We start from the raw sequence: 52,273 nt of genomic DNA on the forward strand, positions 1-52,273 counted from the left end.
ACCCGGTGCCGGCCGGACAGATGACGGATCGCCGTGCGCGGATCGTGGTGTTCGCGCAGGGTCAGGGAGGCCAATTGCAGCGCCGCCACCCACCCGTCGGTCGATTCCTCCAGATCGACGACCTCCTCCTCGTCGAGCTGCACATCCGTGGCGCCGGTGAGCAGTTCCCGGGACTCGTCGAGGTCGAAGCGTAATGCGGCCGAGTCGATTTCGATCAGTTCGTTGCGCACGCGCAGGCCGCTCAACGGCAGACCCTGCCGGGTCCGGCTGGTGACGACCAGCTGCAGGTGGTGGCAGCCGTGTTCGAGCAGGAACCGGGCGATGGACCGGCTGGCCGGGTTGGTCACCCGGTGCCAGTCGTCGAGGACCACCGCGATGTGCTGCCCACCCGCATGCGTCCGGTTGATCAGGGTGGTCAGCACGAACCGCTCGGCGCCGCCCCCGTGTCCTTCCAGCGCCCGGGTCAACTCGGTGCCCAACCCGGGCAGGGTCACCGTGATCGCATCGACGAGATGCGCGAGAAACCACGCCGGGGTGTTGTCGTCCTCGTCGATGGTCAGCCAGGCGGTCGTGCCGCCGGTGCGCTCGAGCATCTGCACGTACTGGGTGGCCAGGGTGGTCTTTCCGTATCCGGCCGGACCATGAATCAAGATCAACCGGGGTCGGGTCGCGGTCCCGAGCCTGCCGAGCAGCCGGGTGCGCGGCACCATCGCGTGAGCCGTGACCGGGGGGCGGTACTTGGTGGTCACGGCGGGCGGAGGGACGGGCCCGGACGCCCCGGCCGACGGCTCGAGGCGCAGGTACGCCGCGGTCCCCGCAGGGTCACGGTTTTCCCGCTGTGGTGGGCTCTCCTCGTCCCCCGCCAGCGGCAGCGGCAGGTCGGCAACGTGGTATCCCAGATCCGTCCCGGCCCGGCGCAGCGCCTCCCCCAGCGCCGCCGCCGTGCCGAAGCGGTCGGCGGGGTCGCGGGCCATCGCCTGCTCGATCACCACCCGGACGCCCTCCGGGACCTCGTGTGCGCGCAGATCGGGGATCGGTTCGGTGCTGATCCGCAACAACTGCTCCACCAGTTCCTCCCCGCGGCGCCGAGCGAAGGCGGGGCGGCCGGCCAGCGCGGTGAACAAGGTGGCGCCGAGTCCGTAGACGTCCGAGGCGACCGAGGGTGAGCGTCCGTGCAACACCTCCGGCGCGGTGTAGGCGGGGGAACCCACCACCAAGCCTCGGGTGGTGTCCTGCCGGTCCGCCAGTCGGGCGATCCCGAAATCGGCGAGTTGCGGTTCGCCGTACTCGGAGAGCAAGATGTTCGCCGGTTTGATGTCCCGGTGCAGCACCCCGGCCCGATGCGCCGTCTCCAAAGCTCCGGCCATCTTGATCCCGATGTCGAGCACCTCGGGAACCGTGCGCGCCCCGCGCCGGGTGATCCACGCGTCGAGCGAGTCGCGGCGGTGGAACGGCATCACGATGTAGGGACGCCCGGTACGGGTGACGCCGGCCTCGAGCACGTGCACGATGTTCGGATGCCCCGACAGCCGGCCCATCGCCTGCTGCTCACGCAGGAAGCGAATGCGATCGGCCTCATCGGGGTTCGAGCTCAAGACCTTGATCGCCACTACCCGGTCCAGGACAGGTTGACGGCAACGGTAGATGATGCCGAAACCGCCCCGGCCCAGCACCCGAGGCTCGTCGAAACCGACAGCAGCCAGCTCGTTGGCTATCTCTCTCTCGAACTGGTTCGAGGGATGCTCGACGGCTTCGTCCGACACGGTTGGTCCTCACCGACTGTTACGCCACTGACTGTCTCCGGTCGGATCATGGTTGCACATGGCTCTACCTGGGTTTGGTTCCTCATTCTAGCCTTACCGGCACAGACTCAGGCGGGAGTCGAGACCGCCATGAGTGCGGGCTTCGGAGCAGGCCGGTCCCGCACTCACGGCGCCACATTTCACGTGTTTCGAGCATGTGAGTCCGGCGCGCGAGGGCAATAGCCACACCGGCTACTGCCGCCCGGACCGAGGCGGGGTGGAGTTCGGGCCGGAATCGGTTGACGGGACCTGTGACGCTGAGCGCGGCGATCGCGCGGTTGTCGGATTCCAGCACGGGCACCTCGATTTCGTTGTGCCGCAGAACCATCGGTGAATACATGCCGCCCGGCACGAGTCCGGTCACCGAGGGCCCCGAGCAGCGGAAGACCGAAATCGGTAATCCCTTGTTCCTGGAGCGGGAGCCGGGACCGCGCGGCATCCCCGCCCTGGCACTCGCGTCGGATTCCTCGATGCCGGAAGGAGTTACCCCGCCCGAAGATAGCGGGAGACCGCTTCGGCTCGGTTGGCGGCACCGAGTTTGCGCAGAATGTGCCTCACATGGGCCTTGACTGTGGCCTCCGAGATGAACAGCCGGTTCGCGATGCGGGCATTCGAGTCACCCTCGGCCATGTGCGCAAGGACCTCGAGCTCCCGCCGGGTCAGCAGGTCCACATTCCCCACAGGGTGGCCGGACTGCATCGGGTGGCGATATCCCGGAAGCGCAACGACCGAATCGTTCGCCGACTCTTCGTTGGAAGCGATCATTTCGTCCAGCATGTCCGGCGAGGCATCCATGACGGCGGTGACCTGCTGCCGGATCGTCCGGAGGCGTTCCTGATAGTAGAGACGTTCCAGGGCATAGCCGAGACATTCCGAGAACGTGCGGACAAGCGTCCGATCGAACTCGCCGACCTCCCGGCCGTCGCTCGGGCTGTCGGCGTGGACGAAGCCGAACACTCCGGAGCCGACCATGATGGGAGCGGCGACGTAGGAGGAAGTGCTCGTGACCTGCTTGAAGCCCGGGTCCACGCGGTCGTCTGCCTGCGCCCGGGGAACCAGCACCGGCGAACGGCGCCGCACGATCTCGCTTTCGATGAGCCGGTGGCCCAGCGTCCGGCTCCGACTGCCGACCGCCAGGATCTCGGCAGCGAGCGCCGAATCGTTCCGCACGTAGCACGACTTCGCCACCCAGCGGTTGCCCTCGACCCGGGACAACATGCACCGCCGATAACCCAACTCGCCGACATGGGTCGGGGCGAGCCGGACAAGCTCGGCTACCGACCCGACGGTCCGCAGCGCATCGAGCGCCCGCCCGACTCCGGCGATCGCCTCCGATCGCTGTGCCAACTCGGCTTGGCGCAGCATCACCCGCGCGTGACCGACCTGCTGGGACAACCCGAGCAGACGAGCGATCTCCGCGCCGGGCACTGTTTCACCGAGCCTGCGCGTGAGGGCCTCCTCGACGACCTCGAGGGCGAAATCTGCCTCGTCGAGGTCGGCCGGAGTGCGCGAATCGGCCGGGGCGTTCCGCCCCAGGAGCTCATGGGCAAGTGCCAGCACACCCCGGGCCCGATCCAACTCCTCACCGACACTCCCGACGGGGCGTAGCGCAGGCGAAGAAGCGCGGTCGGCCGCGGCCGACCGAAAGGGCATCGTCGGTACCACGTATTCGGTGCTCCTTCCCGGCCTCATTGCCAGAGCAGATAAGGGAAATGTTAGCAATTCATGCATGCATGTCTCAATACCCCGGATTTTCTGAAGGAATCCGATCGGCGTAGTTCGGTCAGGCCCGGGCTGGTGGCGTTTCTCGCTCGCCCGTGCCGACCGCGCGCAGGAGTCCGTCCGCCGATGCGCTCGACCACGGGGCGAGACATGGATGCATGATTCTGAATCTTCCTCCTGTCCGTCCAACGATAGGCGTGGCGAGGCGCTCTTCCTCTTTCGGCGCAGGTGGTCGCCGAGGCCGAGTCAGCCGTTGGGATGAGAAACGTGCGCCCAGGGAGTGATGTGCATCACCCCGCCCGGGATCGAAGATTATCGGGACTCGAGTGATCGGCGTCACGCGACGGACGGCCGGACCGCGACGTCTCCGCGACATTGCTGCCACCCATCGGAGGAAAACTGTGACCACCATCGAGGCCATTACGGGTCCCACCCGACCCGTACCGGACGAAATCGCCCGCCGGATAGTTCTCCCCGAGGGCCACCGAGACGAGACGGCCCTGTTCGCGGCCTACAAGTGGCTGCGGGAGAACAACCCGCTCGCCCAGGTACACGTCGAAGGCTACGACCCGCTGTGGCTGGTGACCAAACACGCCGACATCCTGGAGATCGAGCGCCAGCCGGAACTCTTCTGCAACGGCGGAGGGTCCGACCCCGGCACCCACAACCCCATCCTGACCAACCAGGCCGGCGACGCGTTCACCAAGAGCCTCACCGGCGGGAGCCTGCGCATCCTCGACGCCCTGCCCTATCTCGATCCGCCGGAGCACACCGCGGTCAAGGACGTCGCTAGCGACTGGTTCCGGCCCGCCAACCTCAAGCGTTGGGAGGATCGCATCCGGGCGCTGGCCACGGAGGCAATCGCACGGAGGCTGCGCCCCGGGGGGAACGAACTCGATCTCGTCAAGGATTTCGCGATCTTCTATCCGCTGCACGTCGTCATGACCCTCTTCGGCGTTCCCGAAGAGGACGAGCCGCGCATGATGGCTCTGACCCAGGAGTTCTTCGGCACGGCCGATCCGGACGAGGTCCGCGCCGACGTCGAACCCCTCAGCCCGGAGGCCGCGGCCAAGCAGTGGGCCGCCGCCATTGCCGACTTCTTCGCGTACTTCGACGTACTGGTGGAGGATCGCCGCGCCAACCCGCGCGAGGACCTCGCCTCGATCATCGCCAACGCGCGACAGGCCGACGGCGAGTACTGGCCCAAGCAGTTCGCCTACAGCTGGTTCGTGACGATCGCGACCGCCGGGCACGACACGACCACCTCCACCCTGGCCGGCACCCTCGAAGCACTCGCCCACCACCCCGATCAGCTCGCCGCGGTCCAGCAGGATCCCACCCTCATCGGAGACCTGATCAACGAGGGCCTGCGCTGGTGCTCCCCGGTGAAGCACTTCATGCGCCAGGCCACCGAGGACTACGAGCTGCGCGGTCGACACATCAAAGCCGGTGACCGGCTGATGCTGCTCTACCAGTCCGGCAACCGCGACACCGACGTCTTCGACGCCCCGGACGAATTCCGCATCACCCGCAAGCCCAACCGGCACATGGCCTTCGGATACGGCCCGCACATGTGCACCGGTCAGCACCTGGCCAAGCAGGAGTTGCGGATCATGTTCGAGGAGTTGCTGCCGCGCATCCGCTCGATCGAGATCACCGGGGAACGCAAGGTGACCCAGACCAACTTTGTCGGCGGGCTGAAGAGCCTGCCGGTCCGGTTGGAGCTCGCGTGACCACCGCTCCCCCCGGCGCCGCCCGGGGTGTGGTGGTCGTCGGTGCCGGGCATGCCGCGGCCTCACTCGTGGGCCTGCTCCGGCAGGAGGGGCACACCGGCAAGATCACGATGCTCGGTGAGGAACTCGACTACCCGTACCACCGGCCGCCGCTGTCGAAGAAGTTCGCCGAGGGTGACCTCGAGCAGTGGCTGCGCCCCCCGGAGTTCTACCGCGAGCAGGAGGTCACGGTGCGTCTCGGTGAACAGGTCACCGAAATCGACCGCGGGTCCGGCCGGGTCGTCACGGCCTCCGGCGAGCGGATCGGGTACGACGTGCTGGTCCTCGCCACTGGCTCCCGCCCCCGCCCCCTGCCGGTCGCGGGAGCGGAGCTGGCCGGGGTCGGCGCGCTTCGCACCCTCGGCGACGCCCGAGCCCTGCGCAAGTGGGTCACGGAAGGCCGCACCCTCGCCATCATCGGCGGCGGCTACATCGGCCTCGAAGTGGCGGCAGTCGTTCGCTCCGCCGGCGCAGACGCGGTGATCCTCGAACGCGAGGACCGGGTCCTGGCCCGGGTCGCGAGCCCCGAACTGTCGACGATCCTCACCGCGCGGCACACCGCACAGGGCACGGTCGTGCGGACCGGTGTCGGGGTCGTCGGGCTCGAGGGCACCGAGGGGCAGGTGCAACGCGTCGTCCTCGACGACGGGGAGACGATCGACTGCACCGCAGCGCTGATCGGGATCGGCGCCCTGCCGTGCGACGAGTTGGCCGCAGCCTGCGACCTGGAGCGCGGCCCGGCCGGTGGCATCGTCGTCGACGAGTTCGCTCGCACAAGCGATCCCGCGATCCTCGCCATCGGCGACGTGACCTGCCGGCGTGTGCCCGGACTCGACAGCATCGGGCGACTCGAGAGCATCCCGAGCGCGACCGAACAATCCCGGCAGGCGGTAGCCGCGATCCTCGGCACACCGTCGCCGCAGCCCGAGACGCCGTGGTTCTGGTCCGACCAGTTCGACCTGAAGCTGAAGATCGCCGGCGTCGTGCGACCTGGGGCCGACATCGTCTGCCGCGGGAACCCCGAGTCGGGGCGCTTCGCTCTCTTCCACCTACGCGACGGAATCCCCCTCGCGGTCGAGTCCGCCAATGCCGCACCGGAATTCATGGCCGGAAAGAAGTGGATCGGCGCCGGCACACCTGTCGATCCCGGCCGACTGGCCGATCCCGGTGTCGCCCTGCGCGACGCCGTCCACTGACGCCATCGCGCCGGCCTGCGACGTACCACCCCACCTGCACGATCCGAGGAATACCATGCCCAAGATCACCTATCTCGTCCCCGACGGAACCGCCCACATCGTCGATGTCCCAGTGGGACAGAGCATCATGGACGGGTCGGTTCGCAACAACCTGCCCGGCATCGTCGCCGAGTGCGGCGGCAGCTGCTCCTGCGCGACCTGCCACGTACACGTCGACCCCGAGTACGCCGAGCTGTTCGACGCGGCCACCGACGAAGAACGCGACCTGCTCGAGTACGCCGAGGATGTCGACGAGCGCTCCCGGTTGTCATGCCAACTCATCGTCAACGCCGCGTGCGAGGGCGCCCGAGTAGTCGTGCCCGATTCCAACGGCTGACCCGGCGCCGGACCCCACCTGCGGGGCCACCCCCTTTCCTCACCCCATTTCCGGGACCGCGCTACAAAGGAGCCGCACCCCATGACCGCACTCACCGGCACGACCGACTATCAGCAGTTCTACATCGACGGAAGCTGGGCCGACCCGTCATCGTCGCGCACCGTCGAGGTGCGGGCCGCGGCCACCGAGGAACGCCTCGGCAGCGTCCCGGAAGCGAGCGAACGGGACATCGACGACGCCGTCGCCGCCGCCCGCCGGGCATTCGACGACCCTCGGGGCTGGTCCCGCTGGGATCCGGCGCGCCGCCGCGAGGCGCTCGAGCGTTTCGCCGTGGCACTGGAGAAGCGCGCCCCCGAAACCGCGACCCGCGTGAGCTCGCAGAACGGTATGCCGATCTGGCTCGCTCAGCAGTTCGAGGGCGGGTTCCCGGCCCTGCTGCTGCGCTACTACTCCGGCCTGGTCGCCGACACCCCCCAGGAGGAGACCCGGCAGGGCATGCTCGGCGGGAAGGCGCGCGTGATCCGTGAGCCGATCGGCGTGGTCGGCGCGATCGTCCCGTGGAACGTCCCGCAGGGAATCACGTTCCTCAAGCTCGCCCCCGCCCTCGCCGCCGGATGCACGGTCGTGCTCAAACCTGCTCCAGAGACGGTCCTCGACGCCATGCTGATGGCCGAGGCAGCCGCCGAGGCACAGCTGCCGGCAGGCGTACTGAACGTCGTGCCCGGTGGAGGCGAGATCGGGGCCTACCTGGTAGCCCATCCGCAGGTGGACAAGGTCTCGTTCACCGGATCGACGGCGGCCGGCCGGACGATCGCCGAGACATGCGGGCGCCTGCTGCGCCCGGTGACCCTCGAGCTCGGCGGCAAGTCCGCCGCGATCGTCCTCGACGACGCCGACCTGGCCTCGACGATCGAGAGCTTCTTCGCCTCGACACTTCTCAACAACGGTCAGATCTGCTGGCTCTCGACCCGCGTACTGGCCCCCCGATCGCGATACGCCGAGGTCGTCGACACCGTCAGCGGGCTCGTGTCCTCCCTGCGGATCGGTGATCCTCTGGCCGAGACCACTCAGATCGGTCCGCTGGTGTCCGCACGGCAGCGCGATCGGGTCGAGTCCTACATCGCCAAGGGGAAGGCCGAAGGGGCCCGGCTGACCGCCGGCGGCGGCCGGCCGGCGGGCCTCGACCACGGCTGGTACGTGCAGCCGACCGTGTTCGCCGAGGTCGACAACAACCACACCATCGCCCAGGAGGAGATCTTCGGGCCGGTCCTGTCGGTGATCCCGTACACCGACGAGGACGAGGCGGTTGCCATCGCCAACGCCTCGGACTACGGCCTGGGCGGCAGCGTCTGGACCACAGACCCGGAGCGCGGCGAGGCCGTCGCCCGCCGGGTGCGCACCGGCAGCATCGGCATCAACGCCTACGTCAACGACCCCGTCGCCCCCTTCGGCGGAATCAAGGCCAGCGGCATCGGCCGTGAACTCGGACCCGAGGCCCTGCACAGCTACCAGGTCCTCAAGACCATCTATCTCGACGCCTCGGCCGCGCAGGCCTGAGCAGAACCCGTCTCACCGACCCACACCCGAGGAGTCCTCATGAAAAGCCGCGGCGCCGTTCTCCGCCAAGCCCCTGGCAAGTTCGAAATCGTCGACCTCGTCGTCGACGAACCCCGACAGAACGAGATCCGAGTCAGGATGGTCGCCTCAGGGCTGTGCCACTCCGACGACCACATGGCCACCGGTGACCTCCCCGTCGCCGTCTACCCGGTCTGCGGTGGACACGAGGGCGCCGGCATCGTCGAGTCGGTCGGCCCGAACACCTCCGGCTTCGAACCGGGAGACAAGGTCATCTTCTCGTTCCTGCCGGCCTGCGGAAAATGCCGCTGGTGCTCCACCGGGCACCAGAACCTCTGCGACCTCGGCGCCAACGTCCTGGTCGGCTCGCGCTGGGACGACCCGACGAGCTTCCGACTGCAGCTCGAGGACGGCACCCCCGTCGCCCAGGCACTCGGCATCTCCACCTTCTCCGAATACACGACGGTCGCCGTCGACTCCGCCATCAAAGTCCCGGCGGACACCCCGCTGGAAAAGGCGTGCCTGCTCGGCTGCGCAGTCGGGACCGGCTGGGGCTCGGCGGTCAACACCGGCAAGGTGCAACCCGGCGACACCGTGCTGATCCTCGGTGTCGGCGGCATCGGCGCGAACGCCGTCCAGGGTGCCGTGCATGCCGGTGCGGCACGGGTGATCGTGGTCGACCCCGTCGCCTTCAAGCGGGACACGGCGCTCTCTCTGGGTGCCACGCACGCGGTCGCCACCGTCGAGGAGGCCATCGAGATCGCGAAGAGCTTCACCAACGGCCAGGGCGCCGACGTCGCGATCGTCACCGTCGGCGTCATCACCGGCGACCACATCGCGCAGGCATTCGCCGGTATTCGCAAGCAGGGCACGGTCGTCGTCACCGCGCTCGGCAACGCCGCCGCCGTCGGCATCCCGGTACCGATCCTCGAATTGATCCTCTACGAGAAGAAGATCAAGGGTTCGCTGTTCGGCTCGTCGAGCCCGCGCGCAGACATCCCCAAGCTGCTCGACCTCTACCAGGCCGGCTACCTGAAGCTCGACGAGTTGATCACCACCGAGTACGCCCTCGACGACATCAACCAGGGATACGACGACATGCGTGCCGGCACCAACATCCGCGGTGTCATCCGGTTCTAGCGACCGCCCGACTGCACCGATCCGGCCCCTCGGATCCCCTCCCGCACCAACCTCGGCCCAATCCCAGAGAGGCACCGATGACCGTCACAGACGACCCGACGACCCAACTACCGACACCCCACGGACCGTTCGTCGAGGACGATCGTGAAGCACACAGCTTCCGTGTCCACCGCTCCACCATGACCTCACCGGAGGTCCATGCGATGGAACTCGAGCGGGTCTTCGCGCACAGCTGGCTCTACGTCGGCCACGAGTCGGAAATCCGCAAGAAGGGCGACTACGTGCGCCGCCCCGTCGGCGGACGCCAGGTTTTCATGGTCCGCGGACGATCGGGGCAGGTGAACGTCTTCCACAACACCTGCACCCACCGCGGCGCAATGGTCTGCCGCGCCGAACGTGGCAACGCGAAGATCTTCTCGTGCTTCTACCATGCCTGGTCGTTCAACACCGACGGCGAACTGGTGGGCATCCCGGACCGCCAGGCGTACGGCGACGACCTCGACTTCGGCAAACTCGGGCTCCGGCCCGCCGCCAAGGTCGACAGCTACCGCGGCTTCGTCTTCCTCTCCTACGATCCCGACATCGTGCCCCTGGTCGACTACCTGGCGGGCGCCACGGAGTACCTCGACCTCGTCGTCGACGCGGTCGAGGACGCGGAAATCATCTCCGGAACCAACGAGTACGCGATCAATGCCAACTGGAAACTCCTGGCGGAGAACAGCATCGACGGCTACCACGCGGTCAGCACCCACGACACCTACTTCAAGTACCTGGTAGCGCTGGGCACCGACCTCGCGGGTGGGGTCCAGGGCACGGCGAAGGCCCTGGGCAACGGGCACGCGGTACTCGAATACACCGCACCGTGGGGCCGACCGGTGGCGAAGTGGGAGCCACTGTTCGGTGAGGGCGCGCGCGAGGAGATCGGCCGGCTGCGCGCCGAACTCGTGGCCAAGCACGGCGAAGAGCGCGCCTCGCGCATGGCCGACGTCAACCGCAACCTGTTGATCTACCCGAACCTGGTGATCAACGACATCATGGCAGTTACCGTACGCACGTTCATGCCTGTCTCCGCGGACCGGATGGAGATCACCGCCTGGGAGCTCGCTCCGAGTCAGGAGCAACCCCAGCTGCGGCAGCGCCGTCTCGACAGCTTCCTCACCTTCCTGGGCCCCGGTGGCTTCGCCACCCCGGACGACATCGAAGCCCTCGAGTCCTGCCAGCAAGGCTTCCACAGCGGCGGAGTGGAGTGGAACGACATCTCACGCGGCATGGCGCGCATGCCCGAGGCCAACGACGAAGAGCAGATGCGTGCCTTCTGGCGACGCTGGAACGAGCAGATGATCGGAGAGGCCCGATGACCACCACCGCACCCGAGACTCCGAAGGCCGCGCCGGCGCCGTCCCCGCAGGTCGACGACCTTCGTCAGGTCACCCGCAGCCGAGTCGAGGACCTGCTCTACCTCGAGGCCGAACTGCTCGACGACTGGGACCTCGACACCTGGATCACCCTCTACACCGACGACTGCCGCTACGTCGTGCCCTGCAACGACACCCCCGACGCCGACCCGGCCCGGGACCTGGTGCTCGTCGACGACGACCACCTGCGTCTGTCCTGCCGCGTGGAGCGACTCAATTCCCGCCGGGCACACCGGGAATACCCGCACTCGGCCACCAGCCACCAGGTGTCCAACGTGCGGCTGCGCCCGGTCGTCGACGGCACCGACGGTGCGGCCGAGCTTCCGGTGGTCGCCGAGTTCGTCGTCTGGCGCTTCCGCGGCGAACGCTCCTACACCTACGCCGGCCGCTACCACTATCGACTGCGCGTCGTCGACGGGCACCTGCGGATCGCGTCGAAGCGGTGCGTGCTGCGCATGGGAAGCCTGCGCCAGGTGTCCGACGTCGCGATCATCCTGTGAACGCCGAACTGGACGGGGCACCGTTGCGGGGCCGCACCGTGATCGTCACGGGAGGAGCGACCGGCATCGGTCTCGCGATCACCCGCAGGTTGCTCGCCGACGGCGCGTCGTTGCTCGTCGCTGCCCGTGACGAGGACGAACTCCATCGCGGGCTCGGGGCGCTGAGCGCACCCCCCGGCGTTCCCGAGCCCGCGGGATTCGTCGGTGATCTGGCGCTCCCGGGCGCCGCGGACGCGATGCTCACCGCGGCCACGGAGACTTTCGGCCCGGTGTACGGACTCGTCAACAACGCCGGCGGGGGCGTCATCGCGCCGACGCTCCAGCATACCGAGCAGACGCTGAAGTCGACCATCGACAACAACCTGTGGACCACGCTGCGGGCCAGCATGGCGTTGCTCCCCCATCTCGTCGACAACGGCGGAGGACGCATCGTCAACATCGGCGCCGAGTCCGTGCGCAACGGCCTCACCGCCCACGCGGTCTACAACGCCGCCAAAGGCGGGGTGCACGCGTTCGCCGTCGGATTGGCGCGCGAGTTCGCACCCGCAGGCATCACCGTGAACACCGTCGCGCCGGCCTACACCCTGACCGCGGAGCTGGCCGCCGCGATCGAAGGAGACCGCCTCCCCGACGTTCTACGGCCGGTCGTCGAGGACGCGGTGCGACTCATTCCGATGGGCCGCCCCGCTGTTCCCGACGAAGTCGCCGGGGCCGTCGCCTATCTCCTTCGCCCGGAATCCGGCTTCGTTACCGGACAGGTGATCAGTGTGAACGGCGGCAGCAGCATGGGCTGACACGTCGCCGCGCCACAGACCGACCGATCCCACATCCAGGGTGCAGACCCGGAAAGGTGAGCCATGACCGGCGTATCCCACGTCGACGACACATCCCGTGTCTCGGGTACATCTGATCCTGAACAACTTTCGACCCACGGCCGGGCAACCGAGCTCTACCGGTCGGCACGCGATCTGCTCCAGGATCTCGGCCGCGACTACCGCAAGGCGGTCGACGAGTTCACCTGGCCGGATCTCGGGGAGCGGTTCAACTGGGCCGTGGACTGGTTCGATGCGATCGCACGGGGCAACGACCGGGTGGCCCTGTGGATCGTGGAAGAGAACGGCGCCGAGGCGAAGTACACCTTCGACGAACTCGCACGCCGGTCCGATCAGGTCGCCGCCCATCTGGCCGCCCACGGAGTGGCCCGGGCAGACAGAGTCGTCCTCATGCTGAACAACCAGGTCGAACTCTGGGAGGCCATGCTCGCGGTCATGAAGCTCGGTGCGGTCATCATGCCCACGACCACCGCGCTCGGCCCGGTGGATCTGGCCGATCGCATCGACCGGGGCGGTGCCCGGCACGTCATCGCCAACATCGCCGACACCACCAAGTTCGACGAGATCGAGGGCAAGTACACGCGTTTCGTGGTCGGCGACGCGCATGAGGCACCTGCCGGCTGGGTGAGCTTCGCCGACGCATACGCGCTGGACGTTCCCCGTGCAACGCACCCCGGCACCGCTCCGCACGACCCCCAGCTGCTGTACTTCACCTCCGGCACCACGAGCCGGCCCAAACTCGTCGAGCACACGCAGGTGTCCTACCCCCTCGGGCACCTCGCAACCTCGTTCTGGGTCGGAGCCGCACCCGGGGACGTACACCTGAACATCAGCTCGCCGGGCTGGGCGAAGCACGCCTGGAGTTGCTTCTTCGCCCCGTGGATCGCCGAAGCGACGATCTTCGTCTACAACTATTCCCGCTTCGATGCCGCCACGTTGCTCGAACAGATCCGCCGGGCCGGCGTGACCACGTTCTGTGCCCCACCGACGGTGTGGCGAATGCTGATCAACGCCGACCTCTCCGGCGGCCCCGCGCAGCTGCGTGAGCTGCTTTCCGCGGGAGAACCGCTGAACCCCGAAGTCATGGATCAAGTGCGGCGGCAATGGGGATTGACGGTCCGCGACGGGTTCGGCCAGACCGAGCTGCCATTGGCTGTCGGGAACGTACCCGGCATGCCGGTCAAGCCCGGATCGATGGGTCTGCCGTTGCCCGGTGTTCCGGTCGTGCTGGTCGATCCGGTGACCGGCGCGCGGGTCGACGGTGTCGGAGAGGGCGAGCTCTGCGTCGATCTGACAGCGCGGCCGATAAGCCTGATGACCGGCTACCTGGGCGATCCCGAACGCAACGCCGAGGCGATGGCAGGAGGCTTCTACCACACCGGCGACGTCGCTTCCCGGGACGCGGACGGCTACATCTTCTACGTCGGGCGCACGGACGACGTGTTCAAGGCCAGTGACTACAAGATCTCGCCGTTCGAGCTGGAAAGCGTGCTGATCGAGCATCCGGCGGTCGCCGAGGCCGCGGTCGTGCCGGCCCCCGACGAAGTCCGGCTGGCCGTGCCCAAGGCCTATGTCAGCCTAGCGCCGGGTCACGAGCCGACGCGGGCGACGGCACTGGCCATCCTGCGGCACGCCCGCGAGAACCTCGCGCCGTACCAGCGCGTACGCCGCCTGGAGTTCGCCGACCTGCCGAAGACCATCTCCGGCAAGATCCGCCGCGTGGAACTGCGTGGCCGCGAAGAATCCGGCGTCGCCGGTGCCGGTGAATGGCGCGACGACCAGTTCCCCGAATTACGGCCCTGAGTCGCGTACCCCGGGGCTGCACCTGCCCCGGGGTACACGAACATCCCTGAGCGAGTCCTGGTTCCGTCGCAGGCGCCGGGACCGAAGCACATTGTGATGGTGCGTGGTTGCGAACGAGCACAGGTATGCCTACGCGAGACAGGGGATGGATCGCCGGACAGCAGTACGTAGTGCCGGCCTCGCCGAGACGGAGCTTTCCTCGGTGCTGGGATGGAGTGTGGCCGCTCTGCACCCGGATATCCGGATGAAACGAGGGTCGGTACCGGGAGTGGTCGCGGTGGCGTGCAGGTTCTGCCAGACCTGACAGCGGCACGGCAACCCCGACTCGCACCACACCCGGCCCCTGCACCTGAGTGCCCCGGTGGAACAGCCACCTCGGCCACGGACGCTCGTCGACGGCCGCTCCACGGTCCTTCAGCTCCGCCCCCCCACTGCCGCCGCTCCTGCCCGCTGGTTACGGGTCAGTGGGAGTTCGTCGTCAGCGGGCGTTTGCCGGTCCGGTGAGCGGGCGAACCGTGGCAATGAGCTCGGCGGCGTTGTCGCGGCGGATCGCGGCCGCGAGCTCGTCGGAGCAGGCGCCGAGGACGGCTCCGGGCGGTGTCTCGCGTGCAGCGAAGGGGTAGTCGGTGCCCAGCAGGACGTGCTCGCCGCCGAATCGGGCGACAGCCTGGCCGAGTGCCGCCGCGTCGTAGGTGAGGGAATCGCACCACAGGTCCCGGGCCCGCTCGCTCGGCGCCGGTCCGGGCGTGCCGGAAAGAACGGCGCCTCGGTCGAGCCGGGGCAAGATCGCAGGTAGGGCGCCGCCGCCGTGGGCCAGGCACAGGCGCACGCCCGGAGTGCGGGTCCGCCCCGTGAGCAGCGCCGCCGCGGCGGTCGTTGTCTCCATGGGCATCCCCAGCCCGAACTCCAGGCCCAACATCGACAGCCGCGGGTCCAGCGTCGTGTCCACCGGGTGCACCAGCACCAGTGCCGAGCGCTCGGCCGCAGCAGCGAAGAACTCGTCGAATGCGGGGTCGGCCAGCTCTCGCGTGCCGACGCGAGTACCGATTTCGACACCGAGGAAACCCAGTTCGTCGATGCAGCGGGAGAGCTCGGCGACCGCGGCGTCGGGGTCCTGCAAGGGAACGGCGCCGAGGGCGTACAGCCGCCCCGGTGCCTCGGCGACCAGTGCGGCGAGGGCATCGTTCTGCGCCACAGCCAGGATCCGTGCACCGTCGGCGGGCTGGTCGTGACACAACGTGACAGGAATGGGCGAGACGACCTGTGCTGCAATCCCCTCGGCGTCCATGTCGACGAGTCGGCGCTGGGCGGACCAGCACCGGTGGTCGATCTCGCGGTAGGGGCGACCGCCGAGCAGGAGCTGGGCGCGTCGGGGATCGAGGAGTTCGATGGACGGCCAGCGTCCCGGTCGGCCGGACAAGTCCGGAAGCCGGGTGCCGATCGCGTGGGTGTGGACGTCGATCGCCCCGAGAGGAAGCGGAGATCCGGCGTTGCCGTTCACGTGCGTGCTCATGCTGGCTCCCTCGACGACGCCCGCGGGGTCGATGTTCCGACGGGGTGATCGAAACCGTAACAAATCATGACTACAGGATTCAAGATGATTACGTTGGTCCACCTTCCCGCGCCGGCACGCCCGCTACACCCCACACCCGGGGGCTCACAGCGCGCGAATCTCGCCAATCCTGCAGATACGATTGAGGTCGGACTACGGCCCTGCGCCGGCGTCTCCGGCATATACGCAGTTCACAGCCCTGGGAAGAGGTCGAACCTGATGACGTCATCGACTAGGACTCACTCGCGGACAGCGGACGGCCCCGGAAAGAAGCAGGCCCAGCGGTCGCTCTCGCGGGCACAACAGGTCGCCGTCGAAGTGGAGAACGAGCTGCTCGCCGCGCACACCCCGGTGGGGACCTCCCTCGGCCGACGTACGGACCTCATGGAGCGTTTCAGGGTCAGCCCGACCGTGATCAACGAGGCGTTGAGGATCTTGCGCGACCGCGGGCTCGTGGTGGTCAAGCCCGGGCCCGGCGGCGGGGTGTTCGTTGCGAGCCGGCCGCCACAGGTCCGGCTCGGAGCGCTCGACCTGTGGTTCTCCGGAACAGGAACGGATCCACTGGATCTGTTCGAGGCCCGCATGCACTTGGAGGACGTCCTGACCAGGGTTGCCGTAGAGCGGGCGGGCCCGACGGACATCCGCGACATGGAATGGGCACTGGAGTCGATGCGGTCGGCGGGCACGCCGCGCGACTTCCTGGATGCAAACCTGAGGCTGCATCTGGCGATCGCGCGAGCCGCCCGGATCCCCGTGCTGGCGGGCATGTACGAGGCGATCGCCGCGATCATCGGCGGTGCGGCCACGCGCGTCGAACTGCTGCCCGACCACGAGGAGATGTACCGGCACAGCATCGCCGTGCACGTCGAGATCGTGGCCGCCATCCGCGACGGTGACCGCGAGGCGCTGGACAAGTGCCTGGGACTGCACCGTCAGGACCTGGTGCGGGCGGTGGATCCCACTCGTTCGCCGGTCGCGCCGGAATAGTTGCCGACAATTGTGCTCCATCCCTTGAATTGTGCATACATGATTCCGTAAGGTTTGTCTCGGCAGCGATGCCGAATGCATGAGGAGGAGTCATGGCAGAATTCCTCGGGTTGGGGATCACTCACTATCCCTTGCTCGCCGGCACCGACGAGCACATGGCAGGGCTACTGCGGTGGACCCTGACCGACCCGGACATCCCGGAAGACCTGAAGGATCCGGCGAACTGGCCGGCCCGGATGCGCCGCGAATGGGACGACGACGGCGGCACGGCCGCCGCAGCCGCGCATCGTGCCGAGCTGGTCGACCACCTCGCCCGGTGCAGGGCCGCACTCGACGAGTTCGAACCGGACCTCGTGGTGGTATGGGGTGACGACCAGTACGAGAACTTCCGCGAAGAGGTCGTGCCGCCGTTCTGCGTGCTGGCCTACGACGACCTCGAGGTCCCGGCGTTCGAGGTGATGAACGAGCGCGGCAGCCCCAATGCCTGGGGACTACCCGACGACTTCACGATCACCCTGCACGGCGACCCGCAGGCCGCGCGGAGCCTGGCAAATGCCTTGATCGAGAACGGCTTCGACATGGCATACTCGTATCGCAAGCGCGCCGAGGCCCATTTCCCGCACGCCATCCTCAACACACAGATCTTTCTCGACTACGAGAACGCGGGATCGAAGCTTCCCTATCCGATCGTGCCGATCACCGTCAATTGCTATGGCCAGCATGCGATTGCCCGCAAGGGCGGCCTCGCTCGATTCGCCGACATCGCCGACGAACAGCTCGACCCGGTCGGCCCGACCCCGAACCGTTGCTTCGATCTCGGCGCCGCCGTAGCGCGCGCGTTCGCCGCGACCGACAAGCGGGTCGCCCTGGTGGCCTCGTCGAGCTGGTCGCATGCCTTCCTCACCGACAAGCTCTGGCATCTCCGTCCGGACACCCCGGTCGACGAGCGGCTCTACGACGCTTTCGTGCACGGGGACGTCGACACCTGGCGTGCGGTGAGCGGCACCGAGATCGTCGAGTCCGGCCAACACGAGATGCTCAACTGGTACTGCCTGCTGGGCGCGATGCACGAACTCGGGCTGCCACTGACCTGGTCGACACTCGTCACCACCGACGTATTCAACTCCAACAAGTGCTTCGCCGTGTTCTCCGGCAAGCCCGACGAAGCCTACGCCGGCGGTGCCGGTGGCCGGGCGGGACAGGAACCACGATGACCACCACCGACCTCGCCCAGGGCCGCCGAGTCGCCGTGCCCGGTGTCACCGCCGGACCGATCGACACGTTCTACCTCGAGGCCGGCAGCGGCGATCCCGTTGTGCTGCTTCATGGATCCGGCCCCGGAGTGTCGGGCTGGGCGAACTGGCAACACACCATTCCCGGGCTTGCCGAGCACTTCCGAGTGATCGCACCGGACACCGTGGGATACGGGGCCACCTCGCGTCCCGGGGACATCGTCTACTCACTTCGCACCTGGAGCGACCACATCCTCGGCCTGCTCGACGTGCTGGAGCTCGATCGGGTGTCGCTGGTCGGCAACTCGCTGGGCGGACGGATGGCGCTCGACCTCGCCGAACGCCATCCGGAACGGATTTCCCGAATGGTCCTCATGGGCTCGCCCGGCGTCGGGATGACCGTGACCGACGGGCTGAAGGCCCTGCGCGCCTATGCACCCTCCCTGGAGAACATGCGGGCACTGCTGCTCGACTACTTTGCGGTGAACCCGTCCATCATCACCGACGAGCTGGTCCGCATTCGCTACCAGGCGAGCCTGGAAACCTTCGACGCCTACCGCGCGATGTTCCTCGACCCCCGGCACAAAGGCAACGAGCTCGGTATCACCGAGGAGCAAGTGCGGTCGATCCGCACGCCCTCGCTCCTGATTCACGGACGGGAGGACAAGGTCGTGCCGCCGGAGGTCTCGTGGACCATGCTGCACCTGCTGCAGGACGCGGACCTGCACGTCTTCGCTCGTTGCGGGCACTGGACGCAGATCGAGCGGGCCGCGGAGTTCAACGAACTAGTCGCGGACTTCCTGCGGGGCTGAGCGCCGTCCGATCGACCACGCGAGGGACTTCGGGACGCCGGACAGCGGCAACGGCGGCCCGACCCCCGTGGAGTCGAGCCGCCGTTGTCTATGACTCCTCCCGCCCCGGCGAGCGGTCAGGACTCAGCCGAAGGAGAAGTGGTGGCTGCCGACGAACCGTGTCTGCGCCGGGCCGGGGATCGAGACGTCGATCGAACCGACGCTCCGGTACACGTGGTCGTCGTCCTGGCAGTCCGCGTCGACCGTGTAGTCGCCGTCGGGCACGTTGTCGAACTTCACGGTTTCGTAGTCGGCGTAGTAAATCTTCGCGCTCTTCACCAGGGGAATCTCGTCGATCACCGCGTTGCAGTAGTGCGGGTAGTCCGCCTCGGGGGCGCGGTAGTAGATGAACTTGACCGTGATCGTGTGCTCCCGCACGCTCACGCTCCAGCTGCCGTACGGGTAGGGGTCCACTGCCGATGCCGTGGGCGCGAGGCCCGTCATCAATGCGAGCGGCGCCGCGAGGGCGACCGCTGCGCGTCCGAGCTTCGAGCCCTTCATGGGCGTTCCTTTCGACCGTTGACCAGCCCGACCGGTTCAATGGTCGACCCAGGTACGGGTACAGGAACTGCAAAGCGCCGCAGTCGAACACAACCCGTGATCAACATCGATTGGCTGTCACCCGGCCGTGACCCAGCGTGTCACGGAACAGTCACACCGCGTGTCCGTGACACCGACGATGCAGGGCACGCACCTCGTCGAGGAGTTCCGGTACCGGCCCCTCGACGGTCACCCCGGGCGCAACCTCCTGGATCGGCAGGGCCCGGACGGGCGCCGGCGGCACGCCCAGCTCTTCCAGCCAGCCGACCAGTTGCGCCGAGGACGCCACGTACACGACGCGGCCCAGCCCCACCCATCCGTGCGCGGCCGCGCACATCGGGCAGTGCTCGCCGGACGTGTACACCGTCGCGCTGGCGCGCTCGGCTTCGCCCATGTGCGCGGCGGCCCAGCGGGCCAGTTCGAACTCGGGGTGCCGGGTCCGGTCCCCGCCCGCGACGCGGTTGCGGTCCTCGGCGAGGCTCGTGCCGTCGGCCGACACCAGCACCGAGCCGAACGGCTCGTCGCCGGCGTCCAGCGCCTCCCGCGCCAGTTCCACACACCGCCGCAGGTGCGTCATCTCCGATTCGTCGATCACGAGGTCCTCCCGGTGCCGCGGTCGTCGACCGCATCATGCCACCGCGGTCGTCGACCGCATCATGTCACCGCGGTCGGCCGGCGGCCGTCAGCCGGTGCAGGTGTTCTCGTCGGGCGCGCCCGCGAACCGCCGGTCCATCCAGTCCAGGCCTTCCACGGCGGCCGGGATCAGGCCGATCCCGTGACCCGCACCCGTCCCGGTGAGCACCGGCGGGATGCCGTAGCGGCGATAGGTGACGGATGTTCCTCCCGCGCACCACTTCCCGACCATGGTGTCGACGCCGCTCACCTGGACGAAGTCGTCGGTCGTGTTCTGCGCGACGAACGTCGGGATGGCGGGGGCGATGTTGCCGAGCTGCTGCTCGTGCACCAGCGACGCCCACGGTTCGGCGGCCAGGTGCTCGGCGATGGGCCGGCCGTCGACCGTGTACCAGGTCGTCGGGAAGAACGGATTCATGCGCGGCGCGTCGTAGATGCAGTACGTCTCGGCGCGCGCGAGGATGTCGCGTCCGGCGGGATTGAACACACTCAGCAGTTCCTCCCGCAACTGCGGATAGGCCGCGGCGAATCCGTTGACCACCCAGCCGATTCCGCCGGAGAGCAGCGAGCCGCCGCCGGCGACGGCGAGATCGGCGAGCGACGCCGGCGGTGAACCCGCGACCGCGGCGACGACGGGCAGCTCGGGAGCGTAGGTGTCCGCCAGCTCCGCGGCCGCCGCCGACGACATGCCGCCCTGTGAGTAGCCCCAGAAGCCGATGCGGGTGCCCTCGTCGATGCCGCGGTCGGTCAGCCGCAGGGCGGCACGGGCCATGTCGAGCATGGCGTGCCCCTGCGAGACGCGGTTCAGGTAGGGATGCACACCGGGTGTGCCGAGGCCCTCGTAGTCGGTCATCGCGACGGCGTAGCCCCGCGCCAGCAGCGGCACGATGTGCAGGTATTCGTACTCCTGGGCGTGATGGGTCAACTTCGACGGCGCGCACTGATCGCCCATGCCCTGCGTGCCCGGGCCGAGGACGATCGTCGGGCGCGGGCCGTCACCGGCCCAGGGTTGCGACGGCACGAACACCGTGCCGGTGACGGCGGTCGGGCCGCCCGTGGCGTTCTCGCTGCGGTACATCACGCGGGTGGCGGTGGCGTCGAGCGCCGGCGCGACGGCCGGTTCGGCGCGCAGGACGTCGCCGGCCGCACCGTCGGGCAGCGGGTCGGGCGGGAGGTAGAACCCGGCGTCGCCCGTGCCTGACACGGACCCTGTCGGAGCGGCGGCCGCGACGGGACCTGCGACGAGGGGCATGAGCAGCATCGTCAGGGCCGCGGTGAGCAGTCGGGCGGTGCGCATCGGCATGCCGAGCATTCTGCACACGTGTGTACCGCCACGGAAGGTGTTGCGTGGATATTTCTGCAACAAGTTCTATGACAGGATGACGCCACGGTCCGATCACCGGGACGACCGATGCCGAGAGGAGCCCCCCGGCGCTACGGTCCGCTCGCCGCTGTATCCGCAGGACGGAAGGACGACGCCATGACCGTCGAAGAGCGACTGGCCCGCCTCGAAGCGCTCGAGGAGATCCGGATGCTCAAGCACCGGTATTTCCGCGCGTGCGACGCCAAGGACCCGAAGGCCATGCGCGACTGTTTCGTCGCGACGGGCGCCGACATCTATTACGGCCCCGCCCTCGGCAGCTTCGACGACGCCGACGCTCTCGTCGACGTTTACGCCCGCATCGCCCTCGAACGCGTCGACGACCGGTACATCGTGCTCGACATGCACCACGGCATGCACCCCAGCATCGAACTCACCGGCGACGGCACCGCCACCGGCGCCTGGACGCTGCGGTTCCGGCAGGTCGACCTGCGTGCCCGCACGGAGCGGGTGAGCGCACTCGACTACGACGACGACTATGCGATCGAAGACGGCAGGTGGAAGATCGCCCGGTGCCACGTGCGCGTCCACTGGTCCATCGAACGGGCCCTGACCGACGACGTGAAAGTGGTGTTCTGACATGACCGAACGCAGGATCGCCCTCGTCACCGGCGCGAGCCGCAGCGTCGGCAAGGGCATCGCATGCGCCCTCGGCTCCGACGGCTGGACCGTCTACGTCACCGCGCGGGGCCCGGTCGGCACCGACAGCCCCCTGGACCGGACCGCCGCGACTGTCACCGAACGCGGCGGGCTCGGCATCGCGGTGCAGTGCGACCACACCGACGACGAGCAGATCCGGGCACTGTTCCGGCGCATCGCCGACGAGCAGGGCGGCCGGCTGGACCTGCTGGTGAACAACGTGTGGGCGAGCCCGCCCGGGTTCGCGGGCTTCTCCGAGCCGTTCTGGAAACGCCCGATCAGCGATTGGGACAGTCTCGTCGGCGTCGGACTGCGCGCCCACTACGTGGCCTCCGTCGACGCCGCGCAGCTGATGGTGCCGCGCGGCAGCGGGATGATCGTCAACATCTCGTCGTTCGGCACCCGCGGCTACCTGCACTCGGTGCTGTACGGCATCTCGAAGGCCGGCCTCGACAAGATGGCCGCCGACATGGCCGTCGATCTCGCCGGCACCGGCGTCACCGCCCTGTCGCTGTGGCCGGGACTGGTGAAGAACGAGGCGATGCTCGCCCGCGGCATCGACAACTTCGAGGGCTTCTCCCTCGCCAACGCCGAGACCCCGGAGTTCGTCGGCCGCGTGATCGTCGCGCTGGCGAACGATCCGAAGGTGAACGAGCGCAGCGGGCGCACCCTGATCACCGCCGAGACCGCCCTCGACTACGGGGTCGTCGACGTCGAAGGCAATCAACCGGATTCGCATCGGGCCGCGTTCGGCGGCGGCCCGCTGTACTGATCCGCGGCCCGGCGCACCGGGCGAGACGCCGTGATCACCCCTGCGGGTGCGGATCTTCCGCGGTTCTCACCGGGTTTCCCGAGGACGAGATAGCCTCGGGCGAGAGGGTGAAAGGGAGCGGCAGCATGCACAGCGAGAGACTCCACTTCGCCGGCTCCGGCGCTACGGAACTGGCGGGCCGGCTGGACCTGCCGGAGGGCACGCCGCGCGCGTTCGCACTGTTCGCGCACTGCTTCCCCTCCAGCGAGGACGTACCGGCGGCGGCGCGGATCTCGGAGGTCCTCACCGAGCACGACATCGCCGTCCTGCGCTTCGACTTCGCCGGTCGCGGTGGGTCCGGCGGGGACTGTGCCGGCACCACCTCCGGTCCCGATGTCGCCGACCTCGTGCGTGCGGCGGATTTCCTGCGCACCCACCATGCCGCTCCCAGCATCCTGATCGGCCACTCCCGCGGCGGCACGGCCGTCCTCGCGGCGAGCGAGCACGTGCCCGAGACGCGAGCCGTGATCACGATCGGTGCCCCGGCCGGGACCGAGCGGATCCACCGGCCCGGTACCGCACTGCTGGTGATGCACTCCCCCACCGACGACACGGTCGGCATCGACAACGCCCGACAGATCTTCGCGGCCGCCCGCCACCCCAAGTCCTTCCTCTCCCTCGACGGCGCCGACCACCTGCTCTCCCGGCAGTCCGACGCCCGGTTCGCCGCCTCGCTGCTGGCGACATGGGCGAGTAGGTACCTCGACGAGAACACTGCGGCGCAGGCGCCCACCGCGCCGGCCTCGGCCGAAGGCGTCGTCGAGGTCACCGGGAACGGAGCCACCCGGTTCGGGCAGCGCATCACCCTCGGCCGGCACCTGATCACCGCCGATGAGCCCACACCGGTGGGCGACGACACCGGGCCTTCGCCGTACGACCTGCTGCTCGCCTCCCTCGGCGCCTGCACATCGATGACGCTGCGCATGTACGCCGACCGCAAGCAATGGCCCCTGGAGAACGTGACGGTTTCCCTGCGTCACAGCCGGATCCACGCCGCGGACTGCGAGGACTGCGAGACCCGGACCGGGCGGCTCGACAAGATCGAACGCGTGATCCACCTCGCCGGTGTTCTCGACGAGCAACAGCGGCAGCGTCTGCTCGACATCGCCGACCGCTGTCCGGTGCACCGGACCCTGCACTCGGAGATCGTGGTGGACACCGCCCTCGCAGCCGGTGACCCCGCCGACCGGGAGACCCGCGACGCACCGACGGCGACGACCGGGCCGGCACCGGCATGAGTTCGCTGCCCATCGGCGACTACGCACTGCTCTCGGATCGGCACTCGGCCGCACTGGTGTCGTCCGACGGTTCGATCGACTGGCTGTGTATGCCCCGCTTCGACAGCCCCTCGATCTTCGCCGCGATCCTCGACGACAACGCCGGGCACTGGTCGATCCGGCCGGCCGGCGAATTCCGGGTTCGGCGCGAGTACGTCGAGGGCAGCATGGTTCTTCGCACGCTCTTCCATACCGGCGGGGGGATCCTCGAGCTGCGCGATGCCCTGATCCTCGGGGATGCGCAGGACCCCCATCGCCTGGGGGAGCATGCGCCGCACATGCTGGCCCGGACCGTCACCTGCACCCGCGGCAGCGTCAGCGCGGAGCTGCTGTTCCGGCCTCGTCCGGAGTACGGTCTCGTCGCGCCGGTACTGACCGCCGTCGACGGCGGGATCACGGCCGCCGGTGGGGCGAGCCGGTTGACCCTGTCGAGCACGGTGCCCCTCGAGGTCGGCGGCGGCGCAGCCCGGGCCCAGTTCGACCTGCACGCCGGGGAGAGCGCGTACTTCGCGCTGCAGCACGCGGCACTCGGCGCACCCGTCCCGCCGGTGCGTCCCGGAGCCGCCGTCAGGGCAGCGGTCGACGACACGACGACCGGCTGGCAGGACTGGTCGGCGCAGCACCAGGCCTACCAGGGCCGCGCGCGCGACCTGGTCCACCACTCGGGACGGGTGCTGCAGGCCTTGAGCTACCAGCCCACCGGCGCGATCGTGGCGGCAGTCACCACCTCGCTTCCCGAGCAGGTCGGCGGTGCGCGCAACTGGGACTATCGCTACTCCTGGGTGCGCGACGCCAGCATGACCATGCAGGCCTTGTGGGTCGCTGCCTGTCCGGACGAGGCACACGAGTTCTTCGATTTCATGGCCACTGCCGCTGCCTGCTCCTACACCAACCGCCCCCTCCAGATCATGTTCGGCATCGGCGGGGAGCACGACCTGTCGGAGCGGACCCTTCCGCACCTCTCCGGCTGGCGTGGCAGCAAGCCCGTCCGGGTGGGGAACGGTGCCTGGACCCAGCCCCAGCTCGACACCTACGGCGAATTGCTCGACGCCGCCGCCCAGCTCCGTGACCAGGTCGGCTCGCTCGACAGTCCGACTCGAAACTTCCTGGTGGGCCTCGCCGACGCCGCCGCGGCACGCTGGCGCCAACCCGACAACGGCATCTGGGAGGTCCGCGGCGAGCCGCGGCACTTCGTGCACTCCAAGGTCATGTGCTGGGTGGCCCTCGACCGTGCTGTCGCCCTGGCCGACTGGCTCCACGCCGACGGCCATGTCGAGGCATGGACGGCCGCCGCCCAGGAGATCCGAGATGCGGTGCTCACGCAGGGGTGGAACGAGGCCCTCGGTTCGTTCACGCAGTCCTTCGGCGCATCGAACCTCGACGCCACCGCCTTGCTGCTGCCGATCGTAGGTTTCCTTCCCCCGGACGACCCGCGGGTGCTGTCCACGATCGATGCCGTCCGCGAGCGGCTCACCGACGCCCGCGGCCTGGTTCACCGCTACCACACCGCGGCGGGGGTGGACGGCCTCGAGGGCCAGGAGGGGACCTTCCTGCTGTGCACCTTCTGGCTCGCCCAGGCCCTCGCCCTGGCCGGTCGCACCGACGAAGGTGCCGAGGTCTTCGAACGCGCGGTGGGCTACGTCAACGACGTGGGATTGCTCGCCGAGGAGATCGACTCCGCCACCGGGGAACAGCTGGGCAATTTCCCCCAGGCGTTCAGCCACATCGGACTGGTCAACGCCGCCTGGGCGCTGCACCAGGCAGAGCACGTCGGCACGTTCCACTGAACCGGCTGGATCGAGGTGGAGGAAGAGAGTTCCGGGGTTCGCCGGCCGCGTGATCGTCGCACCGCCGAACGCGTCACGCGAGGTGGCAGGCCACCTGCCCGCCGCCGGGCACCTCGGTGGTCTCCGGTCGGCGTTCCCGGCACACCGGCATCACCTGCGGGCAGCGGGAGCTGAACGCACATCCGGCCGGGGGATTCGCCGGGTCGGGCAGCTCGCCGTCGAGCCGGATCCGTACGCGGGTGCGTTGCCGCACGGGGTCCGGGACGGGCACCGCGGACAGCAGCGCCTGCGTGTACGGATGCGCGGGCTCGGTGAACAGCCGTTCCGACGGCCCCCACTCCACGATCCGGCCCAGGTACATCACCGCCGTGGTGTGGGCGATGTGCCGGACCACGGCCAGGTCGTGGGCGATGAACAGATATGCGATGCCCAGCTCGGCGGACAGCTCCTCGAGCAGCGCGATGACCTGGTTCTGGGTGGACACGTCGAGGGCACTCACCGCCTCGTCGGCGATCACCAGCCTCGGCTCCACCGCGATGGCCCGCGCGATGGCGATGCGCTGGCGCTGGCCGCCGGAGAACTCGTAGGGGTAGCGCTCGGCGTGCTCAGGCCGCAACCCCACCTGTTCGAGCAGGCGGCGCACCTTCCGACGCCGAGCCTCGGCGTCCAGGTCGGTGTGCACCTCGAGCGGTTCGGCGATGGCGTCCCCGACCGTGCGCGACGGATCCAGCGAGGAGTACGGGTCCTGGAACACCATCTGCATGTTGCGCCGCGCACCCCGCAGTTCCGACCGGTTCAGCGTGGTGAGGTCGACGCCGTCGAGGACCACCGAGCCGGCGGCGACGTCGACCAGCCGCAGGATGCCGCGGGCGGTGGTGGATTTTCCGGATCCGGATTCCCCGACCAGGGCGAAGGTCTCGCCGGGCCGGATGTCGAAGCCGACCCCGTCCACCGCGCGGATCGTCCGCTTCTTACGCGACATCCGGCCCCGGACGGGGAACTCGACCCGCAGGCCCCGCACGCTGAGCAGCGGTGCGCTCGCGGCCGATTCGACGACGTCCACAGTCATGAGGTTCCCTCCAGGATCAGATCGGTCACCCGCGCGCAGCGCGATACGCGGTCGTCGCCGACCGGCCGCAGCGGCACGTCGACGGCGCACTCGTCGGCCCGGTGCGCGCAGCGCGGTGCGAACCGGCAGCCGACGGGGATCGAGCCGGGCGGCGGTGGTGAGCCGGGGATGGTGTGCAGGTCCGTCCGGCCGCCGATGTCGGGCACCGATCGCAGCAGGCCCTCGGTGTACGGATGCCGGGGCGCCGCGTAGAGCGCCTCGGTGCGGGCCCGTTCGATCACCTGTCCCGCATACATCACCACCACCTCCGTGCACAGGTCGGCGACCACGCCGAGGTCGTGGGTCACGAACAGCACCCCCATGCCGAATCGTCCGGCCATCTCGCGGATCAGATCGAGCACCTGTGCCTGGATGGTGACGTCGAGCGCGGTGGTGGGTTCGTCGGCGACGAGCAGTTTCGGCTCGCACGCCAGGGCCATCGCGATCATCACCCGCTGCCGCATGCCCCCGGAGAACTCGTGCGGATACTGCCGGACCCGGCGTGCGGCATTCGGGATTCCGACGAGGTCGAGTACCTCCACGGCCCGGGCCGTGGCGTCCTTCCGGCTCATGCGGCGGTGCCGGCGCACCACCTCGGTGATCTGGTCACCGACCGTGAACACCGGGTTCAGGCTGGTCATCGGCTCCTGAAAGATCATGGCGATGTCGTTGCCGCGCACGGACTCCAGTTCGCGAGCAGGCATGGTCAGCAGGTCCCGTCCCTGGAACCGGATGCTGCCGGCGACCGTTCGGGACTGCCGGGGCGGCAGCAGCCGCAGCACCGAGGAACACGTGACGGACTTGCCGGAGCCCGACTCCCCGACCAGCCCGACCAGTTCGCCGGCCGCGACGTCGAAGGACACGTCCTGCAGGACCGGCGTCCAGCCGGACGCGGTGGCGAACTCGACGCCGAGGCCGTCGACGCTCAGCAGTGGTTCGATCATCGTTCGCTCCGGTTCTCGCGGCCCACCGAATCGCGGATGCCGTCACCGAGGGTGTTGCAGGCCAGCACGGCAAGGACGATGGCGACGGCGGGAATCAGGACGGGCCAGGCGGTGTAGTTCCAGGCCTCGCGTCCCTCGGCGAGCATCCGCCCCCAACTCGGGTCGGGCGGCTGGACCCCGAGGCCGAGGAAACTCAGCGAGGATTCGGCGAGCATGGCGAAGCCGCAGGCGAGACTGACCTGCACGATCAGCGGGGACAGGGTGTGCGGAAGAATGTGCTTGCGCACGATCCACGCGGTCGGGGTGCCGATGCTGCGGGACGCCTCGACGAAGGTGTTCTCCCGCACCGCGATCACCGCGCCGCGCACCACGCGGAAGAACCTGGGCCCGAAGACGATTCCGATGGCAATCATCGCGTTGGTGAGATTCGGCCCCATGACGCCGACGATCGCCATCGCCAGCAGCAGCGGCGGGAAGCTGAGGAAGGCGTCGGCGATCCGGGACAGCAGCGCGTCCCAGCGGCCGCCGAGAAACCCCGCCGTCAGCGCGGGGATCACGCCGAACGCCAGCCCCACCGACACCGAGATCGCCGCGGCCGAGACGGCGACCCGCGCGCCGTAGAGCAACCGCGACAGCGTGTCCCGGCCGAGGTTGTCCGTGCCGAGCAGATAGCCCTCGCTCAGCGGCGGCAGCCGGCGCGCCGTCAGTTCCTGCACCAGCGGATCATGCGGCGCGATCAGCGGCGCGGCGAGACCCAGCACCGTGATCAGCGTCAGGAACACGGCCGCCGCGACGGCTGCGCGGCGGCCACGGAACCGGCGCAGGAACCGGCGGCGCGGGGATTCGACGACAACCGGGGACGCATCCTCGACGGTCTTCGGCGGCGTGATGGTTTCGCTCATGCGGCGCTCCTGGTCCGGGGGTTGAGGTAGCCGTACGAGATGTCGACGAGCAGGCTCATCACGACCGTCGCGAAGACACCGAAGATCACCACGCCCTGGATGGCGGGCAGGTCGCCGGACAGCACGGCCTGCACGGCGAAGTCCCCGAGTCCCTTGAGCCCGAACACCGACTCGATGACCGCCGTGCCGCCGAGCAGGAAGGCGATCTGCATGCCGAGCACCGTCGCGGTGGGGATGAACGCATTCTTGAGGGCGTGCTTCCACAGGACGGCACGTCGCCCGAGCCCCTTGGCCGTGGCGGTGCGGACGTAGTCCTGCTGCATCACGTCGATCATGGAACTGCGCAACTGGCGGGCGATCTCGGCCGCGGCAGCCAGTCCCAGCGCGATCGCCGGGAGCAGCAGGTGGCTGAGCCACGGCCACAGCCCCTTTGCGAGCGGTGTGTACCCGGTCGCGGGGAGTGCCTTCAACTGCAGGGAGAACACCAGCACCAGGATGAGACCGAGCACGAAATTCGGTGTCGCGACGCCCAGCGTGGACCCGAGGCTGGTGGTCCGGTCCTGCCAGCTGCCGGGGCGGCTGCCGCCGATGATGCCGGCCGGAATACCCACTGCCAGCGCGACCAGCACCGACACGAGGGTCAACGACACGGTCACCGGCAGCCGGTCGACGATCATCTCGAGCACGGGGGCCTGATAGGTGAAGCTCGTCCCCAGGTCACCTCGCGCCAGACCGCCGAGGAAGTCGAGATACTGCACGACGACGGGCTGGTCGAGGCCGAGATCCACGCGCACCGCCTCGATCTGCTGCGGTGTCGCGCTCTCCCCGGCGATCCGATGGGCGGGATCGCCCGGGATCAGGAATATCAGGCCGAACGTGATGGCGGTGGCGATCAGCAGCAGCGGTAGCACCGCGAGCAGCCGTTGGCCGATCAATCGAAGCATCCTGCCGGTCCTTTACATCTCTCGAGGTGTCGCTCGGGGCGCTGCCGCAGCGGTCATTCGGCGGCCGTGAGGCCGATCCCTCCCCATTCGTCCAATGCGCGGTACGGCTGGTATCCGACGACCCGGTCGGTGAGGGTGGCGCCGAGGTCGGCGAAGGCCAGGGGGATCATCAGTGCCTGGTCCACGACCGTGGCGGAGACGTCGCCGATGAGCCGTCCCCGGGTCTGCTGGTCCGGTTCGGCGTTCGCGGCGGCCAGGGCCTCCGCGAAGCCGGGAGTGACGTCGTGCGACGGGTTCTGCGGCGAATCCGGGGCGAAGTAGGTGGCCAGCAGCAGCGACGGATCGGCGCGTCCGGAGAAGGTGGTGAGCACGGCGTCGAGCTCCCCCCGGTTGAAGACCGGTGACATCTCGGCCGGGCTGAGCAGGCGGATCTGCATGGTGACCCCGATCGCGTCGAGCTGCTGCTGGACGATCTGCGCGATCCGCTCGTTCTCGGGCAGGTTCATCACCCCGGCGGTGAACGTGAACCCGTCGGGCAGGCCGGCGGCCGCGAGCGTCTCGCGGGCGGCCCGCTCCTCGTAGGCGTAGCGGTCGGCCAGTTCCGGGTTGTAGGCGAAGTAGCCCTGCGGGAAGTTCTGGCTGGCCGCCTCGCCGTGACCTTCGAGGGCGGAGTCGACAAGAGCCTGCCGGTCGATCGCGGTGCTCAGCGCCCGGCGCACGTCGACATTGCCGAATTCGCTTCGGGTGCGGTTGAAGTGCAGGACGTAGTGGTTCAGGCTGGTCTGCACCTGCGAGTCCAGGCCCTGTGCGGCGGCGGGGTCGATCGAGAGCGGCGTGGCCATCGCGATGTCGAGTTCGCCCGACGCCATCGCGTTGATGCGGGTCTGTGGGTCGGTGACGACCTCCCACTCGAAGCGTCCGGCGGTCACCGACTCCGGATCCCAGTAGCCGTCCCAGGCCACGAAGTCGTACGATGCGCCGGGCTGGGCGTCGGCGACGATGTACCGGCCCGCGCCGACGGGTCGCAGCACCAGGGCGGCGTCCTTCTCCGGCGTGCCGAACGCATTCGGGCTGACCATCATTCCGGGCAGATCGGACAGGGTCAGGACGAGTTGTGTGCCGGGTCCGGTCAACCGCAGCACCACCGTGGTGGGGTCGGGGGTCTCGATCGCCTCGACCGGAGCGAGCATCGTGGTGGTGATCGAGTCCGGCTCCTGGGCGCGTTCGAGGTTGGCCTTGACCGCCTGTGCGTCCAGCGGGGTGCCGTCCTGGAACTGCAGTCCCTCCCGCAGGTGGAAGGTGAGGGTGCGGCCGTCGTCGGAGAACTCCCACGACTCGGCCAGTCCCGGAATCGGGTTCGCGTCCCGGTCGCGGTGCACCAGCCGGTCGTACACCTGGGTCAGCATGATGTTGTCCTGCGCGACCCGGGTCTTGTGCGGATCGAAGGACGACGCCCCGTAGGTGGTGGCGTACCGCAGCGTCGCCTGGGGGTCGACGGCGTCCGACGTCGCGGTGCCGGCGGACCCGCACCCGGCGAGGAGCGCGACGGCCAGCGCGGCGCCCAGGGCGAGTCTCGTACGACGGGCCATGATGTTCTCCGATTCTCGGCATGGGATGGAGACGGGACGCGGGGTGGGGGGAAGACGGGTGTTACGGCGCGGCCACCCCGACGCCGCGCCACTCGTCGAGCACCCGGCTCGGCTCGTAGCCGACGACGGTGCCGGAGGTGATCGCACCCAGGTCGGCGAACGCGACGGGCAACATCGCGGCGTGATCCATCACCACCGCGTTCACCTCCCCGAGCAGGGCGGCACGTTCGCCGGGATCGGTGGCCCGGTTGGCTGCTTCCATCGCCGCCCGGAAGCCGGGGATATCGTCGTGCGACGGGTTCTGCGGCGAGTCCTGCCCGTAGTACGAGGTCAGCAGCAGCGACGGTTCGGCGCGACCGGTCAGGGTGGTGAGGATGGCGTCGAGCTCGCCGCGGTTGAATGCGGGATTGAGGTCGGTCGGCGTCATCGACCGGATCTCCATCGTGATCCCCACCCGCGCCAGCTGTTCCTGCATGATCTGCGCGATGAGCTGGTTCTCCGGCAGGTTCGACGCGCCGGCGACGAACGAGAATCCGTTCGGCACACCGGCCTGTGCGAGCAGGGCCTTCGCGCGTTCGGGGTCGAACGCGTACTGGCCGTCGAGGGCGGCGTTGTGCGCGAAGTACCCGGAGGGGAAGTTCTGGCTGGCGGCCTCGCCGTGTCCTTCGAGTGCGGTCTCGACGACGGCCTCCCGGTCGACGGCGTGGGCGAGTGCCTGCCGCACTTCGAGGTTCCCGAACTCGCTGCGGGTCCGGTTGAGGTTGAGCACGTAGTTGTTGAGGGTGGTCTGCACGTGCGACTCGAGGCCCTGTTGTTCGGCCGGGTCGACGGACAGCGGGGTGGCGATCGCGGCGTCGAGCTGACCGGAGGCCACCGCGCTCACCCGGGTCTGCGGATCGGTCATCACGATCCACTCGAAGGCGCGGGCCTGCACCGCCTCCGGATCCCAGTAGCCGTCCCGGGCGACGAACTCGTACTGCGCACCGGGCTGTGCGTGCGCGACGGTGTAGCGTCCGGTGCCGGCGGGGGTCAGCACCAGGGCGGCGTCCTTGTCGGGGGTGCCGAACGCGTTGGGGTTGACCATCATTCCGGGCAGATCGGAGAGGGTGAGCACGAGTTGCCCGCCCGGGCCGTCGAGTCGCAGGACCACGGTCTGCGGGTCGGGGGCCTCGACGGCGGCGACGCCGGCGAGCATGGCGGCGGTGATCGAGTCGGGCTGCATCGCCCGTTCGAGGTTGGCCACCACCGCGGAGGCGTCGAACGGGGTGCCGTCGGAGAACGTCACGTCCTGCCGCAGGCGCAGCGTCAGGGTGGACCCGTCGTCGGCGAACTCCCACGATTCGGCCAGCCCGGGAATCGGATTCGCGTCCCGATCACGGTGCACCAACCGGTCGTAGACCAGGTTGAGCATGATCGAGTCGCTGGTGATCCTCGTCTTGTGCGGGTCGAACGACGACGCACCGTAGGTGGTGGCATAGCGCAACGTCGCGTTCGGGTCGACGGTCTGCGCGGCGTCCGTCGCCGCGGAACTGCCGCACCCGGCCACCGCGACGGCGACGGCGAGCACGGACAGGGCGGCCTTCATCGATCTGTGAAACATCAGATTCCTCGGGGGGTTCGGGTCGTCGAGGGGTTCACGGGGCGGCGACGCCGACGCCGCGCCACTCGTCGACGAGCAGGGTGGGTTCGTAGCCCACGACCTGATCGGTCAGGGTGGAGCCGAGCTCGAAGAACACCAGCGGGATCGCGAGCGCGTTGTCACTGACCAGCTTCGACACGTCGCCGAGCTTGCCGGCGCGCGCCTGCGGATCGGACTCGCGGTTGGCCGCATCCAGGGCCTCCTGGAATCCGGGGGCCGTGCTGCGGGACGGGTTCTGCGGAGACTCCGCCCCGTACAGCGAGGAGAACAGCAGGGCGGGATCGGACCGGCCGGTGAAGGTGGTGACGACGGCGTCGGCGTCCCCGCGGTTGAACGTCGGGGAGGCTTCGGACGGCGGCATCGGCTTCAACTGCATGTCGATGCCGACCTCGGCGAGCTGTTGCTGCACGATCTGGGCCACCTGCACGTTCTCGGGCAGGTTGAGCAGGATCGCAGTGAAGGAGAACCCGTTCGGCAGTCCCGCCTGTGCCAGGAGCTCCCGCGCCCTGTCGGGGTCGTACGGGTAGGCTCCGGCCAGGTCGGGCTCGTAGGCGAAGTAGTCCTTCGGGAAGTTCTGCGTCGCGGCCTCGGCGTGGCCCTCCATCGCGGTGTCGGCGATGGACTGCCGGTCGATCGCGTACGCCAGCGCCTGCCGCACCTCCGGCTTGCCGAACTCCCCACGCGACCGGTTGAGGTTGATGGCCATGTGGTCGAGCCGCAGCGCCGTCTCGACCCGAAGGCCCTGCTGCTCGGCGGCATCGATGGTCAGTGGCGTGGTGATGGCGGCGTCCAGGTCTCCGGAGGACACGGCGTTGAGCCGGGCCTGCGGATCGGTCATCACGGTCCACACCACGCTGTCGGTGCGGACCGCGTCGGGATCCCAGTAGCCGGGCCGCGCGGCGAACTCGTACTCGGCGCCCGGCTGCGCGCGGGTGACCGTGTAGCGGCCGGCACCGGCCGGGGTGAGCGCCAGCGCGGCGTTCTTCTCCGGGGTTCCGAATGCGTCGGGGTCGACGATCATCCCGGCCAGGTCGGACAGCGCGAGGACGAGCTGGGCGCCGGGCCGGTCCAGCGCGAGCACGACGGTGCGATCGTCGGGGGTCGTGATGCCGGTGACCCCGGCGAGCATCGGTGCGGTCACCGAGTCCGGTTCGAGGGCGCGGTTCAGGTTGGCCCGGACGGCGGCCGCGTCCACGGGGGAACCGTCGGCGAAGCTCACCCCCTCGCGCAGATGCAGGGTGAGGGACTCGTCCGTCAGCTCCCACGATTCGGCCAGGCCGGGGACGGGTTGCGCGTCGACGTCGCGGTGCACGAGCCGGTCGTAGACCAGGTTGAGCATCGTGGCGTCACTGGTGATCTTGGTCTTGTGCGGGTCGAAGGAGGACGCGCCGAAGACCGTCGCGTAGCGCAGGGGGATCGTCGGGTCGGCGACACCAGAGTGCTCGGACACCTCGGAGCCGCACGCGGCCGCCAGCACCGCGCACGTCCCGAGGGCGGCCGTCCACCGCCGGATGGAAAACCTGCCCGTTGCGACCGGCATCTCGCCCCTTCCTCGAAGCGCTCGCGCGCACAGTCGATTTCAGGACGGACGTCGATGCGCACGGCCTGTTACCGACCGAACGTAGGGGCTTGTGACATGCCGCACATCGCCGTTCCCACTGAACGAGACCGTGCGGGAATCGACGGTCAGCCGAGCGCGCCGAGAAGGGTGGAATTCACCTCCGCGGCCGGGACCATGGGCATCGTGTGGTGCGTTGCTCCCTCGACGATCACCGGCCGCAGCCGCGAGCTCGTCGCCGCGACCGCGGCCGCCACCCGCGCGCTGTCGTGGATCTTGCTGCCGGCCGCGAGAATCACCGTCGTGTCGACCGCGAGCCCGGCGAGGGTGGGACGTGCGGGGCGTTTCGGGACGACCAGCTTCGCCGTCGGGAAGTGCTCGGCGCCCTGGGCGGCGAGGTTCAGCCAGTCCGCGTCGAGGGGCCGGCCGCCGGTCTCCCACGCGAGGAAGCTGCGCTGGCGGTGGTCGCTCGGCCGGAGCAGCAGGGGGATCGCGCGGGCGAGGTACTGTGCGCGCATCCCGGCGAAGCACGAATTCGGATCGAGCAACACCATGTTCGAGATCCGCTCGGGGCGTTCGAGCGCGTAGGCGAGCGCGATCATCGCCCCGTACGAGTGGCCGGCCAGCCGGAACGAGGACAGGCCGAGCGTCGGCCGCGATGCCGTCGAGCCACGACAGCAGATCGTCCACGCTGCGCATCGGCTTTCCGTGCGCGACACTCCGTCCCACGTCACCGATCGGATCCACCGCCAGGACCCGGTACCGGGTGGCGAGCGCGGCGGCGTTGGCGAACCACACCGTCGACGTCGCTCCCCCTCCGGGCAGCAGGAGGACCGGCGGCGCGTCCTCGCGGCCGCAGACGTTGATATGCGTTGTGCCGAATTCCGATTCGACCGTCACTGCGCCGACGTCCGCCGGCCACTTCGCGAGCACGGCATCGTAGGCGCGGAGGAACTGCTTCCCCGCAGTGGAGGCTGCGAATTCTGTTGTCGACGCACGCGGCATCGCCTTCCCCCCTTCGTCCGGATCAGCCGGTCGGTCCGGCCATCCCGTAGAACCGTTCGACCCGCATCGTCAGCACGAGCCGGCGGTCGGCGACCATCGCGTCCCGGAACTCGTCCCAGTCCGGGTGTTCGCCCTGCACCGCCCGATACAGGGCGACAAGTTCCTCGACGGTGTCGTCGTGCGGGTCCTTCGCGACGGGCGACAGTTCGGCGGTGCCCTCCGCGACCGCGTACGCCCAGCCGTCGGCGGCGCTGACATACAGGCTCACGCGCGGGTCGCGGCGCATGTTCGCGGTCTTGGCCCGCCCGTCGGTGATGGAGACCGAGAACGTTCGGGCGCCGGGGTCGTAGTGGTACACGATGTTGGAGAGCTGCGGCCGCCCGTCCCGCTTCAGCGTGACGAGGGCGCCGATCTTCGTTGCAGCGAAGAGTGATTCGATCCTGTCTGCGGGCGCCGTCATGGGATCACCATCTCTTTCCGTGGGAACGGTAGCGCTTGACGTACTCCACCCAGTTCCAGGTCGACAGGAACCCCTGCGCCGCCTCGTACCCCTTGGCGAACTGTGCCTCGATCTCGGACTTGTCGAGGTGGAAGTCGAGGACCCCCACCTCGGTCGAGTCGACCCGGATCGTGCGGGCGCTGACCCACGGCTGGTTGAGGTGGGCCTGGTCGCGGCCGACGAGCACGGTGGTGACGATGCCCTCGATCAGCTCCGGGGAGTCGCCGAGGGCCGAGAACGGACGCAGCAGCCGCAGCGGTGGGAGGACCTTGTCGTTGTCGGCGGGCAGGTTCGGCAGCACGGGGACGCCGAAGGTGGGCCAGCGGGGTTGCTCGGTGTCGATCCGGTCGAGCGAGTCGATCGGGAAGTTCGACAGTAGCCCGCCGTCGACCAGTGTCGACGTCAACCCGGACGTGGCGGTGAGCGTCGCGGGCCGGAAATAGAACGGGATCGACATGGACGCGCGCACCGCGTCGGCCACCGACTGCTCGTCGGGATCGAGGCCGTAGACCGACCGGTAGTCCCACGGCAGCCGGACCAGCAGGCCCCGCGTGATGTCCGTGACGGTGACCACCAGCCGGTACCGTCGCTCCTCCGGGATGTCGTCGTCCTCCATCCGCAGATCCCCGAAGGTGCTGACGCCCAGGTCCTTCAGCGTGTCCCGGATCCAGGCGTGCGCGTAGTCGCCCTGGTAGATCCCCGACCCCCGGAGCACCCCGAATGCGGGACCCAGCAGGGGAATCCGTTCGACGGGCCCCGGGTCGAGGAACTTGCGGTACTTGATCCCGAAGACGGCGTCGCGCATCTGCTCGCCCGTCCATCCGGCCTTCGATCCGGCCGCGACGATGGCGCCGACCACCGCCCCCGCGGACGTGCCCGACACCCGGTTGAGCCGGTATCCGGCGTCGGCCAGAGCCACGACGGCACCGGCGAGGCCGATGCCCTTCACCCCGCCGCCGGCGAGGACGAGGTCGGCGACGTCCGGATGCGGGGCTGCGGTCATCGCACACCCCCGAGGCCGCGTCCGCCGCCCGGGACGATCCGTTCGCACCCGTACATGGCCGCCTCCTCCTGCACCGCAGTGCCGCATCGACGAACTGTTCGCGGGACGGACGCACCCGGCTCCCCTGTCCCGTTCACACTATGCCGGGCACCGTGCGAACGCTGGCAGGAAATCGCGGTCCGGACTGTGAAGTGGCGGCTGAACGGGAGGATCTCGTGTCGAGGGGGCGCCTGTTGCGGCGAACGGCGAGAGGCCAGCGCAGCAACCGCCCCTTCGACGCGACAACCGCCCGGTCAGCTCGGGCGGGCGTCGGGGTGTTCGCGCACGAAGTTGAGATACGCCTTCGACGGCGTCGGGCCGCGCTGGCCCTGGTACTTCGACCCGACGGCGGCGCTGCCGTAGGGGTGCTCGGCCGGGCTGGTCAGCCGGAACAGGCACAACTGCCCGATCTTCATCCCCGGCCACAGCGTGATCGGCAGGTTGGCGACGTTGGAGAGCTCGAGGGTGATGTGCCCGCTGAAGCCCGGGTCGATGAACCCGGCCGTGGAGTGGGTGAGCAGCCCGAGGCGGCCGAGCGACGACTTGCCCTCGAGCCGGCCGGCGAGGTCGTCGGGCAGGCTGCACGTCTCCATCGTCGAGCCGAGCACGAACTCGCCCGGGTGCAGCACGAACGGCTCCCCGGGCGGGGCCTGCACCAGCGAGGTGAGCTCGTCCTGGCGCTGCGCGGGGTCGATGTGCGTGTAGCGGGTGTTGTTGAAGACGCGGAACAGGCTGTCGAGCCGTACGTCCACGCTCGACGGCTGCACCATCGCCGCATCGAAGGGGTCGATGCCGAGACGCCCGGAGGCGACCTCGGCGCGGATGTCGCGATCGGAGAGCAGCACGAGGTAGAGGCTAACAACCCGCACCGGGCGGCTCGAGAGCGCTCGAGGTTGTCAGCCGCGCCGGATGTCCGTCGCCGCCGGTCGCGTCAGCGGGCCTGCGACGACATCGTGAGCAGGAAATCGGTGCAGGCCTCGATCACCTCGTCCTGGCTCAGCGGGCTGTCGCCCTCGAGCCACGCCGTGAGCACCTGTGCGAGGCCGCCGACGACGAAGTGCGCCGCGAGGTCGAGCCGGGGCGTCGAGCTCACCTCGAAGAAGTCCACCGCCTGCGCCGTCACCAGCCCGGCGAACATGCGCGACGACTCGAGTCGCCGGCTCACCAGCTGGGGGTTGGCCTGGCTGACGGAGAAGATCAGCCGGCCCATGCGCGGGTCCTCGGCGACCTCGCGGACGATGTTCTCCACGCCGGCCCGGACCACCGACCGTTCGTCGCGCGGTGCCTCCGTGACCGCGCGCAGGGTGCTCTCGGCGATCCGCTGGATCACGTGGTCGTACACGGCGACGGTGAGTTCGTCGCGATCGGGGAAGTTTTCGTAGAAGTAGCGTGAGGCCAGGCCGGTGCGCTTGCACACGCCGCGGACGGACAGGGTGTGATCGCCGTCGGGTCCGCCGAGGATGTCGAGCCCGGCCTCGATGAGCTGCGCCCGCCGTTCCGCCTGCCGCTGTTCTCCCCCGCGTCCCCCGTAGAGCCGTCCTGTCACCATCCGTCCATCTTCTCAGGAGAGCTCTTTACCCCGATCATATATTTGACTACAGTCGTGTTCACATATAGGACGGACGAAGGGATCGACCTCGTGACCACCCTCGAGAAGCCTGCCGAGTTCGACGACGTCATGGACGGCCTCGGCCTCATGGCCGGCGCGGCGAACGTCATCATGCAGCTGTCCCACCCCGGCGTCGGCTACGGCGTCGTCGAGAGCCGTGTCGCCTCCGGCCGGCTGTTCGACCATCCGATCAAACGCACCCGCACCACCCTCACCTACCTGGCGGTCGCGGCCACCGGCACCGACGAGGAGAAGCAGCTCTTCCGGCGCGCCGTCAACACCGCCCACCGCCACGTCCGCTCCACCGAGGCGAGCCCGGTCGAATACAACGCCTTCGACCCCGAACTGCAGCTGTGGGTGGCCGCGTGCATCTACCGCGGCTTCGAGGACGTGCACCACGCGCTCTACGGACCGATCCCGGCCGAGGCCGTCGAGTGGTACTACCGCAAGGGCGCCACCTTCGGCACCACCCTGCAGGTCAAGCCCGACATGTGGCCGATCGACCGCGAGGCGTTCGAGGAGTACTGGAACGAAGCGCTCGCCAAGGTCGACATCGACGACGTCGTGCGCGACCATCTCTACGCCATCGCCGCCATGCGGTTCCTGCCCCGCCCGGTGTCGCTGCTGTTCGGCCGGCTCAACCTGTTCCTCACCGCCGGCTTCCTGCCGCCGATGTTCCGCGACCGGATGCGGCTGCCGTGGAGCCCGCGCGACCAGCGCCGCTTCGACCGGCTCATGCGCACCCTCGGGGCGGTCAACTCGCGGCTCCCGGTGGCGCTGCGCGAAGCGCCCTACCGGCTGCTCATGGCCGATCTGCGCCGGCGGATCCGGACGGGCCGTCCGCTGGTCTAGCCCCTCCGGGGCCGGTACGCAGCCGCATCAGCAGCTGCCGGTAGACCTCGTCGTCGTTGAGCAGCGTCAGATGGTGCGCCGGCGCCCGGTGCATGCCGTCCTCCATGCGGAAGCCGATGCGCCGGGTCCGGCCGTGCCCCGACGCGCTCGGCACCAGGACGAGTCCGTCCCCGAGCAACCGCCCCAGCGGATGAGCCGGGCTGCGCGTCAGGGTCGCCGACACGAAGCAGTGCATCGCCCCGTCGAGCAGGGGCACCTCCCGGCACACGGCGCGGCGCAGGTCGTCGATGCCGCGACCGGACCAGTCCTCGTCCACCACGGCGCCCTGGTTCAGGTCGCGGATGCCGGCGCTGCGCCGTCGCAGCAGCGTCCCGAACGGCCGCAGCTCCGGGACTGCGACGAGCGCGGCGCTCGCGTAGTGCACCGCCTGCTCGAGCGGCGCCCCCAGATGCGGGGATCCGAGCGAAACGACATGGCGCACACGATGAGTCCACGCCGCATCGGTCTCGGTGCCGTAGAAGCAGGCGCTGCGCGCGACGAGCCCACCCATGGAATGGCCGATCAACGCGAGCTGCTCGACCTTGCGCGGCCACGCCCGCACGAGCGCGTCGAGCAGCGCCGACAGCTCCCGACCGTTCGCGGAGATGCGCCGGCCCGTGTTGTAGCGGACGAACACGGACGTGCAGCCGAGATCGTCGACGAGTCGTTCGCCGTAGGTGCGGCGGCCGCCGAACCGCCACGTCGTCTCGGTCTCCATCAGACCGTGGACGAACACCACCACGCGGCCCGTCGCGTGCGGGAACGCGCGGGCGAGGCCCTCGGTCGTGAGTGGCACGGCCCGGCTGTCCACCCGCACCGACATCGGCAGCGCCAGCGGTGAGCCCTCGGCCTCGAGGACGTCGCCGATGAGGCCCTCGACCGCGGCGATCGCCATCGCCCCGCGGACGCTCTCCGACGGCAACCGGTCGCCGGTGGACTCCGCGAGCCCGAGCGCGGCCAGCTTCCCCGTCGCCGCGGCGGCACCCCTGATCGCGGAATAGACCCCGTCGGCGATCGCGTCGTGCGCGGCCTTCACCGCGAGCGCCGGCGTCCCGACGCCCAGTGCGACCGCCCCGAACACCCGGTCGGAGATGCTGCGGTGCATCGCCTGCACGCCCCCGGTCGCCGCGCCCACCTCGTCCAGCAGCAGCCGAGCCAGCTCGGACGCCTCGGACCGCTCCCCCGTGGCCTTCATGCTCCCAGTGTGGGGGTGCGACGCGCCGCTGTCGCGGCGGGGGCGAGCGGGAGGTTCCGGCGACGAGGGGGTGGTTCCGGAGGCCTCCACTCGGCGTTTGCCGCAACAACCTCCCCCTCGAAACGGAACGCTCCGGGGTGGATGTGACGTCGTCCGTGCGGAGTCTGCTACAGTGTGCGACGAGCGTGGACGGAGCCGAGAAATCGGCAAAAGCCCAGCGTGCCGATGTAGTTCAATGGTAGAACATCAGCTTCCCAAGCTGAATACGCGGGTTCGATTCCCGTCATCGGCTCTCCCGAAGGCCCCGGACCGCGCATCGCGCAGCCGGGGCCTTCGTCGTCGGCGGGTCGGCGCCCACATACCGGCTAGCCGACCAGCAGCACCCCGGTGAGCGCGGTCGCGGCGACGATGATCGTCGAGGCGGCGGCGAGAGCGAAGGGCCGCCACCCGACACCGCGCAACACGGACAGCCGGACCCCGGTGCCGAGCGCGAACATCGCGGCGGTGAGCAGCGCGGTCTGGGTCAGTCGCGCGGCGTCGAGCCACCCCGGTCCGAGAACACCGGTGGCCCGCAGCGCCACGCAGGCGAGGAATCCGACCAGGAACAGCGGCACCAAGGGCGGTCGCCGCGTCTGCGTGGGCGTGGCGGTGCGGCGTCGTGACGCCACCCCGATCCACGCGACCACCGGCGCCAGCAGCGCCACCCGGGCCAGCTTGACCGTCACTGCAATGGCCAGGGCACCGCCGCCCACCGCCGCGGCCGACGACCCCGCGTCGAGCGCGCCGCCGGCCGCGACCACCTGCGCCACCTCGTGAATCGCCGCGCCGGCCCACATTCCCGCCTGTGTCGAGTCCAGACCCAGGGCGGCCGCAGCCGCGGGAAGAGCCGGAATCATCACGGTGCCGAAGACGACGACCAGCGCGATGGTGGTCACCAGTTCCCGCTTACGTGCGTTCACCACGCCGTCGACCGCGGCCGCGGCCGCGGCACCGCAGATTGAGAAACTGCACGCGATCAGCAGCCGTTGCGTCCAGCCGATCCCGAGCAACTTCCCGAGCGCCATCGACCCGGCGATGCCCAGGCCGACCACCGCAGCGACCACCGCGAGCGTCCCCCACCCCAGTGCCAGCACGTTCGGCAGCAGCAGTTGCAGACCGAGCAGCGCGACTCCGATACGGAGCAGCCGCCGCGAGGCGACGGTCACACCCGGCTCGAAGACCGTCGGCAGCGTTCCCAGATTCGCGACCACCGCGCCGAGCAGGATCGCGATCAGCAGAGGGCTGATCCCACCCAACAGGCGCGCCGCGACAACTGCCACCGCCGCCGCGGCGGCAGACAACACCAATCCGGGCAGCGATGCACGCGCCCGTTCGAGCGCGACCTTCCCGTTGAGCCGGGTGCCGCGGCCGCCGCTGCGCCCGTCTCCGCCTCGGCCGCCCGACTCGGCCTGGCCGGTCCCCACGCCCGCGGCCGGCCGCGTATCCGCTCCGCCCGACGTGTCGTGGTCGGGATCCCTGCGGTCGGACTCCGCGGCCGCGGTAGCATCCAGCACGCTGCACACTCTCCTTCTTCGTCATGTCGGCCCGGGCATCCCGGCCCGGTCGAGGTATTCGACGTGGGGTCGGGTCCGTCAGGCTCGGTGGGTGACCGAGATCTGTTCCACGTCGGTGCATTACGGACACTTCGCGGTGACCGGCTCGCCGGGATCAACGTCGCCGCGATCGAACGGGCCACGGTCACCGACCCGGCTGGGGACCTCCCCGCAGGGCCTGAATTGCGACGCACCTCACGGTATCCGGATTCGGCAGGGCATACTGTCCCTATCGGGACACGGTGTATTCGATATGGGACGCCGCGTTCGCGCGGATGCCGGTGTCATACCAGCGCGTTCCCGGCCTGCACGGCGGTGTCCGTCCGGTGTTGGGCGCGCCATTGCCTTGGGCTGCAGTCGAATTCGTTGCTGAACCAGCGGGAGAAGTTGCTTGCCGAGGAGAAGCCGAGCAGATCGGCGACCTCGGTGAGCGAGTAGCGGCGGCCGGCGACGAGGTGTTCGGCCAGGTCCACGCGGGTGGCGGTGAGCACCGCGGTGTAGTTCTGCCCTGCCTCGGCGAGATGGCGGTGTACGGTGCGCCGGTCGACCCCGAGGCTGCGGGCGACCTGCTCGACCGAGCATCGCCCGGTGGGCAGCAGCAGTTCGATCAGCTCGCGGACCCGGGTGACGGGCGTCGCCTCGGGCCGGGTGTCGATGGTGTCGAGGAATTGGCGCGCATACGGTCCGATCGAGGGACCCGACATGGCGTTGGGAGCGTCGAGATCGCTTGTGTAGAGGACAATTCCGGAGAACTCCTGGTCGAACTTGACCATCGGGCCGAACGCCTCGAGGTGGGCGCTGGTGTCCTCGGGGGCGAAATGGGTGAAGCAGACCGCCAGGGGCTGCCAGCGGCCGCCGCGGAAATCGCGTAACAGCCCGTGCAGTACCCCCATCGCCAGTTCCGTGGCCTGCCGGGTGTCGGCGGGTTCGCCCAGCTCGAGCCCCACCCGGATCGTCGCCACGTCCTCTGCCTCGACCAACCGCAGCCGCAAAGCCTCGTTGTACATGTGCTGATAGCGCATCAGGAACTTCAGCGCACTGCGGACGTCGGGTTCCTCCCGGATGACCAGGCTCACCGGGCCGAGGCTGGCAAAGCGCCGACGCTCGACGAGCCGCAGCGCGAAGTCGGGGCAGCGGGTCGCGGCGGCCGAGCGTTCCAGCAGGCGAGCGATCGCGACGGCGGGGATCCACCGGTCCGGCAGCCCCAACCCGGCGGGATCGAGCCCGACGCTGCGCAGCAGTGGCGTCGGATCCGTGCCCAGCGACGCGCACAGGTCGGCGTACCCTGTGATCGCGGCGTAGCGGGCCAACGGCTTCATGTCCGGCCCCACCTCTCGCCCCGGAGAGAACACCTATGTCACCTCAAGATACGCTCGATCCGGCGGTGAGACACGCCCCGGATGGCGCCGATCGAAATCGCCGCCGGGGACACCGATGATCACGTGCACCGTGTCGCACCGACGGCTGTTCGGCAGCGCGGGGACGGTCCCCCGCGCGGGCGGCGGCCGCGAGTGCGTGCGTCGGCGGTCGTGGGTGATCGTCATCATCGTTGTTCGGGTTCGTGGAGGAAGGCGTCGATCACCGGGGCGAGTCTGCCGGCGTTGGTGATCGGTTCGATATGTCCGCCGTTGCGCAGGTACAGGGTGGCGTGGGGTAGCAGTCGGTGCAGGATGTGGGCGTTGACGATCGGAACGATGGGGTCGTCGGTGCCGGCGACGATCAGGGTGGGTTGGCGGATGAGGGGAAGCATCGGCAGGCTGGTCCACACGGCGCCGGCGAGCAGCTGGTGCAGGTAACCGATCGTCGATCCGGCGTGGGACTGGGTGTCGAAGAGGGCGGCGATGTCGCTGCCCTGGTTTCTCGCGGTGCCGCCGTAGATCTGGCCGGCGATCGCTGCGGTGTGATCGGGGTCGGTGAACCGGCGACCGGTGAGCATCTTGGCGAGCACCCGGGGATGTCCGGGCACCATGAGCGCCCCGGTGGCGGTGGCGACGAGCACGAGTCGCCGGCACCGGCGCGGGTTCTGGAAGGCGAACTGCTGGGCCAGCGCGCCGCCCCAGGACAGGCCGAGTACGTCCACCACGCCGATACCGAGCCGGTCGAGGACCCGTCCCAGCAGCCGCGCCAGGTAGCCGAACCCGTAGGGCGCGAACGAGGTCCGCGACCCGCCGACGCCGGGGACGTCGAACCGGACGATCGTGGTGGCCGGGTCGAGGGCGGCGACGAACGGGTCGAGCACCTCGAGCCCGGCGCCGATCCCGTTGCACAGCACCAGCGGCACCCCCGACCCGCGCCGGATGTGGACCCGGATGCGTTGCCGGCCCACGGTGAGGGTGCGCTGCGTGGTGCGAGCGTCTCCGGTCATCGGTAGACGACGACGACCTCGGCGACGCACACCGGCCGCGTCCCGCCCCGGATCTCGTAGGTGAGGGTGAACACGGCCTCGATGCCGGCGGGTTTCTCCACTGCGGCGGTGAGGGTGACGGTGGCGCGCAGTTCGGCTCCGACCGGGACCGGCGCGGGGAATCGGACCTTGTTCACCCCGTAGTTCACTGCCATCCCGAGGTGGTTGATGGCGAGTACCTCGGCGAGCACGATCGGCGTCAGCGACAGGGTGAGGTAGCCGTGCGCGATGGTGGTGCCGAACGGTCCGGCCACCGCCCGGTCGGGGTCGGTGTGGATCCACTGGTGGTCGCCGGTGGCGTCGGCGAACCGGTTCACCTGCTCCTGGGTGATCTCGCGCCAGTCGGTGCGGCCGAGTTCGTGCCCGACCAGGTCGAGCAGTGCTTTCGGGTTGTCGAGTGTGGTGGTCATGATGTCGCTTCCTGAGGTCGTGGTGGGTCAGATGTGGTGTACGTAGGTGCCGGGAGCGGGGTCGAGCGGGGAGTGGCCGGCGCCGCCGAGCGTGGTGGGTGCGGCGACGGTGGCGCCGCTGCGCGCGGCGAGCCAGGTGGTGTAGTCCGGCCACCAGGAGTCGCGGGTGACCGTCGCGCGGTCGAACCATTGCTCCGGGGTGTCCGCGTCGACGGGCCCGACCCGGAAGGACGCCTTGGGGTTTCCGGGTGGGTTGACCAGCGCGGCGACGTGCCCGCTGGTGGAGAGCACGAACCGGGTGTCGGCGCCGCCGAGCAGGGCGGCGCTGCGGTGGCAGGACTGCCATGGCGAGATGGGGTCGGCGATGCCGCCGATCACGTACGCGTCGGCGGTGACCGCTCCGAGGTCGATCGGGGTGCCCAACAGGTCGATCGTGCCGGGGGTGGCCAGCGCGTTGGTAGCGCCGATACGGACCAGGTCGCGGTGCAGGCCGGCGGTCATGCGAGTGGTGTCGGCGTTCCAATGCAGCACGTCGAACGGCGCGGGCGGGCGTCCCTGCAGGTAGTTGTTGACCCAGTAGCGCCACACCAGGTCGGTCGGGCGCAGCCAGGCGAACACCTCGGCCAGCTCGTCCCCGTCCAGGAAGCCCCTGGACTGCGAGCGTTCGATCGCGGTCTCGGCGGTGCGTGCGTCGAGGGCGGCGGCGGCGAACCCGGCCTGGGCCTGGTCGAGCACGGTCACCGCCAGGGTGAGCCCGGCAACCCGGTCGCCGTGGCCGGTGGCAGCCAGGTACGCGGCGGTCGTCGCGGCCAGGATCCCGCCCGAGCAGCTGCCCTGCAGATGCGTGCGGTCGGTGCCGGTGATCCCCTGGACGGCGTCCATCGCCTCGAGGATCGCGCCGCCGTAGGTGTCGAGGTCCCAGTCCCGATGCTCGGCGTGGGGGTTTCGCCAGGAGATGGCGAACACCTGCTGGCCCTGGGCGACGAAGTACTCGATCATGCTGCGACCGGGGGCGATGTCGGTGATGTAGTACTTGTTGATCACCGGCGGCACCATCAGCAGCGGCACCTCGCGCACGGTCGCGGATTGCGGAGCGTACTGGATCAGCTCGAACACCGGGGTGCGCAACACCACTGCCCCGGGTGTGACCGCGACGGTCTCGCCGAGGGTGTAGGCGCCGTCTTCGATCATCGCCGGCACCCGCGGCTTGGTGGCCATGTCGCGGGCGAACGCGCGCGCCCCGCGCAGCACGGACAGGCCGCCGGTGTCGATGAGCGCCTTCCACCCGAGCGGGTTGAGCAGCGGATTGTTGCTCGGCGCGAGGCCCTCGACGAGGTTGTCGAGCACGAACCGCATCCGTTCGGTGTCGCGCCAGTCCAAGCCCGCGTCCGCGAGCAGGGCATAGGCGGTGTCGGCGGTGGCGAGGTAGGCCTGCATGCTGCGGTGCAACCAGGGGTTGTTCTGCCACGCCGGGTCGGCGAATCGTTTGTCGCCCTTGCCGGGTGCGCGGTCGGCGCGGCCGGCGGCGACCGCAGCGAGTTCCTTGGCCAGGTTTCCGCCGCGGTGCGCGAGCGTGCCCGGGCGGGTGGCCAGCCCGCCCGCGAGCCGGGCCCAGGATCGGTTGGGCAGCATCCGGCCGGCCACGCCGCGGGCCGAGCCGGCCAGCAGCAGGTCCAGCGGCGCGGCGAGCTCGTCGGGGCGGTGTGCCGGCTTGGTGGTGGTGGTGGTCATGGTCGGTTGCTGCTTTCGAAGGTCGGGATGGTGATGTCGCGGCGCAGGATCTTGCCGGTCGGCCCCTGCGGCAGGGTGTCGAGGATCCAGATGTGGCGCGGATACTTGTAGGCGGCGACCCGCTGTTTGACGAATGCGACGATCTCGGCGGGATCGGCGCTCGCGCCGGGCTTGAGCGTGACCGCGGCGCCGATCTCCTCGCCGAGGCTGGCGTGCGGGATGCCGACCACCGCGGCCTCCGCCACGGCAGGGTGCTCGTAGACGACCTCCTCGACCTCGCGGGGGTAGACGTTGAACCCGCCGCGGATGATCAGGTCCTTCTTGCGGTCCACGATGTAGAAGTAGCCGTCGGTGTCGATGCGGCCGATGTCGCCGGTGGCGAACCAGCCGGCCGCGTCGATCGCGGCCGCGGTCGACTCGGGCAGGTTCCAGTAGCCCTTCATCACGTTCGGTCCCGCGATCTGGATCTCGCAGGGCTGGTCGGCCGGAACCTCGGCACCGGTGCCGTCCACGACACGCATCCGCACGCCCTCGATCGGGGTGCCGATCGAGCCGGTCTTACGGACGCGGTCCGGGTGGTTGAACGAGGCGACCGGGGAGGTTTCCGACAGCCCGTAGCCTTCCAGGATCACCGCGTCGAAGGTCCGCTCGAAGTCGGTGAGCACTGCCACCGGCAGCGACGCGCCGCCCGAGACGCACACTCGCAGGCTCGCCGTCGCCGCCGCGTCGAGTTCCCCGGCGACACCGAGCATCGCGGCGTACATGGTCGGCACGCCCTCGAACACGGTGACCCGGTCGCGGGCGATCACCTCGAGCGCGACTCGTGGGTCGAACCGCGGCACCAGTGTCAGCGTGGCACCCACGAGGACCGAGGCGTTGAGCCCACAGGTGAGCCCGAAGACGTGGAACAGCGGCAGTGCGCCCATCACGACGTCGTCGGGTCCGATCTGGATCAGGGTGCGGGCGGTCACCTCTGCGTTGCCGGCCAGTCCGGCGTGGGTGAGTTCGGCGCCCTTGGGCTTGCCGGTGGTGCCCGAGGTGTGCAGGATCACCGCGGTGTCCTCACCCGCCCGCGCCACCGGCGCGGCCTGCGCCGGCAGGTCGGCGGTCAGCCGGGCGAGGTCGTCGTCGTCGACCAGCCACAACCGGGCGTCGGCCGCGTCGGACGCGGCGCGGGCCTGCTCGGCGAACACCGGGGTCGCGAACAGCGCCGACGCGGCGGTGTTGGTCAGGAAGAACTCGATCTCGCGGGCCTTCAGCAGGGGGTTCATCGGCACCGCGATCGCGCCGCGCCGCAGGATGCCGTAGAACACGATCGCGAACGCCGCGGTGTTGGGCAGCATCACCGCGACCCGGTCACCGGGTGCGATCCCGGCCCGCTCGAGCAGGGTTGCCACCCGCGCCGCGGCCGCGTCGAACTCGGCGAACGCGAGCGTGTCCTCGCCGCACCGCAACGCGGTCTTGCCGGGGTAGTTGCGCGCTGACACAACGAGATTGGTACTGAGATTGGTCATGCTGTGGTTCTCCGGTGTGGTTCGAGAAAGGGGTCGTGGTCGGTGGTCGTCTCCGAACCGGCGTGGGGCCGAAGGGGCACGCACAGCGCCGGAGCCCAGCGAATGGAGCCGAGCACCCCGGTCAGCCACGCGATGCGGGCGGCGGCGTCGGACCGGGTGCGCGTCAGCCGGGCGAGCCACTCGGTGGGTTCGCTCGCGTGGGTGGCCGGCGCGGTGATGCTCACAGTCCGAGGTCCCGTCCGATGATCTCCTTCATGATCTCGTTGGACCCGGCCCAGATCTTGGTCACCCGTGCGTCCTTCCACGCCCGCGCGACCCGGTATTCGTTCATGAACCCGTAGCCGCCGTGCAGCTGGACGCAACTGTCGAGGATCTGGTTCTGCACCTGCGAGCTCCACCACTTGGCCTTCGCGGCGTCCACCGCGGTGAGCCGCCCCTCGGTGTGTGCCTGCACGCACCGATCGACGAACGCCTGCGCCACCTCGAGCGTGGTGACCAGTTCGGCGAAGAGGAACTTGTTGTACTGGAACGAGCCGATCGCCTGGCCGAACGCCTTGCGCGCCCGGGCATAGTCGAGGGTCTCGGCCAGGATCGCCTCGGCGTGCGCGAGATTCGACACCGCCGCGCAGATCCGTTCCTGCGGCAGCATTCGCATCATGTGCGCGAACCCGCCGTCGACCTCGCCGATCACGTTCGCCGCCGGGACCCGGACGTCGGTGAAGAACAACTCGGCGGTGTCGGACTCGGGTTGGCCGACCTTGTCCAGCTTGCGGCCCCGTTCGAAGCCCGCCGTGCCGGTCTCGACCGCGAACAGGGTGATGCCCTTGGCCTTCTTCTCCGGACTGGTCTTCGCCGCCACGATCACCAGGTCGGCGTGGTAACCGTTGGTGATGAACGTCTTGGACCCGTTGAGGATCCAGTCCTCCCCGTCGCGTCGGGCGGTGGTCTTCAATCCGGCCAGGTCCGAGCCCGCGGCCGGTTCGGTCATCGCGATCGCGGCGACCAGTTCACCGGTGCAGAACCCCGGCAGCCACCGCTGCTTCTGCTCCTCGGTGGTCAGCTCCACCAGATACGGCGCCACGATGTCGTAGTGGATGCCGAAACTCGACGCGATCGCGGCACTCACCCGCGAGAGTTCCTCCCCCACAACAGCATTGAACCGGTAGTCTCCCGCCGCGCTGCCACCGTACTGTTCGGGTACCTCCAGACCGAGCAGGCCGAGCTTGCCCGCCTCGATCCAGATCTCGCGGTCGATGAACCGCTGCTCGATGATCCGCTCGTGCTCCGGAATCAGGTGGCGCTGCGTGAAGTCACGCACCGTGTCACGAAAGGCGAGGTGGTCGGCGGTATAGATGGTCCTGGTCATCGATCTTCCTGAGGGGTGGCGACGGGTGTTTTCGAGCACGTCGGGCAGGTGGCCGCCTCGGCCGGCTGCATCGACGATCCCGGTGCTGGGGACGTGGCCCGCGGAGTGCGGGACTCGATCGAGAACCCATGTGGGTCTTCGGCTTGCCACTCCACGGTAGCCGAACCGCACCCACCGTACTTATCTCATCGGGTCAGCAGACTATTCGTATCGGGACAGGGTTGATGGCGCACAGACCACACCGCCTGCAGTCCACGCGAATCCGATGAGCACCGTTGTCGCACACCGACGCCGCCCCGGTCGGCTCGATCGACCGACACCGTCCCACACCATCACGCCCCTCGCATCCGGGATGCAGCCGGCTCGAACCCGGCGGGATGCACGTCCCGGGCCGGCGAGGCCGCTGGATCGCCGCAGCGTCCCGAAGCGAATATTTGGAGTCCCGCCAGGATAAGTATCCATGGGATGGTCCGACTAGAGTTGGGTTCATCACAGCACGGGCCACCCGGTGACCGCCCTCACAAGCCGAACCGGCGCACCCGAGCGAATCCAAAAGCTGTTCCACAGCACAACGTTTCGGATCTCCGAGTCGTCACGACGCGAGCACCCGGGACCGAGAAGGAGAATACCGTGGCGAAGGCCGTTCGTTTCTACGAGACCGGTGGACCGGAGGTCCTGCGGTGGGAGAACGCCGAGGTCGGGGAACCCGGCCCGGGCGAGGTCCGGATCCGCCACGGTGCGGTCGGCCTCAACTTCGCCGACACCTACTTCCGGACCGGGCTCTACCCGGCCGCGTTGCCCGCCGGCATGGGCGTCGAGGCGGCGGGTGTGGTCGAGGCCGTCGGCACCGGCGTGTCGCACGTGCGGGAGGGTGACCGCGTCACCTACACCGGCAGCCCGCTGGGCGCCTACAGCACCGAGCGGGTGATGCCGGCCGAGCACCTGATCACGCTCCCGGGCGGGATCGCGTTCGAGACCGCGGCGTCGATGACCATGCGCGGGCTCACCAGTGCGTATCTACTGCGGCGCATCGTCGCGCTGGACGCCGGGGACACGGTGCTGCTGCACGCCGCCGCAGGCGGGGTCGGCTCCATCGTCACTCAATGGGCGAATCTGCTGGGCATCAACGTGATCGGCACCGTGTCCAGCGACGCGAAGGCCGAGATCGCCCGCGCCAACGGCTGTGCACACGTGATCGTCTACACCCGCGAGAACGTCCCCGCCCGGGTCCGCGAGATCACCGACGGGGTCGGAGTGCCGGTGGTGTTCGACAGCATCGGCGCCTCCACCTTCGCGACCTCGCTCGACTCGCTGGCCCGCCGCGGCCTGCTGGTGTGCTTCGGCACCGCGTCCGGACCGATCCCGCCGATCGACGCGATGTCGCTGGCGGTGAAGGGCTCGCTGTTCGTGACCCGTCCCGCGCTGGCGGACTACATCGCCGACCCGGCCGAGCGGGCCGAACTGGCCGGCGAGGTGTTCGGCCACGTCGCCGCCGGCCGGATCCGCATCGACATCAACCAGCGCTACGAGCTGGCCGACGCGGTGACCGCACACCGCGATCTCGAGGCCGGCGCCAGCATCGGCACCTCGGTGTTCACCCTCTGAACCCGGCGAATACCCGACGCCGTCACCGAACCCCAATTCTTCTAGGAGACAACGCAATGTCTGTCACGATCGAGATGCCCCGGCGGACACGGACGGTGACCCCGTTCCGGGTCGAGCCGTTGACCGCCACGATCGGTGCGGAGCTGTTCGACGTGGACCTGGGCGAGGTGTCGCGCGACGACGCCCTGTTCGCCGAGCTGCGTGCGCTGCTGCTGCGTCACAAGGTGCTGTTCCTGCGCGGGCAGGACTTCACCCGCGCCGAGCACGTCGCGCTGGCGGAACGGTTCGGCCCGCTCGAGGATCACCCGGTGGCCGGCAGCGACCCCGACCATCCCGGGCTGGTGCGGATCTACAAGGACCTCGACAGCGCGCCGGAGCACTACGAGAACGCCTACCACTGCGACGCCACGTGGCGGCAGAACCCTCCGATGGGTTCGGTGCTGCGCGCCGTGGAGATCCCACCGGTCGGCGGCGACACCGTCTGGGTGAACATGGCGCTGGCCTACACGCGGCTGCCGCAATCGGTGAAGGACCGGATCGACGGGCTGCGCGCCCGCCACAGCATCGAGGCCAGCTTCGGTGCGAACATGCCCCTCGAGGCCCGGCACGCGCTGCACGAGCGGTTCCCCGACGCCGAGCACCCGGTGGTGCGCACCCATCCGGAAACCGGGGAGAAGATCCTGTTCGTCAACGCCTTCGCCACCCATTTCGTCAACTACCACACCCCCGACAACGTCCGCTTCGGCATCGACTACGCCCCCGGCGCCGGGGATCTGCTGCGCTACCTGATCAGCCAGGCCGCGATCCCGGAATACCAGGTGCGGTGGCGCTGGACCCCCAACAGCGTCGCCATCTGGGACAACCGATCCACGCAACACTATGCGGTGCAGGACTATTGGCCC

45 protein-coding genes, 1 tRNA gene and 1 pseudogene are annotated in these 52,273 nt (G+C 69.3%); 20 read left to right on the forward strand and 27 right to left on the reverse strand.

Going from position 1 to position 52,273, the window contains the following annotated elements; genetic code table 11:
* Both CQZ88_RS31840 and CQZ88_RS24970 read right to left on the reverse strand, forming a co-directional pair.
* Nucleotides 1–1,763, reverse strand: a 1,763-nt coding sequence (locus tag CQZ88_RS31840) for a serine/threonine-protein kinase (RefSeq protein WP_258008776.1), incomplete at its 3' end; no start/stop codon positions are given.
* A 522-nt stretch (nucleotides 1,764–2,285) separates the two neighbouring features.
* Complete coding sequence (locus CQZ88_RS24970) at nucleotides 2,286–3,362, reverse strand: LuxR C-terminal-related transcriptional regulator (RefSeq protein WP_029545769.1); 1,077 nt, start codon at nucleotides 3,360–3,362, stop codon at nucleotides 2,286–2,288.
* Nucleotides 3,363–3,925: 563 nt separating this feature from the next.
* Here CQZ88_RS24970 and CQZ88_RS24975 point away from each other — a divergent pair.
* From CQZ88_RS24975 to CQZ88_RS25015, 9 genes are all read left to right on the forward strand, one after another.
* Nucleotides 3,926–5,257, forward strand: coding sequence for a cytochrome P450 (locus CQZ88_RS24975; protein ID WP_006936686.1), 1,332 nt, complete (start codon nucleotides 3,926–3,928; stop codon nucleotides 5,255–5,257).
* Nucleotides 5,254–6,492, forward strand: coding sequence for an NAD(P)/FAD-dependent oxidoreductase (locus CQZ88_RS24980; protein ID WP_029545771.1), 1,239 nt, complete (start codon nucleotides 5,254–5,256; stop codon nucleotides 6,490–6,492). Before CQZ88_RS24975 ends, CQZ88_RS24980 begins: the two co-directional genes overlap by 4 nt.
* Before the next feature lie 55 nt (nucleotides 6,493–6,547).
* Nucleotides 6,548–6,868, forward strand: a complete 321-nt coding sequence (locus CQZ88_RS24985; RefSeq protein ID WP_006936691.1) for a 2Fe-2S iron-sulfur cluster-binding protein — start codon at nucleotides 6,548–6,550, stop codon at nucleotides 6,866–6,868.
* A gap of 81 nt (nucleotides 6,869–6,949) precedes the next feature.
* Nucleotides 6,950–8,425: an aldehyde dehydrogenase gene (locus CQZ88_RS24990; RefSeq protein WP_006936692.1), complete on the forward strand. Its 1,476-nt coding sequence runs from the start codon at nucleotides 6,950–6,952 to the stop codon at nucleotides 8,423–8,425.
* Nucleotides 8,426–8,464: 39 nt separating this feature from the next.
* Entirely contained in the window at nucleotides 8,465–9,583 is a 1,119-nt protein-coding gene (locus tag CQZ88_RS24995; protein WP_006936693.1) for an NDMA-dependent alcohol dehydrogenase, read from the forward strand.
* A gap of 77 nt (nucleotides 9,584–9,660) precedes the next feature.
* Nucleotides 9,661–10,941, forward strand: a complete 1,281-nt coding sequence (locus CQZ88_RS25000; RefSeq protein WP_029545774.1) for an aromatic ring-hydroxylating dioxygenase subunit alpha — start codon at nucleotides 9,661–9,663, stop codon at nucleotides 10,939–10,941.
* Nucleotides 10,938–11,498: an aromatic-ring-hydroxylating dioxygenase subunit beta gene (locus tag CQZ88_RS25005; protein ID WP_006936696.1), complete on the forward strand. Its 561-nt coding sequence runs from the start codon at nucleotides 10,938–10,940 to the stop codon at nucleotides 11,496–11,498. The genes CQZ88_RS25000 and CQZ88_RS25005 overlap by 4 nt, the downstream gene beginning before the upstream one ends.
* A complete protein-coding gene (locus CQZ88_RS25010) occupies nucleotides 11,495–12,292 on the forward strand; it encodes an SDR family NAD(P)-dependent oxidoreductase (RefSeq protein WP_029545776.1) in 798 nt (265 codons plus the stop codon). Before CQZ88_RS25005 ends, CQZ88_RS25010 begins: the two co-directional genes overlap by 4 nt.
* A gap of 63 nt (nucleotides 12,293–12,355) precedes the next feature.
* The gene (locus CQZ88_RS25015; RefSeq protein WP_006936700.1) at nucleotides 12,356–14,134 is read left to right on the forward strand and encodes an AMP-binding protein; all 1,779 of its coding nucleotides are present in this window, start codon (nucleotides 12,356–12,358) and stop codon (nucleotides 14,132–14,134) included.
* A 478-nt stretch (nucleotides 14,135–14,612) separates the two neighbouring features.
* Here CQZ88_RS25015 and CQZ88_RS25020 read toward each other — a convergent pair whose 3' ends face one another.
* Nucleotides 14,613–15,647, reverse strand: coding sequence for an amidohydrolase family protein (locus CQZ88_RS25020; protein WP_029545778.1), 1,035 nt, complete (start codon nucleotides 15,645–15,647; stop codon nucleotides 14,613–14,615).
* A 258-nt stretch (nucleotides 15,648–15,905) separates the two neighbouring features.
* On the opposite strand from CQZ88_RS25020, the gene CQZ88_RS25025 reads away from it, so the two are divergent.
* The 3 genes from CQZ88_RS25025 (at nucleotide 15,906) to CQZ88_RS25035 (ending at nucleotide 18,717) form a co-directional block, all read left to right on the forward strand.
* The gene (locus CQZ88_RS25025) at nucleotides 15,906–16,673 is read left to right on the forward strand and encodes a FadR/GntR family transcriptional regulator (RefSeq protein WP_051359211.1); all 768 of its coding nucleotides are present in this window, start codon (nucleotides 15,906–15,908) and stop codon (nucleotides 16,671–16,673) included.
* A gap of 92 nt (nucleotides 16,674–16,765) precedes the next feature.
* On the forward strand, nucleotides 16,766–17,887 hold the full coding sequence (locus tag CQZ88_RS25030; RefSeq protein ID WP_029545782.1) for an extradiol ring-cleavage dioxygenase: 1,122 nt from the start codon (nucleotides 16,766–16,768) through the stop codon (nucleotides 17,885–17,887).
* Nucleotides 17,884–18,717: an alpha/beta fold hydrolase gene (locus CQZ88_RS25035; protein ID WP_029545784.1), complete on the forward strand. Its 834-nt coding sequence runs from the start codon at nucleotides 17,884–17,886 to the stop codon at nucleotides 18,715–18,717. The genes CQZ88_RS25030 and CQZ88_RS25035 overlap by 4 nt, the downstream gene beginning before the upstream one ends.
* A 123-nt stretch (nucleotides 18,718–18,840) precedes the next feature.
* On the opposite strand, the gene CQZ88_RS25040 is transcribed toward CQZ88_RS25035, so the two are convergent.
* The 3 genes from CQZ88_RS25040 to CQZ88_RS25050 all read right to left on the reverse strand — a co-directional run bounded on the left by CQZ88_RS25040 (nucleotide 18,841) and on the right by CQZ88_RS25050 (nucleotide 21,241).
* Nucleotides 18,841–19,257 carry a hypothetical protein gene (locus tag CQZ88_RS25040; protein ID WP_029545786.1) on the reverse strand — a complete coding sequence of 139 codons (417 nt, stop codon included), beginning with the start codon at nucleotides 19,255–19,257 and terminating at the stop codon, nucleotides 18,841–18,843.
* A gap of 151 nt (nucleotides 19,258–19,408) precedes the next feature.
* Nucleotides 19,409–19,891 (reverse strand): nucleoside deaminase, encoded by a 483-nt coding sequence (locus CQZ88_RS25045; protein ID WP_029545788.1) that lies wholly within the window; start codon nucleotides 19,889–19,891, stop codon nucleotides 19,409–19,411.
* Between the two features lie 87 nt (nucleotides 19,892–19,978).
* On the reverse strand, nucleotides 19,979–21,241 hold the full coding sequence (locus CQZ88_RS25050) for a lipase family protein (protein ID WP_102800456.1): 1,263 nt from the start codon (nucleotides 21,239–21,241) through the stop codon (nucleotides 19,979–19,981).
* A gap of 168 nt (nucleotides 21,242–21,409) precedes the next feature.
* On the opposite strand from CQZ88_RS25050, the gene CQZ88_RS25055 reads away from it, so the two are divergent.
* The 4 genes from CQZ88_RS25055 to CQZ88_RS25070 all read left to right on the forward strand — a co-directional run bounded on the left by CQZ88_RS25055 (nucleotide 21,410) and on the right by CQZ88_RS25070 (nucleotide 25,824).
* Entirely contained in the window at nucleotides 21,410–21,889 is a 480-nt protein-coding gene (locus tag CQZ88_RS25055) for a nuclear transport factor 2 family protein (RefSeq protein WP_043798437.1), read from the forward strand.
* Nucleotide 21,890: 1 nt separating this feature from the next.
* On the forward strand, nucleotides 21,891–22,721 hold the full coding sequence (locus CQZ88_RS25060) for an SDR family NAD(P)-dependent oxidoreductase (protein WP_102800457.1): 831 nt from the start codon (nucleotides 21,891–21,893) through the stop codon (nucleotides 22,719–22,721).
* A gap of 125 nt (nucleotides 22,722–22,846) precedes the next feature.
* A complete protein-coding gene (locus tag CQZ88_RS25065; RefSeq protein ID WP_006945888.1) occupies nucleotides 22,847–23,998 on the forward strand; it encodes a bifunctional alpha/beta hydrolase/OsmC family protein in 1,152 nt (383 codons plus the stop codon).
* Nucleotides 23,995–25,824, forward strand: coding sequence for a glycoside hydrolase family 15 protein (locus CQZ88_RS25070; RefSeq protein WP_102800458.1), 1,830 nt, complete (start codon nucleotides 23,995–23,997; stop codon nucleotides 25,822–25,824). The genes CQZ88_RS25065 and CQZ88_RS25070 overlap by 4 nt, the downstream gene beginning before the upstream one ends.
* A 73-nt stretch (nucleotides 25,825–25,897) precedes the next feature.
* On the opposite strand, the gene CQZ88_RS25075 is transcribed toward CQZ88_RS25070, so the two are convergent.
* From CQZ88_RS25075 to CQZ88_RS25130, 12 genes and pseudogenes are all read right to left on the reverse strand, one after another.
* Nucleotides 25,898–26,893 carry an ABC transporter ATP-binding protein gene (locus CQZ88_RS25075; protein ID WP_180987082.1) on the reverse strand — a complete coding sequence of 332 codons (996 nt, stop codon included), beginning with the start codon at nucleotides 26,891–26,893 and terminating at the stop codon, nucleotides 25,898–25,900.
* Complete coding sequence (locus tag CQZ88_RS25080; RefSeq protein ID WP_050035822.1) at nucleotides 26,890–27,876, reverse strand: ABC transporter ATP-binding protein; 987 nt, start codon at nucleotides 27,874–27,876, stop codon at nucleotides 26,890–26,892. Before CQZ88_RS25080 ends, CQZ88_RS25075 begins: the two co-directional genes overlap by 4 nt.
* The gene (locus CQZ88_RS25085) at nucleotides 27,873–28,778 is read right to left on the reverse strand and encodes an ABC transporter permease (protein WP_006945896.1); all 906 of its coding nucleotides are present in this window, start codon (nucleotides 28,776–28,778) and stop codon (nucleotides 27,873–27,875) included. The genes CQZ88_RS25080 and CQZ88_RS25085 overlap by 4 nt, the downstream gene beginning before the upstream one ends.
* The gene (locus tag CQZ88_RS25090; protein WP_006945898.1) at nucleotides 28,775–29,722 is read right to left on the reverse strand and encodes an ABC transporter permease; all 948 of its coding nucleotides are present in this window, start codon (nucleotides 29,720–29,722) and stop codon (nucleotides 28,775–28,777) included. The genes CQZ88_RS25085 and CQZ88_RS25090 overlap by 4 nt, the downstream gene beginning before the upstream one ends.
* Before the next feature lie 53 nt (nucleotides 29,723–29,775).
* Nucleotides 29,776–31,311, reverse strand: a complete 1,536-nt coding sequence (locus CQZ88_RS25095; protein ID WP_006945902.1) for an ABC transporter substrate-binding protein — start codon at nucleotides 31,309–31,311, stop codon at nucleotides 29,776–29,778.
* Nucleotides 31,312–31,372: 61 nt separating this feature from the next.
* Nucleotides 31,373–32,896, reverse strand: a complete 1,524-nt coding sequence (locus CQZ88_RS25100) for an ABC transporter substrate-binding protein (RefSeq protein WP_037201145.1) — start codon at nucleotides 32,894–32,896, stop codon at nucleotides 31,373–31,375.
* Between the two features lie 49 nt (nucleotides 32,897–32,945).
* Complete coding sequence (locus CQZ88_RS25105; RefSeq protein WP_102800460.1) at nucleotides 32,946–34,490, reverse strand: ABC transporter substrate-binding protein; 1,545 nt, start codon at nucleotides 34,488–34,490, stop codon at nucleotides 32,946–32,948.
* A 146-nt stretch (nucleotides 34,491–34,636) separates the two neighbouring features.
* Nucleotides 34,637–35,513 (reverse strand): annotated as a pseudogene (locus CQZ88_RS25110) (alpha/beta fold hydrolase).
* 22 nt (nucleotides 35,514–35,535) lie between these two features.
* On the reverse strand, nucleotides 35,536–35,973 hold the full coding sequence (locus tag CQZ88_RS25115; protein WP_006947587.1) for a PPOX class F420-dependent oxidoreductase: 438 nt from the start codon (nucleotides 35,971–35,973) through the stop codon (nucleotides 35,536–35,538).
* Nucleotides 35,974–35,977: 4 nt separating this feature from the next.
* Nucleotides 35,978–37,015 carry a patatin-like phospholipase family protein gene (locus CQZ88_RS25120; protein ID WP_102800461.1) on the reverse strand — a complete coding sequence of 346 codons (1,038 nt, stop codon included), beginning with the start codon at nucleotides 37,013–37,015 and terminating at the stop codon, nucleotides 35,978–35,980.
* A 293-nt stretch (nucleotides 37,016–37,308) separates the two neighbouring features.
* Entirely contained in the window at nucleotides 37,309–37,899 is a 591-nt protein-coding gene (dcd, locus tag CQZ88_RS25125) for a dCTP deaminase (protein ID WP_006947585.1), read from the reverse strand.
* Nucleotides 37,900–37,985: 86 nt separating this feature from the next.
* Entirely contained in the window at nucleotides 37,986–38,603 is a 618-nt protein-coding gene (locus CQZ88_RS25130; protein WP_006947584.1) for a TetR/AcrR family transcriptional regulator, read from the reverse strand.
* A 90-nt stretch (nucleotides 38,604–38,693) separates the two neighbouring features.
* On the opposite strand from CQZ88_RS25130, the gene CQZ88_RS25135 reads away from it, so the two are divergent.
* Complete coding sequence (locus tag CQZ88_RS25135) at nucleotides 38,694–39,515, forward strand: oxygenase MpaB family protein (protein ID WP_084648583.1); 822 nt, start codon at nucleotides 38,694–38,696, stop codon at nucleotides 39,513–39,515.
* Here the strand turns inward: CQZ88_RS25135 and CQZ88_RS25140 are convergent.
* Nucleotides 39,466–40,749 (reverse strand): triacylglycerol lipase, encoded by a 1,284-nt coding sequence (locus CQZ88_RS25140; RefSeq protein ID WP_102800462.1) that lies wholly within the window; start codon nucleotides 40,747–40,749, stop codon nucleotides 39,466–39,468. The two genes, CQZ88_RS25135 and CQZ88_RS25140, sit on opposite strands and share 50 nt — an antisense overlap.
* Before the next feature lie 221 nt (nucleotides 40,750–40,970).
* Here CQZ88_RS25140 and CQZ88_RS25145 point away from each other — a divergent pair.
* Nucleotides 40,971–41,041 (forward strand) — tRNA-Gly (locus CQZ88_RS25145).
* A 73-nt stretch (nucleotides 41,042–41,114) separates the two neighbouring features.
* Here the strand turns inward: CQZ88_RS25145 and CQZ88_RS25150 are convergent.
* The 8 genes from CQZ88_RS25150 to CQZ88_RS25190 form a co-directional block, all read right to left on the reverse strand.
* Entirely contained in the window at nucleotides 41,115–42,311 is a 1,197-nt protein-coding gene (locus tag CQZ88_RS25150; protein WP_029545801.1) for a YeiH family protein, read from the reverse strand.
* Between the two features lie 314 nt (nucleotides 42,312–42,625).
* A complete protein-coding gene (locus tag CQZ88_RS25155; RefSeq protein WP_006947579.1) occupies nucleotides 42,626–43,660 on the reverse strand; it encodes an AraC family transcriptional regulator in 1,035 nt (344 codons plus the stop codon).
* Between the two features lie 224 nt (nucleotides 43,661–43,884).
* Nucleotides 43,885–44,706 carry a poly(3-hydroxyalkanoate) depolymerase gene (phaZ, locus tag CQZ88_RS25165; RefSeq protein ID WP_102800463.1) on the reverse strand — a complete coding sequence of 274 codons (822 nt, stop codon included), beginning with the start codon at nucleotides 44,704–44,706 and terminating at the stop codon, nucleotides 43,885–43,887.
* Complete coding sequence (locus CQZ88_RS25170) at nucleotides 44,703–45,155, reverse strand: MaoC family dehydratase (RefSeq protein WP_102800464.1); 453 nt, start codon at nucleotides 45,153–45,155, stop codon at nucleotides 44,703–44,705. The genes phaZ and CQZ88_RS25170 overlap by 4 nt, the downstream gene beginning before the upstream one ends.
* Nucleotides 45,156–45,182: 27 nt before the next feature.
* Nucleotides 45,183–46,886 carry an alpha/beta hydrolase gene (locus tag CQZ88_RS25175; RefSeq protein ID WP_102800465.1) on the reverse strand — a complete coding sequence of 568 codons (1,704 nt, stop codon included), beginning with the start codon at nucleotides 46,884–46,886 and terminating at the stop codon, nucleotides 45,183–45,185.
* On the reverse strand, nucleotides 46,883–48,400 hold the full coding sequence (locus CQZ88_RS25180; RefSeq protein ID WP_102800466.1) for a long-chain fatty acid--CoA ligase: 1,518 nt from the start codon (nucleotides 48,398–48,400) through the stop codon (nucleotides 46,883–46,885). Before CQZ88_RS25180 ends, CQZ88_RS25175 begins: the two co-directional genes overlap by 4 nt.
* The gene (locus CQZ88_RS25185; protein ID WP_006937055.1) at nucleotides 48,397–48,624 is read right to left on the reverse strand and encodes a hypothetical protein; all 228 of its coding nucleotides are present in this window, start codon (nucleotides 48,622–48,624) and stop codon (nucleotides 48,397–48,399) included. Before CQZ88_RS25185 ends, CQZ88_RS25180 begins: the two co-directional genes overlap by 4 nt.
* Nucleotides 48,621–49,766 carry an acyl-CoA dehydrogenase family protein gene (locus CQZ88_RS25190; RefSeq protein WP_006937057.1) on the reverse strand — a complete coding sequence of 382 codons (1,146 nt, stop codon included), beginning with the start codon at nucleotides 49,764–49,766 and terminating at the stop codon, nucleotides 48,621–48,623. The genes CQZ88_RS25185 and CQZ88_RS25190 overlap by 4 nt, the downstream gene beginning before the upstream one ends.
* Before the next feature lie 630 nt (nucleotides 49,767–50,396).
* On the opposite strand from CQZ88_RS25190, the gene CQZ88_RS25195 reads away from it, so the two are divergent.
* Together CQZ88_RS25195 and CQZ88_RS25200 are read left to right on the forward strand one after the other, a co-directional pair.
* Nucleotides 50,397–51,371, forward strand: a complete 975-nt coding sequence (locus CQZ88_RS25195; protein WP_006937059.1) for a quinone oxidoreductase — start codon at nucleotides 50,397–50,399, stop codon at nucleotides 51,369–51,371.
* A 56-nt stretch (nucleotides 51,372–51,427) separates the two neighbouring features.
* Nucleotides 51,428–52,273, forward strand: an 846-nt coding sequence (locus CQZ88_RS25200) for a TauD/TfdA family dioxygenase (RefSeq protein WP_258008779.1), incomplete at its 3' end; no start/stop codon positions are given.

The sequence above is a fragment of the Rhodococcus sp. ENV425 genome (assembly GCF_002887785.1).
GTDB classification, from domain to species: Bacteria; Actinomycetota; Actinomycetes; order Mycobacteriales; family Mycobacteriaceae; genus Rhodococcus; species Rhodococcus aetherivorans.

Excerpts from the sequence above, each read along its gene's own strand:
- CQZ88_RS25055 (WP_043798437.1), top strand. The coding sequence starts at position 21,410 with ATGACCGTCGAAGAGCGACTGGCCCGCCTCGAAGCGCTCGAGGAGATC.
- CQZ88_RS25085 (WP_006945896.1), bottom strand. The coding sequence starts at position 28,778 with ATGAGCGAAACCATCACGCCGCCGAAGACCGTCGAGGATGCGTCCCCG.
- CQZ88_RS25005 (WP_006936696.1), top strand. The coding sequence starts at position 10,938 with ATGACCACCACCGCACCCGAGACTCCGAAGGCCGCGCCGGCGCCGTCC.
- phaZ (WP_102800463.1), bottom strand. The coding sequence starts at position 44,706 with ATGACCGGAGACGCTCGCACCACGCAGCGCACCCTCACCGTGGGCCGG.
- CQZ88_RS25030 (WP_029545782.1), top strand. The coding sequence starts at position 16,766 with ATGGCAGAATTCCTCGGGTTGGGGATCACTCACTATCCCTTGCTCGCC.
- CQZ88_RS25155 (WP_006947579.1), bottom strand. The coding sequence starts at position 43,660 with ATGAAGCCGTTGGCCCGCTACGCCGCGATCACAGGGTACGCCGACCTG.
- CQZ88_RS25140 (WP_102800462.1), bottom strand. The coding sequence starts at position 40,749 with ATGAAGGCCACGGGGGAGCGGTCCGAGGCGTCCGAGCTGGCTCGGCTG.
- CQZ88_RS25035 (WP_029545784.1), top strand. The coding sequence starts at position 17,884 with ATGACCACCACCGACCTCGCCCAGGGCCGCCGAGTCGCCGTGCCCGGT.
- CQZ88_RS25180 (WP_102800466.1), bottom strand. The coding sequence starts at position 48,400 with ATGACCAATCTCAGTACCAATCTCGTTGTGTCAGCGCGCAACTACCCC.
- CQZ88_RS25120 (WP_102800461.1), bottom strand. The coding sequence starts at position 37,015 with ATGACCGCAGCCCCGCATCCGGACGTCGCCGACCTCGTCCTCGCCGGC.
- CQZ88_RS25015 (WP_006936700.1), top strand. The coding sequence starts at position 12,356 with ATGACCGGCGTATCCCACGTCGACGACACATCCCGTGTCTCGGGTACA.
- CQZ88_RS25080 (WP_050035822.1), bottom strand. The coding sequence starts at position 27,876 with ATGATCGAACCACTGCTGAGCGTCGACGGCCTCGGCGTCGAGTTCGCC.
- CQZ88_RS25090 (WP_006945898.1), bottom strand. The coding sequence starts at position 29,722 with ATGCTTCGATTGATCGGCCAACGGCTGCTCGCGGTGCTACCGCTGCTG.
- CQZ88_RS25060 (WP_102800457.1), top strand. The coding sequence starts at position 21,891 with ATGACCGAACGCAGGATCGCCCTCGTCACCGGCGCGAGCCGCAGCGTC.
- CQZ88_RS25075 (WP_180987082.1), bottom strand. The coding sequence starts at position 26,893 with ATGACTGTGGACGTCGTCGAATCGGCCGCGAGCGCACCGCTGCTCAGC.
- CQZ88_RS25190 (WP_006937057.1), bottom strand. The coding sequence starts at position 49,766 with ATGACCAGGACCATCTATACCGCCGACCACCTCGCCTTTCGTGACACG.
- CQZ88_RS24990 (WP_006936692.1), top strand. The coding sequence starts at position 6,950 with ATGACCGCACTCACCGGCACGACCGACTATCAGCAGTTCTACATCGAC.
- CQZ88_RS25070 (WP_102800458.1), top strand. The coding sequence starts at position 23,995 with ATGAGTTCGCTGCCCATCGGCGACTACGCACTGCTCTCGGATCGGCAC.
- CQZ88_RS25040 (WP_029545786.1), bottom strand. The coding sequence starts at position 19,257 with ATGAAGGGCTCGAAGCTCGGACGCGCAGCGGTCGCCCTCGCGGCGCCG.
- CQZ88_RS25130 (WP_006947584.1), bottom strand. The coding sequence starts at position 38,603 with ATGGTGACAGGACGGCTCTACGGGGGACGCGGGGGAGAACAGCGGCAG.
- CQZ88_RS25105 (WP_102800460.1), bottom strand. The coding sequence starts at position 34,490 with ATGCCGGTCGCAACGGGCAGGTTTTCCATCCGGCGGTGGACGGCCGCC.
- CQZ88_RS25020 (WP_029545778.1), bottom strand. The coding sequence starts at position 15,647 with ATGAGCACGCACGTGAACGGCAACGCCGGATCTCCGCTTCCTCTCGGG.
- CQZ88_RS24985 (WP_006936691.1), top strand. The coding sequence starts at position 6,548 with ATGCCCAAGATCACCTATCTCGTCCCCGACGGAACCGCCCACATCGTC.
- CQZ88_RS25100 (WP_037201145.1), bottom strand. The coding sequence starts at position 32,896 with ATGAAGGCCGCCCTGTCCGTGCTCGCCGTCGCCGTCGCGGTGGCCGGG.
- CQZ88_RS25095 (WP_006945902.1), bottom strand. The coding sequence starts at position 31,311 with ATGGCCCGTCGTACGAGACTCGCCCTGGGCGCCGCGCTGGCCGTCGCG.
- CQZ88_RS25000 (WP_029545774.1), top strand. The coding sequence starts at position 9,661 with ATGACCGTCACAGACGACCCGACGACCCAACTACCGACACCCCACGGA.
- CQZ88_RS25025 (WP_051359211.1), top strand. The coding sequence starts at position 15,906 with ATGACGTCATCGACTAGGACTCACTCGCGGACAGCGGACGGCCCCGGA.
- CQZ88_RS25175 (WP_102800465.1), bottom strand. The coding sequence starts at position 46,886 with ATGACCACCACCACCACCAAGCCGGCACACCGCCCCGACGAGCTCGCC.
- CQZ88_RS25065 (WP_006945888.1), top strand. The coding sequence starts at position 22,847 with ATGCACAGCGAGAGACTCCACTTCGCCGGCTCCGGCGCTACGGAACTG.
- CQZ88_RS25170 (WP_102800464.1), bottom strand. The coding sequence starts at position 45,155 with ATGACCACCACACTCGACAACCCGAAAGCACTGCTCGACCTGGTCGGG.
- CQZ88_RS25115 (WP_006947587.1), bottom strand. The coding sequence starts at position 35,973 with ATGACGGCGCCCGCAGACAGGATCGAATCACTCTTCGCTGCAACGAAG.
- CQZ88_RS25050 (WP_102800456.1), bottom strand. The coding sequence starts at position 21,241 with ATGCTCGGCATGCCGATGCGCACCGCCCGACTGCTCACCGCGGCCCTG.
- CQZ88_RS24995 (WP_006936693.1), top strand. The coding sequence starts at position 8,465 with ATGAAAAGCCGCGGCGCCGTTCTCCGCCAAGCCCCTGGCAAGTTCGAA.